The 57,106-nt window shown below is 72.0% G+C and carries 52 protein-coding genes and 2 tRNA genes (1 of these 54 cut by a window edge); 25 read left to right on the top strand and 29 right to left on the bottom strand.

Annotation, left to right across the window (positions count from 1 at the left end):
- The 8 genes in view from NH287_RS01550 to NH287_RS01515 are tightly spaced (at most 23 nt apart) and all read right to left on the bottom strand, a layout consistent with a single transcriptional unit that may run on beyond the window.
- A protein-coding gene (locus tag NH287_RS01550; protein ID WP_253034208.1) for a hypothetical protein crosses the window boundary here: on the bottom strand, window positions 1-207 show its 5' portion. Its footprint begins 174 nt before the window's first position; 207 of the gene's 381 nt are visible here — the first part of the coding sequence; the start codon lies at window positions 205-207; its stop codon lies off the left edge, out of view.
- A gap of 4 nt (window positions 208-211) precedes the next feature.
- On the bottom strand, window positions 212-619 hold the full coding sequence (locus NH287_RS01545) for a pilus assembly protein TadG-related protein (RefSeq protein WP_253034207.1): 408 nt from the start codon (window positions 617-619) through the stop codon (window positions 212-214).
- The gene (locus NH287_RS01540; RefSeq protein ID WP_253034206.1) at window positions 616-1,083 is read right to left on the bottom strand and encodes a TadE/TadG family type IV pilus assembly protein; all 468 of its coding nucleotides are present in this window, start codon (window positions 1,081-1,083) and stop codon (window positions 616-618) included. Before NH287_RS01540 ends, NH287_RS01545 begins: the two co-directional genes overlap by 4 nt.
- On the bottom strand, window positions 1,058-1,447 hold the full coding sequence (locus NH287_RS01535; protein ID WP_253034205.1) for a TadE/TadG family type IV pilus assembly protein: 390 nt from the start codon (window positions 1,445-1,447) through the stop codon (window positions 1,058-1,060). The genes NH287_RS01540 and NH287_RS01535 overlap by 26 nt, the downstream gene beginning before the upstream one ends.
- 10 nt (window positions 1,448-1,457) lie before the next feature.
- Complete coding sequence (locus NH287_RS01530; RefSeq protein ID WP_217530155.1) at window positions 1,458-1,661, bottom strand: hypothetical protein; 204 nt, start codon at window positions 1,659-1,661, stop codon at window positions 1,458-1,460.
- Window positions 1,662-1,684: 23 nt separating this feature from the next.
- The gene (locus NH287_RS01525) at window positions 1,685-2,596 is read right to left on the bottom strand and encodes a type II secretion system F family protein (RefSeq protein ID WP_253034204.1); all 912 of its coding nucleotides are present in this window, start codon (window positions 2,594-2,596) and stop codon (window positions 1,685-1,687) included.
- Window positions 2,593-3,453, bottom strand: coding sequence for a type II secretion system F family protein (locus NH287_RS01520; protein ID WP_253034203.1), 861 nt, complete (start codon window positions 3,451-3,453; stop codon window positions 2,593-2,595). Before NH287_RS01520 ends, NH287_RS01525 begins: the two co-directional genes overlap by 4 nt.
- Window positions 3,450-4,613 carry a CpaF family protein gene (locus tag NH287_RS01515; RefSeq protein ID WP_253034202.1) on the bottom strand — a complete coding sequence of 388 codons (1,164 nt, stop codon included), beginning with the start codon at window positions 4,611-4,613 and terminating at the stop codon, window positions 3,450-3,452. Before NH287_RS01515 ends, NH287_RS01520 begins: the two co-directional genes overlap by 4 nt.
- Window positions 4,614-4,721: 108 nt before the next feature.
- Here NH287_RS01515 and NH287_RS01510 point away from each other — a divergent pair, with 108 nt between their 5' ends.
- From NH287_RS01510 to NH287_RS01500, 3 genes are all read left to right on the top strand, one after another.
- Window positions 4,722-5,342 (top strand): flavin reductase family protein, encoded by a 621-nt coding sequence (locus NH287_RS01510; protein ID WP_253034201.1) that lies wholly within the window; start codon window positions 4,722-4,724, stop codon window positions 5,340-5,342.
- Window positions 5,343-5,421: 79 nt separating this feature from the next.
- A tRNA-Leu gene (locus tag NH287_RS01505) sits at window positions 5,422-5,503 on the top strand.
- Window positions 5,504-5,575: 72 nt separating this feature from the next.
- Window positions 5,576-6,346 (top strand): VTT domain-containing protein, encoded by a 771-nt coding sequence (locus tag NH287_RS01500; protein ID WP_253034200.1) that lies wholly within the window; start codon window positions 5,576-5,578, stop codon window positions 6,344-6,346.
- On the opposite strand, the gene NH287_RS01495 is transcribed toward NH287_RS01500, so the two are convergent.
- Window positions 6,347-7,234, bottom strand: a complete 888-nt coding sequence (locus NH287_RS01495) for a Ku protein (RefSeq protein WP_217530167.1) — start codon at window positions 7,232-7,234, stop codon at window positions 6,347-6,349.
- Between the two features lie 60 nt (window positions 7,235-7,294).
- Between NH287_RS01495 and NH287_RS01490 the strand changes: the two genes are divergently transcribed.
- Window positions 7,295-9,676 carry an ATP-dependent DNA ligase gene (locus NH287_RS01490; protein ID WP_253034199.1) on the top strand — a complete coding sequence of 794 codons (2,382 nt, stop codon included), beginning with the start codon at window positions 7,295-7,297 and terminating at the stop codon, window positions 9,674-9,676.
- 6 nt (window positions 9,677-9,682) lie between these two features.
- Here NH287_RS01490 and NH287_RS01485 read toward each other — a convergent pair whose 3' ends face one another.
- The 4 genes from NH287_RS01485 to murI form a co-directional block, all read right to left on the bottom strand.
- Entirely contained in the window at window positions 9,683-10,594 is a 912-nt protein-coding gene (locus NH287_RS01485) for a cation diffusion facilitator family transporter (RefSeq protein ID WP_253034198.1), read from the bottom strand.
- Between the two features lie 97 nt (window positions 10,595-10,691).
- Window positions 10,692-11,330: an RdgB/HAM1 family non-canonical purine NTP pyrophosphatase gene (gene rdgB, locus NH287_RS01480; RefSeq protein ID WP_253034197.1), complete on the bottom strand. Its 639-nt coding sequence runs from the start codon at window positions 11,328-11,330 to the stop codon at window positions 10,692-10,694.
- Entirely contained in the window at window positions 11,276-12,019 is a 744-nt protein-coding gene (gene rph / locus NH287_RS01475) for a ribonuclease PH (protein ID WP_253034196.1), read from the bottom strand. Before rph ends, rdgB begins: the two co-directional genes overlap by 55 nt.
- The gene (gene murI, locus NH287_RS01470; protein ID WP_064001857.1) at window positions 12,016-12,843 is read right to left on the bottom strand and encodes a glutamate racemase; all 828 of its coding nucleotides are present in this window, start codon (window positions 12,841-12,843) and stop codon (window positions 12,016-12,018) included. The genes rph and murI overlap by 4 nt, the downstream gene beginning before the upstream one ends.
- Before the next feature lie 56 nt (window positions 12,844-12,899).
- Between murI and NH287_RS01465 the strand changes: the two genes are divergently transcribed.
- Window positions 12,900-14,228, top strand: a complete 1,329-nt coding sequence (locus NH287_RS01465; RefSeq protein ID WP_253034195.1) for a nicotinate phosphoribosyltransferase — start codon at window positions 12,900-12,902, stop codon at window positions 14,226-14,228.
- Here the strand turns inward: NH287_RS01465 and NH287_RS01460 are convergent.
- From NH287_RS01460 to NH287_RS01450, 3 genes are read right to left on the bottom strand one after another with little or no spacing between them, the layout of a single operon-like run.
- Window positions 14,207-14,473, bottom strand: coding sequence for a DUF3039 domain-containing protein (locus NH287_RS01460; RefSeq protein WP_064001855.1), 267 nt, complete (start codon window positions 14,471-14,473; stop codon window positions 14,207-14,209). The two genes, NH287_RS01465 and NH287_RS01460, sit on opposite strands and share 22 nt — an antisense overlap.
- Window positions 14,474-14,514: 41 nt before the next feature.
- Window positions 14,515-16,068: a hypothetical protein gene (locus tag NH287_RS01455; RefSeq protein WP_253034194.1), complete on the bottom strand. Its 1,554-nt coding sequence runs from the start codon at window positions 16,066-16,068 to the stop codon at window positions 14,515-14,517.
- Window positions 16,044-17,411 carry an ATP-binding cassette domain-containing protein gene (locus NH287_RS01450; RefSeq protein ID WP_253034193.1) on the bottom strand — a complete coding sequence of 456 codons (1,368 nt, stop codon included), beginning with the start codon at window positions 17,409-17,411 and terminating at the stop codon, window positions 16,044-16,046. Before NH287_RS01450 ends, NH287_RS01455 begins: the two co-directional genes overlap by 25 nt.
- Before the next feature lie 228 nt (window positions 17,412-17,639).
- On the opposite strand from NH287_RS01450, the gene NH287_RS01445 reads away from it, so the two are divergent.
- The 6 genes from NH287_RS01445 (at window position 17,640) to NH287_RS01420 (ending at window position 24,247) form a co-directional block, all read left to right on the top strand.
- Window positions 17,640-18,329, top strand: coding sequence for an NTP transferase domain-containing protein (locus NH287_RS01445; RefSeq protein ID WP_082886078.1), 690 nt, complete (start codon window positions 17,640-17,642; stop codon window positions 18,327-18,329).
- A 40-nt stretch (window positions 18,330-18,369) separates the two neighbouring features.
- Window positions 18,370-19,191, top strand: a complete 822-nt coding sequence (locus NH287_RS01440) for a hypothetical protein (RefSeq protein WP_253034192.1) — start codon at window positions 18,370-18,372, stop codon at window positions 19,189-19,191.
- Window positions 19,192-19,200: 9 nt separating this feature from the next.
- A complete protein-coding gene (locus NH287_RS01435; RefSeq protein ID WP_253034191.1) occupies window positions 19,201-19,425 on the top strand; it encodes an SCO4848 family membrane protein in 225 nt (74 codons plus the stop codon).
- 77 nt (window positions 19,426-19,502) lie between these two features.
- Window positions 19,503-20,645 (top strand): acyltransferase, encoded by a 1,143-nt coding sequence (locus tag NH287_RS01430; protein ID WP_253034190.1) that lies wholly within the window; start codon window positions 19,503-19,505, stop codon window positions 20,643-20,645.
- A 30-nt stretch (window positions 20,646-20,675) separates the two neighbouring features.
- Window positions 20,676-23,183: a glycosyltransferase gene (locus NH287_RS01425; RefSeq protein WP_253034189.1), complete on the top strand. Its 2,508-nt coding sequence runs from the start codon at window positions 20,676-20,678 to the stop codon at window positions 23,181-23,183.
- Entirely contained in the window at window positions 23,180-24,247 is a 1,068-nt protein-coding gene (locus NH287_RS01420) for a glycosyltransferase family 2 protein (RefSeq protein WP_253034188.1), read from the top strand. Before NH287_RS01425 ends, NH287_RS01420 begins: the two co-directional genes overlap by 4 nt.
- Window positions 24,248-24,275: 28 nt before the next feature.
- On the opposite strand, the gene NH287_RS01415 is transcribed toward NH287_RS01420, so the two are convergent.
- The 3 genes from NH287_RS01415 to NH287_RS01405 are packed head-to-tail and all read right to left on the bottom strand — an operon-like array spanning window position 24,276 to window position 28,455.
- On the bottom strand, window positions 24,276-25,721 hold the full coding sequence (locus NH287_RS01415; protein WP_253034187.1) for a CDP-glycerol glycerophosphotransferase family protein: 1,446 nt from the start codon (window positions 25,719-25,721) through the stop codon (window positions 24,276-24,278).
- Complete coding sequence (locus NH287_RS01410) at window positions 25,718-26,962, bottom strand: CDP-glycerol glycerophosphotransferase family protein (RefSeq protein WP_253034186.1); 1,245 nt, start codon at window positions 26,960-26,962, stop codon at window positions 25,718-25,720. The genes NH287_RS01415 and NH287_RS01410 overlap by 4 nt, the downstream gene beginning before the upstream one ends.
- 41 nt (window positions 26,963-27,003) lie before the next feature.
- Window positions 27,004-28,455: a S1C family serine protease gene (locus NH287_RS01405; protein WP_253034185.1), complete on the bottom strand. Its 1,452-nt coding sequence runs from the start codon at window positions 28,453-28,455 to the stop codon at window positions 27,004-27,006.
- 147 nt (window positions 28,456-28,602) lie between these two features.
- Here NH287_RS01405 and NH287_RS01400 point away from each other — a divergent pair, with 147 nt between their 5' ends.
- On the top strand, window positions 28,603-29,811 hold the full coding sequence (locus tag NH287_RS01400) for an aminotransferase class I/II-fold pyridoxal phosphate-dependent enzyme (RefSeq protein ID WP_253034184.1): 1,209 nt from the start codon (window positions 28,603-28,605) through the stop codon (window positions 29,809-29,811).
- Between the two features lie 15 nt (window positions 29,812-29,826).
- Here the strand turns inward: NH287_RS01400 and NH287_RS01395 are convergent, their stop codons facing one another.
- Both NH287_RS01395 and NH287_RS01390 read right to left on the bottom strand, forming a co-directional pair.
- Window positions 29,827-30,636, bottom strand: coding sequence for a carbon-nitrogen hydrolase family protein (locus NH287_RS01395; RefSeq protein WP_253034183.1), 810 nt, complete (start codon window positions 30,634-30,636; stop codon window positions 29,827-29,829).
- The gene (locus NH287_RS01390; RefSeq protein WP_253034182.1) at window positions 30,633-31,142 is read right to left on the bottom strand and encodes a DUF6328 family protein; all 510 of its coding nucleotides are present in this window, start codon (window positions 31,140-31,142) and stop codon (window positions 30,633-30,635) included. Before NH287_RS01390 ends, NH287_RS01395 begins: the two co-directional genes overlap by 4 nt.
- Before the next feature lie 83 nt (window positions 31,143-31,225).
- Here NH287_RS01390 and NH287_RS01385 point away from each other — a divergent pair.
- Window positions 31,226-31,299: transfer RNA gene (locus NH287_RS01385), tRNA-Met, on the top strand.
- A 68-nt stretch (window positions 31,300-31,367) separates the two neighbouring features.
- Here the strand turns inward: NH287_RS01385 and NH287_RS01380 are convergent.
- A complete protein-coding gene (locus tag NH287_RS01380; RefSeq protein ID WP_064001842.1) occupies window positions 31,368-31,841 on the bottom strand; it encodes a MarR family winged helix-turn-helix transcriptional regulator in 474 nt (157 codons plus the stop codon).
- 71 nt (window positions 31,842-31,912) lie between these two features.
- Between NH287_RS01380 and idi the strand changes: the two genes are divergently transcribed.
- From idi to NH287_RS01345, 7 genes are read left to right on the top strand one after another with little or no spacing between them, the layout of a single operon-like run.
- Window positions 31,913-32,461, top strand: coding sequence for an isopentenyl-diphosphate Delta-isomerase (gene idi / locus NH287_RS01375; protein ID WP_064001841.1), 549 nt, complete (start codon window positions 31,913-31,915; stop codon window positions 32,459-32,461).
- Entirely contained in the window at window positions 32,458-33,522 is a 1,065-nt protein-coding gene (locus NH287_RS01370; protein ID WP_253034181.1) for a polyprenyl synthetase family protein, read from the top strand. The genes idi and NH287_RS01370 overlap by 4 nt, the downstream gene beginning before the upstream one ends.
- Complete coding sequence (locus NH287_RS01365; RefSeq protein ID WP_253034180.1) at window positions 33,519-34,403, top strand: phytoene/squalene synthase family protein; 885 nt, start codon at window positions 33,519-33,521, stop codon at window positions 34,401-34,403. The genes NH287_RS01370 and NH287_RS01365 overlap by 4 nt, the downstream gene beginning before the upstream one ends.
- Window positions 34,400-35,953, top strand: coding sequence for a phytoene desaturase family protein (crtI, locus tag NH287_RS01360; protein WP_253034179.1), 1,554 nt, complete (start codon window positions 34,400-34,402; stop codon window positions 35,951-35,953). The genes NH287_RS01365 and crtI overlap by 4 nt, the downstream gene beginning before the upstream one ends.
- Before the next feature lie 5 nt (window positions 35,954-35,958).
- Window positions 35,959-36,294: a lycopene cyclase domain-containing protein gene (locus NH287_RS01355; RefSeq protein ID WP_253034178.1), complete on the top strand. Its 336-nt coding sequence runs from the start codon at window positions 35,959-35,961 to the stop codon at window positions 36,292-36,294.
- Window positions 36,291-36,614: a lycopene cyclase domain-containing protein gene (locus NH287_RS01350; RefSeq protein WP_253034177.1), complete on the top strand. Its 324-nt coding sequence runs from the start codon at window positions 36,291-36,293 to the stop codon at window positions 36,612-36,614. The genes NH287_RS01355 and NH287_RS01350 overlap by 4 nt, the downstream gene beginning before the upstream one ends.
- A complete protein-coding gene (locus NH287_RS01345) occupies window positions 36,611-37,486 on the top strand; it encodes a prenyltransferase (RefSeq protein WP_253034176.1) in 876 nt (291 codons plus the stop codon). The genes NH287_RS01350 and NH287_RS01345 overlap by 4 nt, the downstream gene beginning before the upstream one ends.
- Before the next feature lie 25 nt (window positions 37,487-37,511).
- On the opposite strand, the gene NH287_RS01340 is transcribed toward NH287_RS01345, so the two are convergent.
- Together NH287_RS01340 and NH287_RS01335 are read right to left on the bottom strand one after the other, a co-directional pair.
- Window positions 37,512-40,430 (bottom strand): UPF0182 family protein, encoded by a 2,919-nt coding sequence (locus tag NH287_RS01340; RefSeq protein ID WP_253034175.1) that lies wholly within the window; start codon window positions 40,428-40,430, stop codon window positions 37,512-37,514.
- A gap of 84 nt (window positions 40,431-40,514) precedes the next feature.
- On the bottom strand, window positions 40,515-41,651 hold the full coding sequence (locus NH287_RS01335; RefSeq protein WP_253034174.1) for a S16 family serine protease: 1,137 nt from the start codon (window positions 41,649-41,651) through the stop codon (window positions 40,515-40,517).
- A gap of 126 nt (window positions 41,652-41,777) precedes the next feature.
- Between NH287_RS01335 and NH287_RS01330 the strand changes: the two genes are divergently transcribed.
- Complete coding sequence (locus NH287_RS01330; RefSeq protein ID WP_253034173.1) at window positions 41,778-43,196, top strand: zinc-dependent metalloprotease; 1,419 nt, start codon at window positions 41,778-41,780, stop codon at window positions 43,194-43,196.
- 787 nt (window positions 43,197-43,983) lie between these two features.
- Here the strand turns inward: NH287_RS01330 and NH287_RS01325 are convergent.
- Both NH287_RS01325 and nudC read right to left on the bottom strand, forming a co-directional pair.
- The gene (locus NH287_RS01325) at window positions 43,984-45,699 is read right to left on the bottom strand and encodes an ATP-dependent helicase (RefSeq protein ID WP_253034172.1); all 1,716 of its coding nucleotides are present in this window, start codon (window positions 45,697-45,699) and stop codon (window positions 43,984-43,986) included.
- Window positions 45,696-46,598: an NAD(+) diphosphatase gene (nudC, locus tag NH287_RS01320; protein ID WP_253034171.1), complete on the bottom strand. Its 903-nt coding sequence runs from the start codon at window positions 46,596-46,598 to the stop codon at window positions 45,696-45,698. The genes NH287_RS01325 and nudC overlap by 4 nt, the downstream gene beginning before the upstream one ends.
- A 64-nt stretch (window positions 46,599-46,662) precedes the next feature.
- Here nudC and NH287_RS01315 point away from each other — a divergent pair, with 64 nt between their 5' ends.
- A complete protein-coding gene (locus tag NH287_RS01315; protein ID WP_253034170.1) occupies window positions 46,663-47,898 on the top strand; it encodes a phosphotransferase in 1,236 nt (411 codons plus the stop codon).
- Between the two features lie 24 nt (window positions 47,899-47,922).
- On the opposite strand, the gene NH287_RS01310 is transcribed toward NH287_RS01315, so the two are convergent.
- The gene (locus NH287_RS01310; RefSeq protein WP_253034169.1) at window positions 47,923-51,204 is read right to left on the bottom strand and encodes an ATP-dependent DNA helicase; all 3,282 of its coding nucleotides are present in this window, start codon (window positions 51,202-51,204) and stop codon (window positions 47,923-47,925) included.
- The gene (locus tag NH287_RS01305) at window positions 51,201-54,278 is read right to left on the bottom strand and encodes an ATP-dependent DNA helicase (protein ID WP_253034168.1); all 3,078 of its coding nucleotides are present in this window, start codon (window positions 54,276-54,278) and stop codon (window positions 51,201-51,203) included. The genes NH287_RS01310 and NH287_RS01305 overlap by 4 nt, the downstream gene beginning before the upstream one ends.
- A gap of 164 nt (window positions 54,279-54,442) precedes the next feature.
- On the opposite strand from NH287_RS01305, the gene NH287_RS01300 reads away from it, so the two are divergent.
- Window positions 54,443-54,664, top strand: coding sequence for a DUF3107 domain-containing protein (locus NH287_RS01300; RefSeq protein ID WP_064001825.1), 222 nt, complete (start codon window positions 54,443-54,445; stop codon window positions 54,662-54,664).
- Between the two features lies 1 nt (window position 54,665).
- A complete protein-coding gene (locus NH287_RS01295) occupies window positions 54,666-54,956 on the top strand; it encodes a hypothetical protein (protein ID WP_253034167.1) in 291 nt (96 codons plus the stop codon).
- A gap of 42 nt (window positions 54,957-54,998) precedes the next feature.
- Here NH287_RS01295 and NH287_RS01290 read toward each other — a convergent pair whose 3' ends face one another.
- Window positions 54,999-55,733, bottom strand: a complete 735-nt coding sequence (locus tag NH287_RS01290; protein WP_064001823.1) for a ferritin-like fold-containing protein — start codon at window positions 55,731-55,733, stop codon at window positions 54,999-55,001.
- A gap of 144 nt (window positions 55,734-55,877) precedes the next feature.
- Between NH287_RS01290 and NH287_RS01285 the strand changes: the two genes are divergently transcribed.
- On the top strand, window positions 55,878-57,106 hold a 1,229-nt coding region (locus NH287_RS01285; protein ID WP_253034166.1), incomplete at its 3' end, for a DEAD/DEAH box helicase.

Here is a 57,106-nt window from a genome sequence, read left to right as displayed (position 1 = left end):
CTCGCCGCACCACGGACAGAAGTCGATCCGCTGGACGACCCGCAGGTCGCCGGGGGCGTGGTCGCCGCGTTCCTCGATGGCGTAGCTGCGATCACGAGGGGTGTACCGCACCGCGAATCGCGGGTCGGCGACCATCGTGCTCATCATCGGGCACGAGTGCGGGTCGGTGGCATCGGTCCCCGGTACCATGACGTCATTCTCGTCCATCGGTTCAGTCCAGCGAGGTGCGGCTCGTCGCGGTCGCATCGAGCACCACCCCCGCGGGGACGAAGATCGACGAGATCGGTGGATGCCACGTCGTCGACACCGTCACGCGGGCCGACACCCCGTCGGGGGTGGATGCCGAGACGAGCGCGACCTCGCCGTCCGCCGCGACCAGCGCCTCCGCCTGCTCCCGCACGCCGGCATCCGTCAGCTCCGCGCGCGGCTGATCCCCGTGCACCTCGAGCGTGAACCCGTCGGCGCCTGCGAGAGCCGCGGCATCCGCGGCCGCCTGCGTCCGCTTCTGCGCGAGGTACAGACTCGTCGCGTCGACGCACACGAAGACGAGCACCAGTGCCAGGAGCGCGTAGCCGATCGTCAGGATCAGGATGCTGCCGTCCTCGTCGCGGGCCTTCATCCGTCGCTCCAGTAGCGCGAGACCTTCTGCACGGACGACGACTCGACGCCCACGCGGGTCGCCTCGTCGAGCCCGAGGACCGGCGGCACGAGCGGCAGCGGCACGGAGGCCGCGACCGTCACCCGGACGGTCTCGCCTGCGCCCGGGCACTCCGTCGGCCGGCCGACGCAGGAAACGTCCACGGCGAGCGTGTCCGCGTCGATCTCGTACTCGCGCACGAGGGAGTCGAGGACCGCCGCTGCCCGGGCGTCGGCATCCTGCACGCTCTCCGCTGACGCGACGGCGCGTGCGACATGCCGAGAGGCCGCCTCGACGCCCAGCGCGTGCGACTGGATGATCCCGAGGGTGACGATGAGGTAGACGATCGGGACGAGGAGGATGACACCGCCCACGATGAACTCGAGTGCGGCCGACCCGCGCTCGTCGCCGAGGAGGCGATCACTCGAAGGTCTCCGCCGGGGCATGGACGGTCACCTCCCACCCGTGCGGCACGCCGAGGAGGCCGATGAGGGGCAGCCGTGTCGTCACGGTCACCGCAACGGTGTCGTACCCGAGCGCGGTCGATTCCGAAGCGGTGGCACTCTCGACGAAACCGTCGCCCACGGCGCGCTCCACGACATCCCGGGCGCGCTGCGCCCCCGCCGCGGTCTCCACATCGGCGAGGGCCGCGTGGTACGCCCCCTCGACCGCCGCGTCGTGGACGACGTTGCGGACGTACACGGCGAGCCCCAGTTGCAGGACACCGAGGGTGAGCACGGTCAGCAGCACGCCGACGAGGACGAACTCGACCGGAGTCGAGCCGCGTTCATCGGAGAGCAGCCGGCGCACGTCGACGTCCTCAGAAGCTCGAGACCTGGTCGATCGCCTGCTCGAAGAGCTGGGCGAGCGCGGGACCTGCCAGGGCCCAGATGACGACGACGAGTCCGGCGGTCATGAGGGTGATCAACACCCAGCCGGGCACGTCGCCCCGCTCGTCGTCGCGGACGTCCCCGAGCACGGCACCCCAGGCGGTGCGCAAACGGGACAGAGTGGAACGGATCATGATGTTCTCCTTTCGGTCAGGTGTCAGCCGACCCCGAGCCGCAGCATGACGATGCCGGGGAAGACGGCGAAGAGGACGCTCATGGGCAGCAGCAGGAAGACGATCGGGAAGAGCATCGCGATCTCCTTCTTGCCGGCGCGTTCGATGAGCGAGCGTTTGGCGTCCTCGCGGGCGTCGCCGGCCTGCGCCTGCAGGACCCCCGCCAACGGCGCACCGCGGTCGATGGCCGCGACGAGGTGCTCGAGCGCGCGCGACAGTGCCGGCACGTCGAGCCGCCGGCCGAGGTCCACGAGGGCGTCCGACAGGTTCGACCCGGTTCCGCTGTCGAGGACGGCGCGGCGGATCTCCGCCGTCAACTCACCCGAGCCGATCTCCCCGACGCGGCGGAGGGCGTCGCGCAAGCCTTCGCCCGCGGCGAGGCAGAGCGAGAGGAACTCGAGGAGCGTCGGCAGCTCCTCCTCGACGCGCGCCCGGCGTCGGCGCCCCGCCGACGTCAGCCGCAGATCCAGCACGGCCGCCGCGGCCGCCCCGGCCACCGGAGGAAGCAGCACGGCTCCCGGACTCATCCGGCCGACGAGGGCCAGAAGGACCAGGACGGCCCCTCCCGCCAGTGCACCCACCACGATCCAGGTGAGTTGCCGCGCACGGAACCCGGCCGCATCCTGCGTCCAGCCGGCCTGCCGCAGCCGCTGCTCGAGACGGGCGGCTCCCCCGAACGCGGCCATGAATCGATCGCGGCGCGTGCGCCAGTCCGTCCCGGCGGACTCGAGGGGGGTGAGACCGCGCGGGTCGGCGATGTCCCGAAGATAGGGCGCGATGCGCCGCGACAGCGTGGGCGCCGCCAGCCGTGGGACCCGGGTCGCGACGAGCACGACGCCGGCCGCGAAGGCGCCGCCGAGCACGATCGCGAGCGCGAGCTCCGTCAGGGCGTTCATGCGAACCACCGCCGAGGCTCGGGAAGGCGTCCGATGCCGACCATGAGTCGGAACGCGACCACCGAGACAGCGGCGCCGAGCAGGATCACCGCGACGCCCTCGGGGCTGCTGTAGGCCGTCGCTCCTTCGGGACGCAGGGCGAGCAGGCCGAGGATGATCCACGGCGCGACGACGCCGAGCACCGCGGCCCCGCGGATCCAGGACTGACGCGCTTCGATCTCGGCACGCAGCGCCGCGTCCGCCCGCACCGAGCCGGACAGCGCGCGGAGGACGCTCGTGAGCTCCGTCCCGCCGACCTGACGGGCCATCCGGAGCGCCTCGATGATGCGGTCGGCGACGGGATCGGCCAGCCGGGCCTTGAGGCGCAGCGCGCTCGAATCGAAGTGCCCCGACGCCGACACGTCCGACGCGAAGGCCGCGAACGCGGGACGCAGCGGCGGCGGTCCGACCTCGCCGAGCGCGGAGACCGCGTCGGGAAGCGACATCCCGGACCGTACCGAGGCGACCAGGAGGTCGCACACGTCCGGCCACAGCTGACGGCGGCTCTTCTGACGCCGGCGGGCGCGACCCCGCAGCCACCCGGCGGGCGCGAAGAATCCCGCCACGGCTGCGACGGCCGCGAACGCGGGCAGGGCGGTGACGAGCCAGACGACCGCCCCCGAGAGCGCCGCCGCGGCACAGGAGACCGCCGCGAGGTGCCCGGGCGTCGCATGGCCGAATCCGGCGCTCTGCAGGAGACGAGCGGATGCCGCATCGCGCCGCACGGGCGCCGGCTCCCCCGCGCGCGGCGGCCAGAGCCACGGCGACAGGGCGAGCAGAATGCCCGCCGCGAGGGTGATGCCGAGGAGGACGGTCATGCCGGAGCACCCCCGAAGAGCGTGCGGGTCTCGACCACGCCGTCGACGACTCGGCCGGTCGGCGCGACGATCTCGAGGACGGCGCGGCGACCGTCGGCATCCCGCCGGCAGTGGACGACCAGACCGACCGAGGCGGCGATCGCGGGCAGGAGGAAGTCACGGTCGATGTTCCGCCCGGCCAGCAACGGGAGCGAGCCGAGCTTGCGGAGCGCGTCGGGCGCCGAGTTGGCGTGGATCGTGGCGGCGCCCGGGACGCCCGTGTTCAGGGCGAGCAGCAGGTCGAGGGCCTCCGCATCGCGGACCTCGCCGACGACGAGGCGGTCGGGCCGCATGCGGAGCGCTTCCTTCACGAGCCGGCGCAGCGACACCTCGCCGGTCCCTTCGAGGCTGGGCTGACGGCCCTGCAGCGCGACGAGGTCGGGGGCCTGCGCGTTCAACTCGAACGTCTCCTCCACCGTCACGATCCGGTGGTGCGCCGGTGCGGCGGCGATGAGGGCGCCGAGCAGCGTGGTCTTGCCGGCGTGCGTCGCGCCCGAGACGACGACGCTCGTACCCTCGCGCATCGCGGTGCGGAGGATCGCCGCCGCCTCGGGGGCGACGGACCCGGCGGTGACGAGGTCGTCCAGGGTGCGGAAGCGGGTGAGGAACTTCCGGATGTTCACCGCCCAGTGCCGGCGCGTGATATCGGGGATGACGACGTGCAGGCGCGACCCGTCCGGCAGCGACGCGTCGACGAACGGTTGGCTGAGGTCGACGCGGCGGCCGGTGGCGTGCAGCATCCGCTCGACCAGGTCGCGCACGGCCGCGTCGGTCAGGACGATCGGTGCGCGTTCGCTGCGCCCCTCGCGGGCGACGTAGACGCGGTCGGGCGCGTTGATCCAGATCTCCTCGACCTCCGGGTCGTCGAGGAGCGCCTGCAGGGGGCCGTACCCTGCGACGGTCGACAGGATGTCGCGGACGGACCCTGCTTCGTCCTCGATGACCTCCACGCCTCGCGCGAGGGCGAAGTCGTTGTGGCGACGCACCTCGGCGCGAGCGATGAATGCTGCGCGGTCGGGGTCTCGCGACGGGTCGACCTGCTCGCTGCGCAGCCGCTCGCGCACCCGCTCGGCGACCGCGGCGAGCCCGCGGGTCGACGTCGGGGCGGACGTGATGCTCATGGCCAGGGATCCTCGCAACCCGACCCCGCCCGGCGCGGGAGTTATCCACATGCCACCGGCTCCAGGTGGACTGCGGACGCACTGTCGGCGGGAGGCGAGAATCGAAGGATGGACGGAACGCGACGTGTCGAACTGCCCGTGCTGTACTTCGGGACCCCGGTCGCGTTGATCACCACGGTGAATCCCGACGGGTCCTCGAACATCAGCCCGATTTCCTCCGCCTGGGCGCTGGGCGACCGCTACATGCTGGGGCTCGGCGCCGACGGCCAGGCGGTCGCCAACCTCCGCCGCGTCGGCGAACTCGTGATCAACCTGCCGTCATCCGACCTCGTCGGCGCGGTCGAGGCGATCGCGCCGACGACGGGGCGTCACCCGGTGCCCGAGGCCAAGAGACCCGCCTACCGCCACGAGCCCGACAAGTGGACCCTCGGCGGTCTCACCCCCCTCCCGTCGGACACGGTGACGGCGGCACGTGTGGCCGAGTGCCCGGTGCAGATCGAGGCTCGTGTGGCGCAGGTCGTCGGCATCGACGGTGGCGACGCCGTCGCCGTGGAGGCGCAGGTCCTGCAGGTCCACGCGCACGAAGGGATCCTGCGGGAGGGGCAGGACCGCGTGGACACCGACGCGTGGCGACCGCTGTACTACGGGTTCCGCCACTACTTCGCGCAGGGGCCGCACGTCGGCGCCAACTTCCGGGCGCCGCTCCTGGACGATCCCGCGCTGGCCTGACCAGGTCGGCATCGCCGCGCGATCCTCGGGATATCCCTCTCAGGCGTCTCCCACCGCGCGCCCTAGACTGAACGCACCAGCGGGAGTGGTGAAATCGGCAGACACGCAGGATTTAGGTTCCTGTGCCTTCGGGCGTGGGGGTTCAAGTCCCCCCTTCCGCACGAGGCACCCGCGTGCCTCACACCTTGCGCCCATCCGTCGGCGGGCCCACCGCCGCGAATCGAAGGACCTCCGTGCACCCCTTCGCACTGCTTCCCTGGCTCGACCCCGAGACGATCATCAATGCGGCCGGCCCGTGGGCCCTCGTCGTGGTCTGCTTCATCGTCTTCGCCGAGACCGGCCTGCTCGTCGGTTTCCTGCTGCCGGGTGACACCCTGCTGATCATGGCGGGCCTGCTGTCGAACCCGGTCACCCACGCCCCGAACGGCGTCTTCGGGATCAACGTCTGGGTGGTCGGCCTGCTGATCGGTCTCGCGGCGTTCCTCGGCGGTGAGGTCGGATACCTGATCGGTCGCAAGGGCGGACCCGCCGTGTTCGAACGCAAGGAGTCCGGCCTCTTCAGTCGCAGCAACGTCGAGCGGACGAATGCGTTCTTCGAGCGCTACGGCGGCGTGACGGTCATCCTCGCCCGTTTCGTGCCGATCGTGCGCACCTTCGCCCCGGTTGCCGCCGGCGTCGGCAAGATGGCATGGCACAAGTACTCGCTCTACAACCTGATCGGCGCCGTGATCTGGGGCTTCGGTCTGACGGTCGTCGGTTACCTCGTGAGCCTCATCCCGGGCGTCGGCGAGTTCGTCGCCGAGTACATCGACGTCATCCTGCTGGTGGCGGTGGCCGGCACCATCATCTTCATCGTGTGGCACTACTTCGCCGAGAAGCGCAAGGTCAAGCGCGAGATGGCGGCCGGACCCGACGGCGTCACCGACCGAGCCGAGGCGCAGCAGCTCGTCCTCGAGCCCAAGGCGTTCGACGAGCGCCCCGACGGGGAGAGCCGCCGCTCCTGATCAGGAGGCCTTCTTCTTCGCGGGCTTCTTCTTCGCCGCCGCCGGCTTCGTGTCGGCGGCGGCGTCTTTCTTCCCAGCGTCCGTCTTCCCGCTGCCAGCGCGCGCGGCGCGGCTCTTCTCGACGCTCGCCCGCAGGGCCTCCATCAGGTCGATGACCTCGCCGCCGGAGGCATCCGTCTTCTCGCCGAAGGTCTCGGCCGTGTCGAACGCGTCGCCCTTCTCGAGCTTCGCCTCGATGAGGGTGCGCAGCTCCTGCTGGTACTCGTCGGTGAATTCGGTCGGGTCGAAGTCGCTCGAGAAGCTGTCGACGAGGGATGCCGAGAGCTCCAGCTCCTTGCTCGAGATCTTCACCGGCTCGTCGAGCACGGGGAACGACGCCTCACGCACCTCGTCCGCCCACAGGAGCGTCTGCAGCACGAGCACGTCGCCGCGCACGCGGAGCGCCGCCAGCCGCGTCTTCTGCCGCAGCGCGAACCGGACGATGGCGGTGCGGTCGGTCTGCTCCAGCGTCTGCCGCAGCAGGACGTAGGCCTTGGGACTCTTCGAGTCGGGCTCGAGGTAGTACGCCTTGTCGAGCGTCAGCAGGTCGATCTGCTCGGTCGGCACGAACTCGACGACCTCGATCTCACGGCTGCGTTCGCTCGGCAGGGCCGCGAAATCGTCGGAGGTCAGGACGACGGTGCGCTCGCCGTCGTCGTACGCCTTGTCGATCTCGGCGTACGGGACGACCTCGCCGTCGATCTCGCAGATGCGCTGATACCGGATGCGGCCGCCGTCCGCGGCGTGCACCTGGTGCAGCGACACGTCGTGGTCCTCGGTCGCGGAGTACACCTTGACGGGCACGTTCACCAGGCCGAAGGTGAGGGCGCCTTTCCAGATCGCTCGCATCACACCAGTAGACACCCGTCACAGCACGTTGCGACAGGGCTTGCGCACTACTCTGGGCCCATGCCAGCCCCACCCCAGGAGGTCGTCGTCGACGGGCGCCGCCTGCGGCTGACGAATCTCGACAAGGTCATGTACCCGGAGACGGGGACGACCAAGGGCGAGGTCATCGACTACCTCACCCGCATCGCGCCGGCGATGCTGCCGCACCTCGCCGATCGGCCGGTCACCCGCATCCGCTGGCCCGACGGGACCGGCGAGGGCTCGTTCTTCGCGAAGCACCTCGAAGCGGGGGCGCCGCCCTGGGTCGCGCGGCGGCCCATCGAGCATTCGACCGGCGCGAAGGACTACCCGCTCGTCGACGGGATCCCGACTCTCGTCTACCTCGCGCAGGTCGCCTCGATCGAACTGCACGTCCCGCAATGGCGCTTCGACGCCACCGGGGGACGACGGAACCCCGACCGACTCGTCCTCGACCTCGATCCGGGCCCGGGAGCGGGGCTCGCCGAGTGCGCGGAGGTCGCGCGCTGGGCGCGCGCGATCCTGATCGACCTCGGGATGGACCCGGTGCCCGTCACGAGCGGCAGCAAGGGCATCCACCTGTACGCCCCCCTCGACGGATCCCGCACGAGCGACGAGATCAGCGCCTTCGCGAAAGAACTCGCCCGCCTGCTCGAAGCCGACCACCCCGACCTCGTCGTCAGTCAGATGTCGAAGGCCGCCCGTCCCGGCAAGGTGTTCCTCGACTGGAGCCAGAACAACGGCAAGAAGACGACGATCGCACCGTACTCGCTGCGGGGCCGCGACCGGCCGACCGTCGCTGCGCCGCGCCGCTGGGACGAGCTCGACGACCCCGATCTGCGCCACCTGCTCTTCGACGAGGTCCTCGAGCGGCTGGGCGAGGTCGGCGACCTGTTCGCCGCCCTGGCGCCGACGGATGCCGGGCCGCTCGCCTCGTACATCGCGAAGCGCTCCGCGGCGAAGACGCCCGAGCCCGTGCCGGACTCCCCCGCCGGCGCACCGTCCGCCGGCTCCGCGCGCTTCGTCATCCAGGAGCACCACGCCCGGCGCCTGCACTACGACCTGCGTCTCGAACGCGACGGCGTGCTCGTCAGCTGGGCGGTGCCGCGCGGCATCCCGGACTCCCCCTCGACGAACCATCTCGCGGTGATGACCGAGCCGCACCCGATGGAGTACCTGGGCTTCGCGGGCGAGATCCCGGCGGGCGAGTACGGTGCCGGGTCGATGTCGATCTGGGACACCGGCACCTTCGCGCTGGAGAAGTGGCGCGACGACGAGGTGATCTTCACCGCGACCGGTCGCGAGGGCGGTCCGCTCGGTTCGGTGCGGCTCGCCCTCATCCGCACGAGCGGCGACGGGGAGAAGTCGCAGTGGCTGCTGCACCGGATGAAAACGGATGCCGCGCCCCCCGCATCCGCTCCTCCGGCACCCGCGTCGCCGCCCTCCCCCGCCACGCCCCTCCCGCCCCCGTCGCCGATGCTCGCGACGACCTCCACCCCTCCCCTGGCGCGCCGGGCGGCGGAGCGATGGGGAGCCTGGGTCGAGTTCAAATGGGACGGCGTGCGGGCCCTCGGCATCTGGGACGGACAGACGCTGCGGCTGCGGGCCCGCAGCGGCACCGACATCACGGCGCGCTACCCCGAGGTGACCGCGGCGGCGGCGTTCGGTCCCGCCTCCTGCGTGGTGGACGGCGAGATCGTCGCTCTCGACGGACGCGGTCGACCGAGTTTTTCGCTGCTGCAGCACCGGATGCACCTGACGAAGACGCCCGAGATCGAACGCGAGGCGCGGCGGATCCCGGTGCAATACCTGCTGTTCGACGTCCTCGAAATCGACGGAAGGGATGCCGCGCCGCTGCCCCTCGCGCAGCGGAGGGAGCTCCTCGAACGGCTCGCCGCCGATGCGCACGAGCCGATCGTCCTCCCCCCGATCGCCGACGACGTCGACGACGCCCTCGCCACGGCGCGCGCGATGGATCTGGAGGGTGTCGTCGTCAAGGACCCGTCGTCGATCTACCGACGTGGTCAGCGCAGCGACCAGTGGCTCAAGGTCAAGCTCACCCTGATGCAGGAGATCGTGATCGGCGGCATCCGTCCGGGCAAGGGCGGTCGCTCAGGGGGGATCGGGTCGCTCCTGATGGGGATCCCGACGCCCGACGGGCTGCACTACGTCGGGCGTGTCGGCTCCGGCTTCGGCGACGCGACCCTCGCACGATTGGATGCCGCGCTCACCCCGCTGCGCACCGACGAGAACCCGTTCGTCGACGTCGGCCGGGAAGAGGCATCCGATGCGCTCTGGGTGCGCCCTGAGCTCGTCGGCGAGGTCGAGTACGCCGAGGCGACGCCGAACGGGACCCTCCGCCACGCGCGCTGGCGCGGTCTGCGACCCGACAAGACCCCGGACCAGGTCCGGATGGAGGACTGACCGGCGTCAGGCGTGGGCGTCGTGTTCGACGTGACCGGCGGGTTCGAGCTGGAACGTGGAGTGCGCGACGTCGAAATGCCGGGACAGGCAGGACTGCAGCTGCGACAGGAGTGCGCCGGCGCGATCGTCGGCGAAGTGGTCGGGTGCGACGACCACGTGGGCGGTGAACACCGGCGCGCCCCGGGTGAGCTGCCACACGTGGACGTCGTGGACGTCGACGACGCCCTCGGTGCCGAGGATGTGATCCCGGATGTCGGCGACTTTCGTCCCCGCCGGCGCGCGCTCCCCGAGCACGGCGAACACCTCGCGCAGCAGGGCGACGGCGCGGGGCACGATGAGGGCGGCGATGAGGAGGGAGGCCACGGCGTCCGCCGGCATCCATCCCGTCAGCCAGATGACCCCGGCGGCGAGGATGACGACGACGGAGCCGACCAGGTCGCCCAGCACCTCGAGGTACGCGCCGCGGACGTTGATGCTCGTGCGTTGAGCGGCGCTCAGGACGTAGAGCGAGACGCCGTTCGCGACGAGGCCGATGACCGCGACCACGAGCATCGGCAGACCCTGCACCTCGGCCTCGGCGGGGTCGACGAGGCGCGAGATCGCCTCGACCGCGATCCATCCGCCCAGCACGATCAGGATGACGGCGTTGAGCAGCGCGCCGAACACCTCGGCCCGCTGGTAGCCGTAGGTCTGGCGTTCGTCGGCGGGACGCGCCGCCACCGACGCCGCGATGAGGGCGATGACGAGACCCGAGCTGTCGGTGAACATGTGCCCGGCGTCCGCGAGGAGCGCGAGCGATCCCGTGAGGATCGCGCCGACGAGCTGGACGACGAGCACGGTCGCGGTGATGCCCAGCGAGACGGCGAGCAGACGGCGGGGATGTCCGCCGCGGATGCCGGTGGGCGCGTGATCGTGCATACCTCGAGGGTAGGGCGGGGCGGCCGACCTGCCGCCCGGTTCGGGCTACTCGGGAATGAGTCCGATTCTCAGGCTCAGCGGTATGCGCGGGCGGCCGTCAGAGCGCAGCCAGCAGCGGCGCCAGCGCCTCGAATGCGCGGGCGCGGTGCGACGTCGCGTTCTTCTCCGCCGCGGACAACTCCGCGGCCGTGCGCCCGCCGGCGTCGTCGGGCAGGAACACGGGGTCGTAGCCGAATCCGTTCCCACCCGCGGGAGCCGGCGCCAGCCGGCCCGGCCAGACCCCCGTCACCACGTGCTCCTCGCCGCCCGGGACGACGAGCGCGATCGTCGACACGAATTGCGCCGTCCGATGCGGGTCGGCGATGTCGGAGAGTTGATCGAGCAGCAGCTCGTAGTTCGCGACGCCGTCCTTGCGGTGCCCGGCCCAGTAGGCGGAGAACACCCCGGGCGAACCGCCCAGAACGTCGACGCTGATCCCGGAGTCGTCGGCCATCGCGGGGAGCCCCGTGTGGACGGCCGCCGCGCGCGCCTTGATCAGCGCGTTCTCGGCGAACGTCACGCCGTCCTCGACGGGCTCCGGTCCGTCGTAGCCGACGACCTCGAGGTCGGGCCGCGTCGCGGCGACGATCGCACCGAACTCCTCGACCTTGTGCGCGTTGTGCGTCGCCAGGACGATGCGGCTCACGCGCGCTCCTGCGCGAGGGCGGCGAGCTGGATGTCGCGGAGGTCGCCGCATCCGTTCACACCGAGGTCGAGCAGCGCGTCGAGCTCCCGCTTGTCGAAGGGCGCCCCCTCGGCGGTGCCCTGCACCTCGACGAACAGCCCGCGACCGGTGACGACGACGTTCATGTCGGTCTCGGCGCGGACGTCCTCGACATAGGCGAGGTCGAGCATGGGCTCACCGTCGATGATCCCGACCGAGACCGCCGCCACCGAGTCCAGGAGCGCCTTGGCGTTCTTCCCGACGAACCCCTTCGCCCGGCCCCACTCGATCGCATCCGCGAGGGCGACGTAGGCGCCCGTGATCGCCGCCGTGCGGGTGCCGCCGTCGGCCTGCAGCACGTCGCAGTCGATGACGATCGTGTTCTCGCCCAGCGCCTTCGTGTCGACGACCGCGCGGAGCGCGCGACCGATCAGCCGGGAGATCTCGTGGGTGCGGCCGCCGACCTTGCCCTTGATGGACTCGCGGTCGTTGCGGGAGTTGGTCGCGCGCGGCAGCATCGCGTACTCGGCGGTGACCCACCCCTTGCCCTTGCCGGTCAGCCAGCGCGGGACGCCGTTGGTGAAGGATGCGGTGCACAGCACCTTCGTGCCCCCGAAGGAGATGAGGGCCGACCCCTCGGCGTGGGCGTTCCAGCCGCGTTCGATGGTGACGGGGCGCAGCTGGTCGACGGCGCGGCCGTCGGCACGGGTGGTCTCGGTCATGAGGTCTCCTTCGGTAGGTCGATGGCACCGGTCTGGACGAGGCGGACACTGCTCACACCGCGTCCCATCAGCCGGTCGGCGAGGCGGAGGAAGTCCTCGGCGGAATCCCCCGTCGCCTCGTAGACGTGCGTCGGTTCCGCGTCGGGTCCGGCCAGCAGGTCGCGCGACACGAGCTGACGATAAACGTCCTTCGCGGTCTCGGTGTCGCTCGAGACGAGCGACACGTCCGGGCCCATCACGTAGCTGATGGCGCCCTCGAGGAACGGGTAGTGGGTGCAGCCGAGCACGAGGGTGTCGATCCCCGCGTGACGCAGCGGCGCGAGGTACTCCTCGGCGACGCGCAGGACGTCGGGCGTGTCCGTGACCCCCGCCTCCACGAAGTCGACGAAGCGCGGACAGGCCTGGGCGAAGACGCTCAGGCGCTCGTTGACGCCGAGCATGTCCTGGTACACGCCCGAGCCGATGGTGCCCGCGGTGCCGATGACGCCGATCCGCCCGTTGCGCGTGGTCGAGATGGCGGTGCGCACGGCGGGGCCGATGACCTCGACGACGGGCACGTCGTACCGCTCCCGCGCGTCGCGCAGGAGGGCCGCCGACGCGGTGTTGCAGGCGATCACGAGCATCTTCACGCCCTCGTCGACGAGGGCGTCGAGCACCTCGAGGCCGTAGCGCCGCACGTCGGCGATCGGTTTCGGTCCGTACGGGGAGTGCGCCGTGTCGCCGATGTAGAGCACCGACTCCCGCGGCAGCAGCTGCGAGACAGCGCGGGCGACGGTGAGGCCGCCCACTCCGGAGTCGAAGATCCCGATCGGTGCGTCCGTCACGATCGTCCAGCCTAGTCTCGCGCGGGGGTCCGCTCGCGCGTGGCTAGAGTGACGGCATGGGCATGTCCACGGCGCTGCTGACCGACCGCTACGAGCTCACGATGCTGGATGCCGCGCTGCGCGACGGCACCGCCGACCGCCGCTGCGTGTTCGAGCTCTTCGGCCGCCGCCTCCCGGGCGGACGCCGCTTCGGTGTCGTCGCGGGAACCGGGCGACTGCTCGCGGAACTCGCCGACTTCCGGTTCGAGGAGGCGGAGCTCGCCTTCCTCCGCGACCACCGCATCGTCAGCGCCGAGACCATCCGCTTCCTCGAGGACTACCGCTTCCGCGGGACGATCAGCGGGTACCGCGAGGGAGAGCTCTACTTCCCCGGCTCGCCGATCCTCACGGTCGAGGGCTCGTTCGCCGAGGCCGTCATCCTCGAGACCCTCGCCCTCAGCATCCTCAACCACGATTCGGCGGTCGCCACCGCTGCGGCGCGCATGAGCATCGCCGCCGGCGACCGCCCGCTCGCCGAGATGGGGTCGCGCCGTGCGGCGGAGCGCTCCGCCGTCGCCGCGGCGCGGGCCGCCTACATCGCGGGCTTCTCCGCGACGAGCAACCTCGAGGCCGGGCGCACCTGGGGCATCCCGACCATGGGGACGGCCGCACACGCGTGGACACTGCTCCACGACACCGAGGAGGACGCCTTCCGCAGCCAGATCGACGCGCTCGGCACCGACACGACGCTCCTCGTCGACACCTACGACATCCGCCAGGGCGTCGAGACGGCGATCCGCGTGGCGGGCACGGGCCTCGGAGGCGTGCGCCTCGACTCGGGAGACCTCCCGACCGTCGCCGCGTCGGTGCGCGCGCAGCTCGACGAGCTCGGCGCCACGGGCACCCGCATCACCGTGACGAGCGACCTCGACGAGTTCGCGATCGCGGCACTGGCGGCATCCCCCGTCGACGCCTACGGCGTCGGGACCTCGGTCGTGACGGGATCGGGCACTCCGACCGCGGGCATGGTCTACAAGCTCGTCGCACGGCAGGGCGCCGACGGCGGGTGGGTCTCCGTCGCGAAGGCCTCGACGTCGAAGGCGTCCGTGGGCGGACGCAAGGCTGCGTTCCGCACCCGCGTCGACGGGGTCGCGACGGGCGAGGTGGTCGCCGTCGCCGCCGGCTTCGACGAGCTCGACACGCCCGCAGCCCACCCCGGTGCCCGTCCGCTGCAGGTCGCTCTGGTCCAGCAGGGCGAAGCGGATGCCGCGCACCTCGGACCCGACGGCGTCGCCGCCGCACGGGCGCATCACCTGCGCGTGCGGGAGGAGCTGCCCGTCACCGCTCTCGCCCTCAGCCGCGCCGATCCGGCGCTGCCGACGGCCTACGAGGTGAGCGAGGCGTAGATCTCCTTGCACGTGGGGCACACCGGGAACTTCTCGGGGTCGCGCCCCGGCGTCCACTTCTTGCCGCACAGCGCGCGAACGGGCTTGCCGGTGATCGCCGATTCGAGGATCTTGTCCTTCTTGACGTAGTGCGAGAACCGCTCATGGTCACCCGGCTCGATGGACTCCTCGCGGATGAGCTCCTCGAGCTCACGGTCGAGTGTGGCGAGGCCGCCCTGATCCGGGCTGTCGATCGGCGTGCTCATTCCCCCGAGTGTACTGCCGGCGGGACCCTCGTGGACGGGGGTCAGTGCGTTTCGACGAACTCCATGAGGCGGCTCGTGCGGCGCTCGAAGACCGCCCCGCCGACGGCGATCCCAACCGCCAAGACCGTCACCCCCACACCCATGCCGGCCCAGAAGGACGTCCATGCGGCGCCCTCGTCGCCGCCGAGCGCGAGCCAGCCCGACCACAGCGCGGGGACGGAGAGGATGATCGCCCCGAACAGGACCGCCGCCTGAGCGACCGACCCGCCCGTGCGCTGCGGCTGCTCGAACGGTCCTTCTCCGGGACGGGAGACCGCGTAGGGCGCGGCCGCAGACGCCACAGAGCTGAGGCCGAGACCCGTCGCGAAGAGCGAGACGCAGACTCCGACGAGGGCCGGGAGCACCACCCACCGCCCGTGGACCCAGATCGAGAGGGTGATGGCGAGCGCCAGGAGCGGCACCCCGAGGAGCAGAACGGGGACGAGGCGCCCCACCCGGTCGGCGACGCCGCGGACACCGGCGGAGATGTGCAGCCAGATCCCGGTCGAGTCGTACGCGAGGTCGTTGTGCACGAGCCAGCCGAGGAACAGCGCGAGGATCGGCGGCGGGATCAGCACGACGGTCGACAACGGCACGCCCACCACCAGGAGCGGCAGCACGATGAGGACGGAGGCGATGGGAACGACCACGACGTTGGCGAGGTGCCGAGGGTCGCCCGACCAGTACACGATGCTGCGCGCGGCGATCGCGCCGCCGGGGGTGCCGGGCATGACGGCGAACCAGCCGAGTCCGCGACGCTCGCGCACCGGTACCTCGCGCTCCGTCGCGCTCATCATGATCTGGACGAGCAGCCGCCACGCACCCGCCAGCGCGAGCACGGTCACGAAGGCCACGAGGACCGAGACGACGAGGTCGCCGCCGGTGCGCAGCGGGATGGCGACGGCTGCCCCGAGAGGCGTCGCGCCCAGCACCTGCGCCGCCTCAGCGAGCTGCGAGGGCAGACCCCCGGACCACTCGAGCGAGAAGGCGAACACGGCCACGGGGATGACGACGATCGCGGCCGCTGTGACCATCAGGCCCGTGAGCTGCGGCGACCTGCGCTCGCGGAGGGCGAGGACGGAGACGGCCATCGCGCACCGCGCGGCGAGGACGTTCGTGGCGACGAACAGCACCGCGGCCAGGACGGCGAGGGCGGGTGACGCCCCGTGACCGATCCACGCCACCGACATCGCGACCGCAACCGCGATCGTGACCAGTCCCGGCAGTCCGAAGGGGGATGCCGCCACCACCGACCACGCGACGATCCGAGGCTCGACGCCCGTCACGACGAACCGCCGAGGGTCGAGAGGATCGTCGGCCCCCGTGAAGAGCGGTACGAGGAGGAAGCCGCCGACGATGAGCGATCCGCCCACGACGACGAGCGTCGCGGCATCCGCATCCGGAACGCGGTCGAGCCGGACGAGCGCGACGCAGACCGCCGCCACGGCGACCGCCAGGATCCCGAAGGCGGCCAGGCGGCGGACGAGCACGCCGGGGCGGGCGTTCAGCGAACCCGCGAGCAGCGCGAGCCTCAGTCGGAGTACGTGTGCAACCACTCGAGGCCTTCCACGTCGCTGAGTCCGCCGGACAGCTGGACGAAGCGCTCCGCGAGGGTGTGATCGCCGCGGACCTCGTCGACGGATCCATGGGCCAGCACCTGGCCGGCGACGATCACGGCGACGCCGTCGCAGACGCGCTCGACGAGCTCCATGCCATGGCTCGAGAGGATGACGGTGCCACCGCGCGCCACGTATGCCGTGAGGATCTCGAGAATCACCTCGCTCGAGACGGGGTCGACCGCCTCGAAGGGTTCGTCCAGCACGAGCAGGCGGGGAGCATGGATCATCGCGCCCGCGAGCATGATCTTCTTCGTCATGCCCGCCGAGTAGTCCGACACCGGCCGCACGAGCGCCGCGGTCAGGTCGAAGGCGCGGGCAAGGTCTTCCGTCCGCTCGGCGACGACGGCCGGGCGGAGCCCGCGCAGGACGCCGTAGTAGTGCAGCAACTGCCGCCCGGTGAGGCGGTCGAACGTGCGCAGCCGGTCGGGCAGGACCCCCATCAGCGCCTTCGCCGCGCGGGGATCCCGCTGCAGGTCGACCCCGCCGACGACGATCGTCCCGGCATCGGGCCGCAGCAGACCGGCGATCATCGACAGCGTCGTCGTCTTCCCCGCACCGTTGGGCCCGACCAGCCCGTAGAAGGTGCCGGCGGGGATCTCGAGGTCGACGGCGTCGACGGCCCGCGTCCGACCGAACGACTTCGAGACCTTCTCCAGTCGCAGTGCCGGGGCGGGATCGGATGCGTCGAGGCCCGCCTCGGCGCCGTCGAGGTCGAGGACGGCCGTCGCCGTCTCGAGCGCGCCGGCGTCGGTCGCCGTGTCGTCGTCCGTCGCGGTCTCGTCAGCCGGGACCGGCTCGGTCTCCGGCGCGGGCTCGACCTCGGGTTCAACCTCGGGCTCCATCACGGGCTCGGTTTCGAGCTCGAGGACGGTCTCCGGCTCGGCTTCCACGTCGGGCTCGGATTCGATCTCGGGTTCGGTCTCGGGCTCGGTCTCGGGCTCGGTTTCGACGCCGGCCGAGGGTGCGACCTCGGGTTCAGGTTCGGATGCGGAGACGTGCTCGGTTTCGGCTGGAGACTCGTATTCGCCGTCGGGCTCGCCGTCAGCCTCGGGCTCGGGCTGAGCCTCGGGTTCGGCCTCGGGCAGCACCTCCTGCTCCGACACCGGCTCCGACGTCGCGTCGTCCTGGTCGGCGGGGTCCTCACCCGGGTCGCGAGAGGCCTCCTCAAACCGCGCAGCGGCGAGGGCGGCCGGCACCTCGGGCTTGGGCGGCAGGGCCTGCGCGACCTCGTCGACGGGTACGGGCGGAGGCGGCGGAACCGGGTTGTCGGCGCCGGACACGGGAGCCTTCTTGCGGGGCGGTCGTGTCTTGGGAGGCGTCACCCCTCAAACTTAGCAAGCCCGACCGGTGCGACTTCCGGCGCACGCCACAGGGGGTCGCACTATCACGAATGCACAACGTCGGGCCAGGATACGGGCCCTTTTCAGGTGACACCGATAGCATCGAGGGCGGCACGAAGATGTGTCTTTCCGATGTACGGACAGTGACCACATCGTCAGGAGCACCCCGTGACCAAGATCGTCATCCTCGCAGCCGGCATGGGCTCGCGCCTCGGCCGCAGCCTGCCCAAGCCGCTGACCGCGCTGAGCGACGGCCGCAGCATCATGGGGCAGCAGCACGACAACATCCGCGCGGCATTCGGGCCCAAGGCCCACATCACCACGGTGGTCGGCTACCGTGCCGAGACCATCGTCGAGGCCTTCCCCGACGTCGACTACGTCTACAACGACCGCTACGACCAGACCAACACGTCCAAGAGCCTGCTGCGTGCCCTCAAGGCGACGGGCAAGTCCGGTGTCCTCTGGATGAACGGCGACGTCGTGTTCGATCCGCGTGTGCTCGGCCGGGCCCTGGCGCTCATCGAGGCGGACCAGTCCTTCGTGACGGTGAACACCTCGAAGGTCAGCGACGAAGAGGTCAAGTACACCGTCGACGCGGACGGCAACATCGCCGAGCTGTCGAAGACCGTCGTCGGCGGCCTCGGCGAAGCGGTCGGGATCAACTACATCTCGCGCGCCGACAAGCCGGCGCTCATCGCTCAGCTGGGCCACGTCGACAACCAGGACTACTTCGAGCGGGGTCTCGAGCTCGCGATCGCCGAGAACGGCCTGAAGCTGCGGCCCCTCGACATCTCCGACCTGTACGCCGTCGAGGTCGACTTCGCGGAAGACCTCGATCGGGCGAACCTCTACGTCTGAGGCAGCGGACGATGCGTCCCGGCGCATCGTGAGATCCACCATGAGTGACGTCCCCCGCATCCACTCCCTTCCGGACGGGGCGCCCTGGGCGGGCGGGCTCCCCCCGGAGGGTTCCCCCGAGCACCCGTGGATGATCCGACTGCTCGACCGCGTGCTCGCGGTGCAGCGGCCAGCCGTCCTCGCGCACCTGCGGACGATCCGCGCGCGGCATCCCGAAGCGACCCCGGCCGAGATGGGCCGGATCCTCGAGCGTCGTTACCTCGCCACCGTCACGACCGGCGGTGCCGCCGTTGGCGCCACCGCCGTCGTGCCCGGCATCGGCACGGGCGTGACGCTCGCGCTCAGCGGTGCCGAGACCGTCGGATTCCTCGAGGCGACAGCCCTGTTCGCACAGTCCCTGGCGGAGGTGCACGGAATCCGCGTCAACGATCCCGACCGAGCCCGTGCACTCGTGCTGACCCTCATGGTGGGTCGCGAGGGTGTCGACTTGGTGAGCCAATTCGCCCGCCAGGTGAGCGGCACCGGCCCGGCCCGCGATGCGTACTGGGGCCAGATGATCACGACGTCGCTGCCGCGAGCGATGGTCGGTCCCCTCATCGACCGCCTCAAGGGCGCCTTCCTCCGTCGATTCGCCGCCCAGGGCAGCGCGTCCCTCCTCGGGCGGGCACTCCCCTTCGGCATCGGTGCGGTCATCGGCGGCGGCGGCAACCACATCCTCGGCCGACGGGTCATCGTCGGAGCCCGGCGCGCCTTCGGTCCGCCGCCGCTCGAGTTCCCGGCGGAGCTCACGGCCGTCGCTCCGCGTCGGCTGCCGCGATCCCGCAGGAAGCGACACGGCGACGACCCTGCCCTCAGCGGGTAGCGTGGCCGCGTGCTCCCCACCCTCGTGGCCCTTCTGATCGCCAACGCCCTGTTCAACGTGCTCGTGTGGCCGACGTTCTTCCGTCGCGTCTCTCGCGACACACGGGCGCGGGACGCGCAGGGCCGACCGACCCGGTTCCTCGTCGTGCACGCCGTCCTCATCGGCGTCGCCCTGCTGCTCGCGGCGGCATCCCTCGTCGTCGGCGTCCTGGCCGCCACCGGCGTCGGCAGCTGACCGTCGCGGGGCTGCACACCCGGCCCGGCGCGCGCAAGTGGTGTGGAGGTGGCGCGCGGACTGACTAGCGTTGTCGAGTGGTCACGACTCCCTCGCAGCAGCCGTCCGGCCGGATCCAGAGCCTGGACGGACTTCGCGGAGTGGCCGCCCTCGTCGTGCTCCTGCACCACTGGCTGCTGATCGCGGAGCCGCTGCTGGAGGGAACCGTCAGCTGGGCGGTCATCTCCCAGTCCCCCGTCAAACTCCTCACGGCCGGCAACGAAGCGGTCCTCGTCTTCTTCGTGCTCTCGGGACTCGTGGTGGTCCTGCCGGTCTTCAAGGAGAACTTCTCCTGGATGGGTTTCCTCTCGGCCCGCGTCGTCCGCCTCTACGGACCCGTCATCGCCTCGCTGGCCCTGAGCGCGATCCTGATCCTCCTGGTCCCCCGCGACCCGTCGCGTATGCCGCCGGGGTCCTGGATGGCGGAGACGCACGCGGACAGCGTGTCGGCGGGATCGTTCCTGGCGCAGGCATCGCTCGTTCCGCGTCAGTATCCCCTCAACAACCCGTTGTGGTCGCTCCACTGGGAACTGCTCTACTCGATCGTCCTGCCGCTGGCGACGGCTCTGGCTCTGCTCGTGCGGCGGCACGCGCTCGCGGCGGTCATCGTCTGCTGCGCCCTGAGCGTCGTCGGGCGCCTCTTCGAGCAGAGCGAACTGCTCTACTTCCCCGTCTTCGTGATCGGGACGATCATGGCTGCGCGGATGCCGGACCTGCTCGCCTGGGTGGAACGCCCCCGCCCGCGCTGGTTCATGCCGCTGTTCACCCTGGTGAGCGCCCTCATGCTCATCGGCAGCTGGCTGGCGCGCCCGATCTTCCCCAGCGGCACCGACCTCAATCACCTGCTGTGGGCGTTGGCCGCACCGGGTGCCGCCGGCATCGTGCTGGTCGCGCTCGCGTGGGGGCCGGCGATCCGGCTCTTCGAGACACGCCCGATCCAGTGGCTCGGCAAGATCTCCTTCAGCCTCTACCTCGTCCACGTGCCGGTGCTCGCCACCCTCGCCTTCGCGTTCGGATCCGAGGCCTGGGGGCTCGTCGGTCTTGTCGGCATCCCCCTCAGCCTCCTGGTCGCCTGGGGGTTCTACGAGGCGGTCGAAGCTAGAATGCACAAGGCGGCGCGACGCGTTCACCGAGCAGTTGCGGCGCGAGCGCGTCGCCGGGCCGGAGAAGTCGCGCCCTGACCTGCCGTCGACGAGAGCACAGCACCCCTCATGCGTTCGCCCCTTCCGCCCGCCGTCACCCGTGCCATCCGCTCCGCCCTCACCCGCGCCAAGCGCGTGCCGACCTCCGAACTCATCGCCTGGTCCCGGTCGCGGCCGATCCGGCATCGGACGGTCCTCTACGAGTCCTTCGCGGGCAACGGTGCGCTCTGCAATCCCGAGGCGATCTTCCGGGCCCTCCTCGCCGATCCCGAGTTCGCCGACCTGACGCACATCTGGGCGATCAGTGACGCGGATGCCGCAGCCGCCCTCCGCGCGGAGTTCGCCGGCGACCGGCGGGTCGAGATCGTCTCCCGGGGCAGCGGCGCCTATTGGCGTGCGGTGTCGACCGCGGGGTACCTCATCAACAACGCGACCTTCCCGACGGCATTCAGCAAGCGGGTGGGACAGGTCTACCTGAATACCTGGCACGGCACTCCGCTGAAGCTGATGGGCTTCGACATGCCGGGCGGCGCACGGGAGTCCGCCAACACCCTGCGGAACCTGCTGAACGCCGACTACCTCCTCGCGGCGAACCCCTTCATGGCCGAGACCATGTACGAGGACGCCTATCAGCTGCGCAACGTCTACCGGGGCGCGATCATCGAAGAGGGCTACCCCCGCATCGACCGTCAGCGGATGCCCGAGGCGGAACGCGTCGCTCGGATCGCCGACCTGGGGAGCCGTCTGGGCATCGAGCTCACAGGCCGGCGCATCGTCCTGTTCGCACCGACGTGGCGAGGCAGTTCGTTCCAGGCGCCGGACGCCGACCTCGCCCATCTCGCCGACCAGGCGGCGGGCCTGCAGCGACAGCTCGGCGACGACGTCGTCGTCCTCCTCAAGACCCACCAGGTGGTCCACCGCGCGGCCAGCGGCATCCCGGCACTGCGCCGCCTGCTCGTTCCCAACACGACGCCGACCAACGTGCTCCTCGGTCTCGCGGACGCCCTCGTGACCGATTACTCGTCGATCTTCTTCGACTACCTCGCGACCGATCGGCCGATCGGCTTCCTCGTGCCCGACGGCGACGCCTACGGCGCCGAGCGCGGCACCTACATGCCGCTCGACGAGCTGCCCGGTCCGGTGCACACCGACCCCGAGGCGCTCGGGCGCGACCTGGCCGCGCTCCTGGCCCCCAGTGCTCCAGCGCACCCGCGGTACGCGGACTGGGCCCGCCGCTTCGTACCCCACGAGGACGGCGGAGCCACGTCCAGGGTCATCGACGTCGTGTTCCGGGGCCGCACCGCCGAGCGCCGGGTCCGCCCCGTGCGCCGCGACGAGCGTCCGCGCCTGCTTTTCTACCTCGGCGGCATGCGTCTGAACGGCATCACGACCGCAGCCGTCAACCTGCTGAACTCGCTCGACACCGAGAAGTACGACGTGACGGCGCTCATGGCGTTCCCGCGCGGCGCGACGACCACGCACAACCAGTCGCGGCTCGACCCGGGCATCCGGCAGGTCTTCCGCGTCGGCGGCATGAACGGGCTGAAGGCCCGTCAGATCATGCGGCGCGTCGCCGACGTCAGCACCGACCCGCTGCGAGCCCACCGGCGACTCGGCCACCGCACGCTCTGGCGCGACGAGTGGACGCGCATCTTCGGGTCCGCCACGTTCGACTGGGTCGCCGACTTCAGCGGATACAGTCCGTTCTGGGCCCACCTGATGCTCCACTCGCCGCGCGCCGTCCGCGCCATCTGGCTGCACAACGAGATGGCCGCCGATCGCGACCGCACGGTCAACGGCAAGCAGCCGTTCCGCCGCTCCCTCGGCCGCGTGTTCGCCATGTACCGGGCCTACGACCAGCTCGTCTCGGTGTCGCCCGCCCTCACCGACCTCAACCGCGCCGAGCTGGCGGAGTACGCCCCCGGCGACCGGTTCGTCACCCTGCGGAACCTGCCCGATATCGTGCCCGCGGCCGCGCTCGACGAGCGCGACGAGGAAGGCGAGGAGCCGGAGGAGGATGCCGCGCTCGGCGAGACGCTCGACGCCGCCCTCGCCGTGCCGGGGATCCGCAGGTTCGTCACGGTCGGACGGCTCTCGACCGAGAAGAACCACGCGCGCCTGATCCGCGCCTTCGCCCTCCTGTCCGCGACCGAACCCGACACCCAGCTGCTCGTCGTCGGCGGAGGGCCCCTCCGTCGCGACCTGGAGCAGCAGGTCCGCGACGCGGGGCTCACCGGACGCGTCATCCTGACGGGGCCGCTGCGGGACCCGGCATCCGTCATGCGGCGGTGCGACTGCTTCGTCCTCTCGAGCGACTACGAGGGCCAGCCCATGGTCCTCATCGAGGCAGCGCAGCTGGGCCTCCCGATCGTCTCGACCGCCTTCGGATCCGCCCGCGGTGCGCTCCCCGGCGACGACATGCACATCGTCGACCGCGAGGACACCGCCCTCGCCGCGGGGATGGCGGACTTTCTCGCCGGGCGCGTGGCACCGGCATCCCTCGACGTCGCGGCCTACACCGCCGAGGTGCTCGCCCAGTTCGACGCTCTCATCCCCCGTACCCCCGGCGCGTCGTGACCGTCGACGCCCCTGTGCCGGCGCCCGGATCGGGAGTCACGTTCGTCATGCCCGTGCTGAACGAACGGGACTACCTCGAGCGCGCGGTGCAGACGGTTCTCCAGCAGGACGTCGACGGACCCGCGGAGCTCATCCTGGCGCTCGGCCCCTCGAGCGACGGGACGACGGAGCTCGCCGGGCGACTGGCCGCGGCGGATCCCCGCATCCGTCTCGTGGAGAACCCGCAGGCCGACATCCCGGTGGCCCTGAACCTCGCGATCCGCGCCGCGCGGCATCCCACGATCGTGCGGGTCGACGCGCACTCCGAACTCGCCCCGGGGTACACGCGGCGTGCGCTCGCCACCCTCGAGCGCGCTCGCGCCGCGAACGTCGGTGGCGTGATGCGCGCCGACGGGCGCACCCCGTTTCAACGCGCGGTGGCGATCGCCTACAACTCCCCCGCCGGCCTCGGTGGCGGGGCGTATCACGTCGGGGCGCCGGAGGGCCCGGCCGAATCGGCCTACCTCGGCGTCATGCGACGCGAGGTGCTCGAGGAAGTCGGACTGTTCGACGAGTCGATCCGCCGCGGCGAGGACTGGGAACTCAACCTCCGCATCCGTCGGGCCGGCTACCGCGTCTGGTTCGACCCCCAGCTGGCCGTGACGTACTGGCCGCGCGAGAGCTGGGCGCGCCTGGCGCGGCAGTTCGTCGCAACGGGGACCTGGCGCGGTGAGCTCGTCCGCCGGTTCGGGCGGCTCAACTCGCTCCGCTTCTTCGCACCGCCCGCGTTGGTCGCCGCCGTCGTGGCGAGCCTCGTGATCGCGGTGCTGCAGGTCACCGGCCTGGTGAGCGGTGTCGCCTCGGCGGTCCTGTCGGTCGTCCACCTGCCGATCGCGCTCTACATCCTCGGTGTCCTCGGCTTCAGCGTCGTCGCCGGGCGGTCGTTGCGGGAACGCGCCTGGCTGGCCGTGGTCCTGCCCACCATGCACCTCTCCTGGGGGGCGGGCTTCCTCGTCGGCCTCGTGCGGGGGGCGAAGGACACGATCGACACGTCGCGGTTGGATCGCAACACGCCCCTGCCGTGACGACAGCCGTCACGGCAGCGGCGAGGCGTCAGTCGCGCGAGATCATGCCCTGGTCGAGGAGGCGCGCGACGACACGCTCGGCGGCGCGGCCGTCGTCCCGCGCATTGAACCGTGCGCTCCAGGAGGCGTAGCGCTCCGCGAACCGCTGGGGAACGTCCGGATCGTTCAGTCCCGCCGTCAGCTCGTCCTGCGTCGCCGCGAGCGGCCCCGGTGCCCGTTCGGCCAGGTCGAAGTAGAACCCGCGGAGCCTGCCGCGGTAGTGCTCCAGGTCGGGCACGAAGAAGTGGACCGGTTTGCCGGTGGCGGTGAAGTCGAACATGACGGAGGAGTAGTCCGTGATGAGCGCATCGGCCGCCAGGAGGAGCGCCGAGATGTCGGGGTACCCGGTGACGTCGACGACGCGCGGCCCCGTCGCATCCGCGCCGGGGAGGAGGGTCCGCGAGTGGCCTCGCACGAGGAAGGTGGCCCCGGCATCCTGCGCGAGCTTCTGCAGGTCGAGGAAGTCGACCATCTGCTCGCGGTCGTCACGCCACGTCGGCGCGTAGAGGAGGACGCGCTCGTCCGGCCCGACGCCCAATGCGCGGCGGACGGCGTCACGATCCCCGCTGAGCAGCACGTCGTTGCGGGGATAGCCCTCCACCCACACGGGCCGCCGACCGAAGGCGTAGGCGGTGCGGAGGATGCGGGCCGCGTACGGGTTCTGCGCGAGCAGCACGTCCCACCGCCGGCTCTCGCGGACGACGGCGAGAGCACGACGCGGGTCGAACCCGGGCCGGTCGAGGGCGAGCCGCTTCAGCGGTGTGCCGTGCCAGGTCTGCAGGACGCGTTGGCCGGGACGCCGGACGAACCGACGGCGCAGCCAGTCGTTGACGACCAGCAGGCGCGCCGCACCGCGCGCGCGCCACCACTCCGGGGACCCCTCGACCACGGCGACGGCGCCGGGCGGCACCTCGACCGACCGGTCGACGACGCTCCAGTAGCGGACGACGGTCGGGGCGATCCGCGCGATCTCGGCGTCGATCGCCCGCGGGTTGCAGCTGGCGTTGCGGCCGTAGAAGCTCTCGAAGAAGACCGCGTTCTCGAGGTCGTCCGATCGGTCGGCGTAGGCCCGCTCGAGCGCAGCCTGCCCGGCGGGCGCGGCGTCGGCCTCGGTCAGCGGCGGGCCGACGATCACCTGCCCGTCCCGGACCTCGACGGCGAGAGTCTCCGCCACCGTGCGCGCCAGCGGAGCGATCTCCGCCGAGCCCGGCGCGGGACCGTCGAGCTCGAGGCGGTAGGTGCCGCTGGGCAGCGCGAGCTCGGGCCTTCCCCACCGCGACACCCGCAGCGGGAGGACGGCGCGCCAGCCGGCGTCCGTCGCCGAGATCGACGCCGCGGAGACGGCTCGAGGCCCCGCGGCACGGAGCCCGGCAGGAGCGGGGCCGCGACCCTCGAACTGCAGCGCGTCCCCGGCCACCAGCGACACCCGGATCATCCTCGACCCCTTCCCCGGCGCGTGGTCGACAGTCCGCGGCGGATGGCGGCGTGGACGCGCTCGGCGTTGCGGCCGTCGCGGTAGGCGTGGACCTGGGCGCTCAGCGCCTCGGCACGCGCGACACGGCGCTCGCGCTCGCGGTCGTCGCCCAGCACCGCCGTGACCTGCGCCATGACACCCGTCCAGTCGACGGCGACGTCCTCGCCCGCGACGTCCCGGTAGCGACCGTAGAACCCGCGCTCGGCGGCGTAGCGGGCCTCGTCCGGTGCGAAGAACACCACCGGTACCGGCACGAGCGCCGTGTCGTAGACGAGCGACGAGTAATCCGTGATGAGGACGTCGAGGGCCGGGAGGGCCGGGGTCACGTCCGGCAGCAGGTCGGAGCCGAGCAGACGGATGCGGTCGCCCGCCGCCCCGGCGCGGTACTCCCCCGCCCCCAGCGGATGCGATCGCACGAGCAGCACGGCGTCGACGCGCTCGAGCGCGGTCGAGATCGTCTGCCACTCGCTCGAGGTCGGCACGGCCGGATCGGGCTCGCCGTCGCGCCACGTCGGCGCGTAGAGCACGACTCGGGCGCCGCCGAGCGGCCCCACGAGCGCCTCGACGTCCGTCCGGGCCTCGGCGGCGGAGCGCCCGCTCGAGAGCACGTCGACACGGGGCTCGCCCGTGACGAGCACCCGGTCGTGACCGAGCCCGAACGCCGACTCCAGCCGACCGCGGACGAGGTGCGAGGCCGCGGGGAGCAGACGGATGCGTCGCTGGGTCCGCCGATAGGCGATCCGCAGAATGCGGGCGAGCCCCGGAATCGGCAGGGGGGCGCGCGCCGTGACCTTGGAGTCGAGACCGAGTCGCTTCAACGGGATGCCGTGCCAGAGCTGCACGAGGTAGGACCCGGACGTGGCGTAACGGTTCACGTCGCCGGCGCCGTGCGTGACGACCACGACACGAGCGCGCGCCGTGAGCCAGAAGCCCCGCAGCCCGCGTTTGGGGGCCGACGGGATGCCCGCTCGGCGCGCGGCATCCGCGTCGGCATCCGACCCGGTGAGCCACACCGCACGTTCGCCCGCAGCGGCCGCGACGTGCCACAGCGCGAGGGCGCCCTCGCCGATCCCGACGGCGGAGCCGAAGACCCACAGGTCCCGGGAGCGCGGGATGACACGGGTGAGGACGAGCCCGAGGACGTGGAGCGGAAGCCTCATCACCTGGGCGGCATTGCCCGACGCGAACGAGAAAGACCCCACCCCGCGAGCCTATCGCGGGGTGGGGTCGTGACTCGGACGGGCTACTCGGTCAGCTCGCCGAGGGTGACATCGGCGCTCTGCGTCTTGCCGTCGCGGACGTAGACGAGACTGGCCTTCGCGCCCGCCGCCAGCGCGCGGACCTGGGCGGTCAGATCGGTCGCGTCGCGGACCGGGACGCCGTTGAACTCGGTGACGACGTCGCCCGCCTTCAGACCTGCCTGTGCCGCGGCACCACCCGAGGTGACGTCGCTGATGAGGGCCCCCGCGACGGTGCTGTTCTCGGCGTCCGCGGCGTTGCCGACCATCGCGCCGAGCAGACCGTGGCTGGCGGAGCCGTCCGCGATGATCTCGTCCGTGACCCGCTTGACGATGTTCGACGGGATGGAGAACCCGACGCCGATCGATCCAGCCTCGCTCGAGGAGGACGAGCCGCCGCCCGCCGTCGCGATCGCGACGTTGATGCCGATCAGGTCGCCGGTGTCGTCGACGAGCGCACCGCCGGAGTTGCCGGGATTGATGGCCGCGTCGGTCTGGATGACGGCGATCGAGATCGTGCCCGAGGATCCGGAGCCGCGCTCCTGACCCTGGCCGAAGTCGAACTGGAACGGCGACTCGCCGTTCTGGCCCTGGTCCTGCTGCTGCTCACCGGAGTCGGGGACGGCCGAGGACGCGATCTGGATCGAGCGGTTCAGCGCGCTGACGATACCGGTGGTGACGGTGTTCGACAGACCCAGCGGAGCGCCCACGGCGACGGTCGTGTCACCGACGTTGAGCTTGCTCGAGTCGGCGAAGGTGATCGGGGTCAGCCCGCTCGCCCCCGTCAGCTTGATCACGGCGAGGTCGTAGATCGGGTCGGTCCCGACGATCTTCGCGTCGTACACACGGCCGTCCGACGTGGTGACCCGGAGGGCGGCGTCGGAGCTCGCCCCGTCGAGGGTGACCACGTGCGTGTTGGTGACGATGTAGCCGTCGGAGCTGAGGATCACGCCCGATCCGGTGCCGCCGCCGTCCGACGACGTCGCACTGATCGTCACGACGCTCGGCAGGGTCTTGGCCGCGATCCCCGTCGTCTGGTTCACGTTGTCGGGATCGTTGACCGTGACGGTCGTCGATCCGCGCGAGACCGAGGTGCTGCTGTTCGCAGCGAACATGTCGTTGCCGATCGCGGCACCGCCGAGACCAGACACCGCGCCGACGATGGCGGCGGCGACGAGGACGGCGACGATCTTGCCGGAGCCGACCTTGGCCTCGGCCGCACGGGGCGCGTGAGCGTCGGGCTGGGGCGCGGTCGGCTGATCGGAGAAGCTCGCTCCCGGTGCGTGCTGTCCGCTCCCCTGCGAGCCGTGCGAGATCCAACCGCCGCCCGCGTGCGGGGCGCCGGATGCCTGCGGGCCGGCGGCCGACGGACCGGCGGCGCCCGAGTCGGGCAGCGGCGGACGCGGCGGCACGGGGGCACCGGCCGTGTTCGGGTCGGGGATGTTCGAATCGCTCATGGGACTGCTCCTTCTTCGAGGCGACTTCAGAGTGCTCCCGGAGTCTGTGGACCAGCTATGCCGACCCTCCGATCAGCCTATGGGAGTGGATGACGCCCCGGGTCGCGCCCGCGGAAGCCGCCCGGCGCCGGGCGATACGCTGGGCCGGTGCTGCACATCCCCGGTGCCTGGCAACGCGCAGCCCGCGGCGCCGGCCTCCTCGCCCCCGACGGGACGCTCGCGGCGACGATCTTCGCGGAGATCACCGCCGCCGCCGTCCGCCACGACGCGATCAACCTCGGCCAGGGCTTCCCCGACGAGGACGGTCCCGCCGACGTGCTCGCCGCCGCCGTCGACGCGATCCGTTCCGGCGTCAACCAGTACCCGCCGGGACGGGGGATGCCGGTGCTCCGAGAGGCCGTCGCGGATCACCAGCACCGCTTCTACGGCATCGACCTCGACCCCGAGCGGCAGATCCTCATCACGGCGGGAGCGACCGAGGCGCTGACGGCGACCCTCCTGGCCCTGCTGGAGGGACCGGACGATGAAGTGGTCGTCTTCGAGCCCTACTACGACTCCTACGCCGCCGCGATCGCCCTCGCGGGGGCCCGGCTCGTCCCCGTGCCGCTGCGCTGGCCCGACCTCGAACCCGACCTCGCCGATCTGGGCGCGGCGGTCGGCGAGCGGACCCGGATCATCCTCGTCAACGACCCGCACAACCCGACCGGAACGGTGTTCTCCGCGGAGGTGCGCGCCGAGATCGTGCGCTTGGCCGCACACCACGACGCCCTGATCGTCACCGACGAGGTCTACGAGCACCTCGTGATCGACGGGACGCACACGCCGATCGCGACGCTTCCCGGCGCCGCCGAACGGACCCTCACGATCTCCTCGGGCGGCAAGACCTTCCGCACGACCGGATGGAAGGTGGGGTGGGTGAGCGGCCCGGCCGACCTCGTCGACGCCGTCCTCGCGGTCAAGCAGTATCTGACCTATGTGAACGGCGCACCGTTCCAACCCGCGATCGCCGTCGGCCTCGGGCTGCCGGACGCCTACTTCGACGACCTCGCCGCGACGCAGCGGGAGCGGCGGGACCTGCTCGGCGAGGGCCTGATCGCCGCCGGCTTCGACGTGTCGACACCGGCCGGGTCGTACTTCACCGTCGCCGACGTCGGTCCGCTGCTGGATGCCGGAGAGGATGCGGCCGGGTTCTGCCGCACGCTGCCCGAACGGGTGGGGGTTGCCGCCATCCCCCTCACCGCCTTCGTGTCCGAGGACCATCGGGCGGACTACGCGAGTCTCGTGCGGTTCGCGGCGTGCAAGCGGACGGACGTCATCGCCGAGGCGGCGCGGCGCCTCGCGGCATCCGCTCGGTGAGACCCGTCCGGGACCTCACTCCCGCGGCACGACGCGGTAGCGGCGCAGCGCCAGCGCCGGGTTGACTCGCCGGACACGGTCGACCACCGCGGCGTCGACGGCGGCCACCGCGACATCGGTGGCGGTGCCGATGGAGGCCACCGGGACGCCCAGCGGATCGATCACGACGGAGTGCCCGACGCCCAGCGGCGGCGGGTGATCGGCGCCGGCAACGTAGAGCGTGTTCTCGATCGCTCGCGCCTGCAGGAGCGTCCGCCAGTGATCCTCCTTGAGCGGGCCCCGCACCCACTCGGCGGCCACGAGCACGACGTGTGCGCCGGTGTCGGCGAGGATCCGGGCGACTTCGGGGAAGCGGAGGTCGTAGCAGGTCATGAGGGCGAAGCGGATGCCGTTCACCTCGAACGTCTCGGGTGTCTCGATCCCGCCCGGCTCCACCCAGTCCGATTCGCGCTGCCCGAACGCGTCGTAGAGGTGGAGCTTCCGGTAGCGCGCGACGACACCGCCGGCGTCCACGGCGACGACGGTGTTGCGCACGCGATCGCTGCTCGCGGCCCGTTCGACGAGGCCCGCGACGATGTGGACGCCGTGGCGGGCGGCGAGGTCCGTGAGCGCCGTCACGAAGGGGCCGTCGAGGTCCTGCGCGTGCGCGGCGAGCGAGGCGTCGAACGGGTCGACGAAGTAGCTCGAGTACTCGGGGAAGAGGACGATCCGCGCCCCGCGCGAGGCGGCGCGCGCGACGAGGTCGGAGATCGTGTCGAGGTTGGCCGCGCCATCGGCGGCCGGCGCGAACTGCGCGACCGCGAGGCCGAGCGGGGTGACGGTCATGGAGTGCCTTCCGAGCGACGGCGCGTGACGAGCGGGACGATGAGCCAGAGGGCCGCGATCACGACGGCCAGGCCGACTCCCGCCACCCAGGATGCCGCACCGCCCACGACGACGTCGAACACGAACGCGACGACGCCGACCAGCAGGGCCGACACCAACACGAGCGCGCCGATCATGCAGAGATGACCGAACCGGACGATGGCGGGCTTGGCGCGACGGGCGAACAGGATGCGGTGCACCGAGACCGGGGCGAGGGCCACGACGGCGCTCAGCGCCGAGAGGACCACGAGCACGAGGTACCCGAGCCGCTGCGAGGACTCCAGGTCGCCGAAGGAGGGCTGGAACGCGAGGGCGAGGAGGAAGCCGGTGAGGATCTGCGTGCCCGTCTGCAGCACACGCAACTCCTGCAGCACCTCGTTCCAGTTGCGGTCGGCCCGTTCGTCGCGGGTCTCGTCCCGCCCGTCGGGCTGTGCGTCGGCGGAGGCATCGGTGTCACGGCGGACCATGCGTCCCATCCTGCCGACAACGGGCCGCATCTTCGGACCGATTCGCGTGCCCGCGAAACCCGTGCTAGTGTTTTCTCTTGTGCCGCGGGGTGGAGCAGCTCGGTAGCTCGCTGGGCTCATAACCCAGAGGTCGCAGGTTCAAATCCTGTCCCCGCAACAAGAAGAAGAAGGCGTTCCCTCTCCGGAGGGGGCGCCTTCTTCGCGTTCGGACGACGGATCGAACCGTCACTCGGGCAGCATCGCCCGCTCCATGTCGGCGAGGAACCGCACGATCGTGCGCAGTTCGTCGTCGGAGTACGGTTCGGTCGCCTCCCGCATCCGCCGCAGACGTTCCCCGAAGTGCTTGCGGAAGGTCGCACGGGCCTCGTCGGTGAGCGCGACGATCCGCGACCGTCGGTCGTGCGGGTGGGGCTTGCGGACCAGGTAGCCGTCGGCCGTCAGCCGGTCGAGCAGTTTCGTCGTCGATGCGGTCGAGATCGCGAGGTGCGTCGCGAGATCGTGGGGCTTCACGACCTCGCCGTGCTGCTCGCGGATGATGAGCATGCGGAGGGCCGCGAGGTCGGTCGTGTTCATGTCCATGTCACCGCGCATCGAGGCGTACATTCGGTCCAAGGCGTCCGAGAAGGCCCGCACCGCCTCGAGGGCGCCGAGCACAACGACGTCGCGCTCGTTGGCCGGAATCCATGGTTCCGCCACCATTGGACACCTTTCCGGTCGGTCTGTACCATGTCGATTGATCGCTAGATAATCTAGCAAACTACGGAGGAATGGTGTCGGACATCGAATACGTCGTTCTGCTGGACGATGACGGACGCGACATCGGCACGGCTCCGAAGGCCAGCGTGCACGGGACCGACACCGCACTCCACCTCGCCTTCTCGTGCCACGTCTACAACGATCGCGGGCAGCTGCTCGTCACTCGACGCGCGCTCAGCAAGGCCGCCTGGCCGGGCGTCTGGACGAACTCCTTCTGCGGACACCCCGCCCCCGCCGAACCCGTGCTCGACGCCGTCCACCGTCGGGCGGCGTTCGAGGTCGGCCTCACCCTCCGCGACGTCTCCCTCGCCCTCCCGCTCTTCCGGTACCGGGCCACGGACGCCTCGGGCATCGTCGAGCATGAGATCTGCCCGGTCTACGTCGCCTACACGGACGACGAGCCGCGACTGAACCCCGATGAGGTCGCCGAGGCCCGCTGGGTCGACCCCGCCGACCTGGATGCCTCGCTCACGACGACGCCGTGGGCCTTCAGTCCGTGGCTCGTGCTGCAGGCGCAGCAGCTCGAGCTGTTCGCCCCGCACGAGCAACGGAGGGCCTCGTGATCGGCCTGCCCCCCGCCGTCTGGCGGGAGATCGACGATGCGCTCGAGGTGGCGCTCGAGCGGCTCCGGGTGCGCTCGGCGGCGCTCGGCGAGGCATCGGCGGCTCTCGGGGACGCCACCGCGGCCTCCGCGACGGGGGGCAAGCGCCTCCGGCCCGCGCTCGTCGTCGCCGCCTTCGAGGCGTTCGGCGGTGATGCCGGCCGCGCCCCCGGCCTGTGGCGCGTCGCGGCCGCCTTCGAACTGCTCCACGCCGCCTTCGTCGTCCACGACGACCTGATCGACGGCGACGTCGAGCGGCGCGGCATCCCGAACGTCGTCGGCCGCTTCCGCGAACGCGCGCGCGTGCGGGGCGGGGACGAGGACGAATCGCGACTGCTCGGGTCGGCGGCGGCGGTGCTCGCGGGAGACCTGCTCCTGTTCGAAGCGACCCGGCTGATCGCGACGGCACCCGTCACGTCGCCCCAGCGTGCGGCCCTGTTCGTCCTGCTCGACGACGCGGTCCTCGTCTCGGCGGCCGGGGAGCTCGCCGACGTCGAACAGTCCATCGGCGCGGACCTGCCGCCGACGGACACGCTCCTGCGCACCGCGCGCGACAAGACGGCCTTCTACTCGTTCCAGGCGCCGCTGGCCGCCGGCGCCCTGCTCGCCGGCGCGAACGACGACCAGCGCGCGGCGCTCGAGGCGGCCGGGTCCGCCATCGGCGTGGCGTTCCAGCTGGCCGACGACCTGATCGGCACCTTCGGCACCCGTGCCGAGGCCGGGCGCGAACCCGGGGCGGACCTGCGCGCCTCGAAACGGACCCCCCTCATCGCGATGGCGGCCGAGACCGAGGCCTGGCCCCAGATCGCCTCGGCCCTGGCGATGGCCCCCACCGGCCCGATCGCGATCGAACACGCCCAGCGCGAGCTGACGGCGAGCGGCGCCCGGCAACGCACCGTCGAGATGATCGCGCAGACGCTGCGCTCCGCGCGGACTCTCGCCGCCGACGCCGCGCTCCCCCGCGACGCCGTCGTCCTCCTCGCCGCACTCGCTGCCGCCGTGGAGGACCGCATCCCCCGATGACCGACACGCTCTACGACGAGACGGCGGTCGCCGCCGCGGCATCCGTCATCCGCGCCTACTCCACGTCGTTCGGCCTCGCGACGAGCCTGCTCGGGCCGCGCGTCCGGCCGCATGTGCGGAACGTCTACGCCCTCGTCCGCGTCGCCGACGAGATCGTCGACGGCGCAGCCTCCGCCGCGGGAGTCCCGCTCGGCGAGCAGCGCGACGTGCTCGACGCACTCGAAACCGAGACCTACGCCGCGATCGAGCGCGGCTTCAGTGCGAACCTCATCGTCCACGCGTTCGCGCGGACGGCGCGGCAGTGCGGCATCGCGCGGCACCACATCGAACCCTTCTTCGCGTCGATGCGCACCGACCTCGAGCGCGCCGAGCACGACGAGGCGTCGCACGACGACTACGTCTACGGCTCGGCGGAGGTCGTCGGGCTCATGTGCCTGCAGGTGTTCGTGAACGCCGGCGAAGCAGTCCCCCGCGACCCCGATGCCGTCCTGGTCACGGGGGCGCGTCGGCTCGGCGCGGCGTTCCAGGACATCAACTTCCTCCGCGACCACGCCGACGACGCCGGGCGGCTGGGACGGGACTACCTCGGTGTCGGCGACGGCGCGACGCGCCGCCGCGAGGTGCTCGCCCGCATCGACGGGGACCTGGATGCCGCGGCCGCGACCATCCCGCTCCTCCCCGCCGACTGCCGGGTCGCCGTCGCCACCGCGCACGGCCTCTTCGCCGAACTCACCGAACGGCTGCGCCGCACCGAGGACCTCAGCGTCCGAGTCCGCGTGCCCACGCCGGTCAAGGCGGCGATCGCCGCCCGCGCGGCCGTCGCGCACCGTCGACCCCTCACGCCTCGCACGACACGACAGAACCGGAGAACCCCCGAATGAGCCGGCGTATCGCGATCATCGGTGGCGGCATCACAGGCCTGGCGACCGCGGCGCTGCTCGCCGACCGCGGTGACCGGGTGACCGTCTTCGAGGCGTTGGACGACGTCGGCGGGCGTGCCGGGAGCTGGGAGAAAGACGGTTTCCGGTTCGACACCGGCCCGAGCTGGTACCTCATGCCCGAGGTGTTCGACCACTTCTTCGCCCTCCTGGGCACGAGCGCCCGGGAACAACTGGACCTGGTGCGCCTCGAACCGGCCTACCGCGTCTACCACGAGGGCGAGCGGGAGCCCTTCGACGTCGTGTCGGGGCGGGATGCCGCCGTCGCGGCCTTCGAGGCGCGCGAACCCGGCGCCGGCGCCGAACTGGCGACGTACCTGGACTCGGCGGGCGAGATCTACGACCTCGCCGTCTCACGGTTCCTGTACGACCCGTACGTGTCCCTCAAGGGCCTCGCCCACCCCGACGTCCTCCGCAAGCTCGGCACCCTTCTGCCGCTGCTCCTGCGCCCCCTCTCGACCCACGTCGAGAAGAAGTTCTCCGACCCCGTGCTGCAGCAGGTGCTGGGTTACCCGGCCGTCTTCCTCGGCGGATCGCCCTACGACGCGCCGAGCCTGTACCACCTCATGAGCCACCTCGATCTCGACGACGGCGTGCTCTATCCGCGCGGGGGCCTCGTGCAGGTGATCCGGGCGATCGCGCGCCTGGCCGAAGGCCGAGGCGCCGAGATCCGCACCGGCACCCCGGTCGAACGGATCCTCACCGAGGGGGGCCGTGCAACCGGCATCCGACTGGCCGACGGCACCGTCGTCGCGGCCGACCACGTCATCTCGACGGCGGACATGCACCACACCGAGACGGTCCTCCTCGAGCCGGAGCTGCGCTCGCGCAGCGACGCGTGGTGGGACAAGCGCACGCCGTCGTTCGGCGCGCTGCTCATCCTCCTCGGCGTCGAGGGGGAACTCCCCCAGCTCGAGCACCACACCCTCCTGTTCACGAAGGACTGGAAGGCGAACTTCGACGCGATCTTCGGCGAGGGAGCCGCAGACGGCATCCCGGACCCCGCGTCGCTCTACGTCTGCCGCCCCAGCGCGACGGACGACGACGTCGCGCCGGCCGGGCACGAGAACCTCTTCGTCCTCGTCCCCATGCCCGCCGCTCCCGAGCTCGGCCGCGGCGGCGTGGACGGCGCCGGCGACCCCCGGATCGAGGCGGCCGCCGACGCGGTCATCGCGCAGATCGCCGACTGGACGGGCGTCCCCGACCTCGCCGACCGCGTCCGGGTGCGTCGCACGATCACGCCCGGCGACTTCGCCGCGGACTTCGGCTCGTTCCGGGGCGGGGCGCTCGGACTCGCGCACACGCTCCGACAGTCGGCGATGTTCCGACCGGGCCTGCGCTCGAAGGTCGACGGACTGCTCTACGCCGGCCAGACCGTGCTCCCCGGCGTCGGCCTGCCCATGTGCCTCATCTCGGCGGAGCTCGTCGTCAAACTGCTCGACGGCGACACCTCCACGGGGCAGCTGCCCACCCCGGCGCACGCGAAGGGCTGAGCGCGGTGGCGGGACTGTACCTCCTCGCCCTGATCGTCTCGGCGCTCGGGGTGCTCGCCGTCGACCTCCGGCATCGCCTCGCCCTCGGTGCCGCCCCCGGGAGGACGCTGCTGCTCATCGCGTGCGGCACGGTCTTCCTGCTCGTCTGGGACATCGCGGGCATCGCGAGCGGCGTCTTCGTCCGCGGCGACAGCCCGCTGCTGCTCGGCGTGGACCTCGCCCCGCACCTCCCGCTCGAGGAACCGGTCTTCCTCGCCTTCCTGTGTCACCTGACGCTCGTCGTGCACGCGATCGCCCTGCGCGTCGCCGCGCGGCGACGTGCCGGGCGGGAGGCGGCGTGACGTATCCGCTCCTCGTCGTCCCGTTCGCGCTCGTCACCGTCGTCGTGACCCTCGTCTCCGCGCGGCGCCCGGGTGCTGCGGCGCGCCTGAAGGCCTCCCTGTGGACCGCGCTCGTCCTCATCGCCTTCACCGCGGTGTTCGACAACCTGATGATCGCGGCCGACCTGTTCACCTATCCCGAGCAGCACATCAGCGGCATCCGCATCGGTCTCGCACCGATCGAAGACTTCGCCTATCCGATCTGCGCGGCGTTCCTGCTGCCCGCGATCGGTGCACTCCTTCCCGCGCCCCGCCTTCGTTCGCAGCGGGATGCCGCATGAGCCCGGCGCTGTTCGTCCGTCAGCTGTTCGTCTCCTCACGACCGGTGAGCTGGATCAACACGGCGTACCCGTTCGCCGCGGCGTACCTGCTCAGCGCACGCGAGATCGACCTCGTGCTGGTGATCGGGACGATCTTCTTCCTGATCCCGTACAACGTTGCGATGTACGGCATCAACGACGTGTTCGACTACGAGTCCGACCTCCGCAACCCCCGCAAGGGCGGCGCGCACGGAGCCATCCTCGACAAGCGGCTGCACCCCGCCGTCCTCTGGGCGTCCGTGCTGCTCTGCGCCCCGTTCGTCATCGCCCTCGTGATCGCGGGGACCCCGGCATCCTGGCTCGTCCTCGGCCTGAGCCTGCTCGCGGTCGTCTTCTACAGCGCGCCGCCGCTCCGGCTGAAGGAGCGGCCGTTCGCCGACTCGATCACCAGCAGCATCCACTTCTTCTCGCCCGCGGTGTACGCGCTCGTCCTCACCGGCGCGATGTGGACGCCGCAGCTCGTCCTCGTAATCGTCGCGTTCGCCCTCTGGGGCGTGGCGTCGCACGCGTTCGGCGCCGTGCAGGACGTCGTCGCCGACCGCGAGGCGGCGATCTCCTCGATCGCCACGGCGCGCGGCGCCGCGTGGACCGTGCGGTTCTCGCTCGTCGCCTACGCGGCCGCCGGCGCGCTCATGCTCGCCACGGAATGGCCGGGACCGCTGGCCGCGATCGTCGCCATCCCCTATCTCGTCACGGTCTGGCCGTACCGGTCGATCCGTGACGCGGATGCCGCAGCCGCCACCCGCGGCTGGGACCGCTTCCTGTGGCTGAACCAGATCGCCGGGTTCCTCGTCACGCTGCTGCTGATCTGGTGGTGGCTGCTCGTGCGCTGAGCCGCCACCACCCGATCGGTCGGGGTCACTCCCCGTCGAGCTGGATGAGCCGGTCGATGATGTTGGTGAGCCGCTCGTCCTGCTCGCCGTAGGCGGCCCAGTCGCCCTTCTGCATCGCGTCGTCGCGGGCGAGCATGACCTCGCGCGCCTCCTGCAGCAGGCGGGCGGTCTCGTCGCCGACACCGGCCGGCGGCGTGGAGGTGCCGTCCGTCGGCTCCGGCGACGGGGTCGCGCCGGGTGTCGCCGACGGAGTCGGGGTCGTCCCGTCGTCGCCCGCGGTCGCGCCGGAGTCGCCGCCGAAGAGCTTGTCGAGTGCCTGCTGGAGGGTGTCCTCGAAGGCGACCTGCTTGCCGAAGGAGACCAGGATCTTCCGCAGCTGCGGCAACTGCGTTCCGCTGGAGGCCTGCACGAAGACCGGCTGCACGTACAGCAGGCCGCCGCCGACGGGCAGGGTCAGCAGGTTGCCGTTCAGGACGTCCGACTGGCCCTGCTGCAGCAGGTTGACCTCGCGGGCGACGCTCGCGTTCGAGCGGAACTCGTTCTGCACCTGTCCGGGACCGGGAACGGACACGTCCGCCCCGATCTCGAGCATGCGGAGCGTGCCGTAGTCCTCGCCCTTCTTGCCGGCCTCGGATCCCGCGTTCGAGTCGACCGCGAGGTAGCCGAGCAGCACGTTGCGCTCGTCGTCGCCGACGGATGCCGGGATGAACGAGGTGAACATCGAGAACGAGGGCTTGTCCTGCCCCGGCATCTGCATCGTCAGGTAGTACGGCGGCTGCAGGTTCGCCGGCGTCACCGGGTCCTGCGGCGTGCGCCAGGCGTTGTCGCGACGGATGAAGGACTGCGCGTCGTCGACGTGGTAGGTCCCGAGCATGGCTCGCTGCACCTTGAACAGGTCCGTCGGGTAGCGCACGTGGCTCATGAGGTCGCCGGACATCTCGCTCACCGGCTTCAGCGTCGACGGGTAGATCTTCTGCCACGCCTTCAGCAGCGGGTCCTGGTCGTCCCACGCGTACAGCGTCACCGAACCGTCGTAGGCGTCGACGGTCGCCTTCACCGAGTTGCGGATGTAGTTGACGTCGTCGAGCGCGACGCGCGGCTGCGTGTTGGTCGTGTCCGAGATCGCATCCCGCAGGCTCACGATCGAGGAGTACGGGTAGTTGTTGCTGAGGGTGTAGCCGTCGATGATCCACACGACACGACCGTCGACGACGCTCGGGTAGGGGTCGCTGTCGAGCTCGAGGTACGGCGCCACCTTCTGCACGCGATCGCGCGGGTTGCGGTCGTAGAGGATCTGCGACTTCTCGTTGATGCCGTCGGAGAAGAGGATGTCGGTCGACTGGAACTTCAGCGCGTACAGCAACCGGTTGAAGGGGTTGCCGATGTTCGGGCCGCCGTCGCCAGCGAACGTCGTACGGGTCTGGTCGGCGCCGTCCTCACCGCGGGGGTAGTCCAGCTCGACGGGGTCGCTGCCCTCGGGGGCTCCGACGATCGAGTACGGCGGCGACGACTCGCCGAAGTAGATGCGCGGTTCGTACTCCTCGTTCTGCGTGAGGTCGCCCGCGGTCGGGATGCCGCGCTCGAGGAAGACGGGGTTGCCGTCGTCCGTGCGCTCGTTGCCCTTGGCCGCGACGACACCGTAGCCGTGCGTGTAGACGAGGGTGTTGTTGTACCAGGACTGCGCGGTGCCCAGCTGGTCGAGGTTGAGCTCGCGCACCGAGACGACGGCATCCTGCGTCTTGCCGTCGATCTCGTACCGGTCGACGTCGAGCGGGTTCTGGAACTGGTAGTACGAGCGGTACTGCTCGAGCTGGCGCACCGTCGGACCGATGATGGCGGGGTCCATGATACGGATCGACGCCGTGGTGTCGGCGTCCGCGCGGAGCTGCCCCTGTTCGGCGGTCGTGACCGCCTCGTACGGGGTCTTCTCGAGCCCATCGATGCCGTAGGCGAACTTCGTCGCCTCGAGGTTCCGCTCCACGTAGGGCGCTTCGTAGGTCTCGAGGTTCGGCGCCACCTGGAACTGGCTCACCGCCCACGGGTAGGCGACGCCCACCACGAGCGAGGAGACGATCAGGAGCGCGGTGCCGATGAGCGGGAAGCGCCAGCGGCCGATGATCGCGGTGACGATGAACAGCGCCGCGACGATGGCGGCGGCGACGGAGAGGATCGCAAGTCCCGGGATGACCGCGTTGACGTCGACGTAGCTCGCGCCGGTGAAGCGCTCGCCCTGCGTCGTGAGGGTCTTGTACTGGTCGAGCCACAGGCTCACGGCCTGCACGGCGAGGTAGAGCGCCGCGACGATGGCCAGCTGGATGCGGGCGGCCTTCGAGATGCGCAGCTCGCGCTGGCCGACGCGCACCGATCCGTAGAGGTAGGAGACGACGACGGTGACGAGCAGGCAGATGAGCAGGACGGCCGAGGCGAACCCGAGGACGACGCTGTAGAACGGCATCTGGAACAGGTAGAACCCGGTGTCCAGACCGAACTGCGGGTCCTTCTGGCCGGTGGAGACGCCGTTCGCCCAGAGCCAGACCGTCTCCCACTGCGCGGAGGCCGCGAACCCGGCGAAGAAGCCGAAGAAGACCGGGATGCCCCACATCGCCAGGCGTCGCAGCGGTTCGACGACCTCCTGGTAGTGGTCGAGCTGCGAGCTGAGTCGCGCGTAGACCGGACGGAGACGGTAGGCGAGCTGGATGGCCGCGAACACCGGCAGCGCCATCGCGGCGAAGCCGACGAGGAACATGACCACACGGGCGGTCCACTGCGTCACCAGGACGCCGTCGAAACCGAGTTGCCGGTACCACTGCCAGTCGGTGTACAGGCCCGCGAACGCGAAGAACGCGATCACCAGGACGACGAGCACGCCGACGGTGATGGCGATCGTGCGACGAACGGGATTCGGAGGGGTGGACGTGGCAGGCCCGGCAGGTGTCGAGGTCACCCTTTCATCCTAGGCGGGGGTCATCGGGCGCGCGGCCGGGGCGCGGTGCGCTCTGGGCGGAATCGCAGGGGCGGGATGCCGCGCTCAGCCGACCGTGCACACGGGCAGGTCGTCGACGCCCTCCCCCGTGCGGATGGCGTCGAGGGCGGCGAGCGAGTCGTCCAGGGTCGCGACCGGGATGACGCGCAGGTCACCCGGGATGTGCTCGACGACCTCGTCGCAGTTGCGCTGCGGGGCGAGGAAGTAGTCCGCACCGGCATCCAGCGCTCCGTAGAGCTTCTGACGGATGCCGCCGATCGGACCGATCGTGCCGGCCGAGTCGATCGTGCCGGTGCCGGCGACCTGCTCGCCGCCGTTGAGCTCGCCGGGGGTCAGGGTGTCGATGATCCCGAGGGCGAACATCTGACCGGCGCTCGGACCGCCGATGCGGTCGAGCTGGATCGTCACGTCGATCGGGAAGTCGAAGTCGCGGGCCGTCGTGATCCCGATGATCCAGACCGGGCCGTCCGCCGTCTCGCTGCGCACCGGGGTGACCGAGACCGTGCGCTCGGCGTCACTGCGACGGATGACGAGCTCGACCGGGTCGCCCCCGCCGTCGTTGATGACGGACCGGAGCTGCGCCGTGTCGCCGATCGGGGTCCCGTCGGCGCTCACGATCTCGTCGCCGACCTCGAGGATCCCGCTCGAGGGCGAGCCCTCCGTGAGGGCGCCGACGCCGACGTGCGAGCGGACCTCGTAGCCGAGCTGCGTGAGCGCCGCCGCCGTCGCCTCCTTCTGCGAGTCGACCATCAGGGCGGCGTTCTCCTCGTTGCGCTGCTCGGTGGTCGTCCCGGCGGGGAACACCTGGTCGATCGGCAGGACCGCCTGGGACGGGTCGAACCACGCCATCGCCAGCTCGAACCACGACGGGGTGCGTTCGCGGTTGCCGGCGATCTGCACGGTGGTGAGGTCGAGGGCACCGGCCGTCGGATAGGTCTCCGCGCCGCGGACGGAGATGAGCGGGACCTCCTCACCGTCGGTGTTCTCGGCCGAACCGAGGGTGTTGACGACGGGTCCCTGGCGCTGGATGACGAACCCGGTCGGGAGGAAGCTCAGCACCAGGAGCGCCACCAACGCGATCACGAGCGCCCAGACGCCCACGGAGAAGCGACGTGACCCGCTGGAGCGCCGCGGGTCGGTGGAGCGCGACGGGGTGGCGGTGGCGTCCTCGAAAAGCGACACGCGGGTCCTTCCTCCGGCGCTCGTTCGCGGCCGGCGTACACGGGATGTCTCCCGCTCGGACCGGGCGGAGAAAACCTGCCATTAGCGTAGAACGAGACGTCTCCCCCCTGCTGAAAGGCGCCTGACATGACCGATGACGCGGACCGGACCGGCGACGATCTGCCCGGCGACGACGACCTCGCCGAGATGCTCCGCCGGATGCTGGGCGGTCAGGGCGGGATCGACCCCGACCAGCTGCGGCAGCTGTCGGGGATGGGGATCGACCCGGCGATGATGCAGAGCATCATGCGCCAGTTGCAGGCGGCGATGGCAGGAGCCGACGGCGACGACGGCGTGGACTGGTCGGCGGCGAAGACGCAGGCACTCCACATCGCCAACCGCGACGGACTCGGGATCACGGCGGGGGCGCGCACCGAGTTCGACCAGGCCTTCGCGCTGGCCTCGCTCTGGCTCAGCGAGGCGACGACGATCGGCGAGCTGGCTCAGACGCCCCGCCCGATCACCCGCGGGCAGTGGGTCGAGGCGACGCTCCCCGTGTGGCAGGAACTCGCCGAGCCGGTGGCGACCTCGATCAGCGACGCCCTCATGGCGGCGCTCGAGTCGCAGACCCCGGAGGAGATGCGTCCGGCCATCGAGGGCGCCGGCCGCCTGATGCGCCGCGTCGGCGGGGCGCTGTTCGCCGGCCAGCTGGGCGCCGTGATCGGCAAGCTCTCGCTCGAGGTGGTCAGCGGCGGCGATGTCGGCATCCCGCTCATGCCCACCGGCGAGGCCGCGATCCTGCCGCAGAACTTCGCCGACTTCGGACGCGACCTCGAGATCGAGGAGGACCAGCTCGCCCTCGTCCTCGCCACCCGCGAACTCGCCCACGCACGCCTGTTCCGTCACGCCAAGTGGCTGCGCCTGCACGTCATCTCGCAGGTGACCGACTTCGCGCGCGGCGTCCACGTCGACACCGACGCGCTCGAGGACCTCGCGTCGCGGTTCGACCCGTCCTCCCCCGACGAGCTGAAGGCCGCGATCGAGAGCGGCGCCCTGCTGCCGCAGCGCTCCGAGGCGCAGGTCGCGGCCCTGACCCGGCTCGAGAACCTGCTCGCGACCATCGAAGGCTGGGTCGACGTCGTCACGGCGGACGCGACCACCCGCGTGCCCTCCGCCGACCGCATCGCCGAGGCGGTCCGCCGTCGCCGGGCTGTCGGAGGTCCTGCCGAGCAGGCGATGGCGTCGCTCGTCGGCCTCGAGCTCCGTCCGCGACGACTCCGGGAGGCCGCGGCCATGTGGCGCGCCGTGACGGATGCCGTCGGCTCCGCTGCTCGCGACGGTCTCTGGGACTACCCCGACCTGATGCCCACGGCCGAGGACATCGACGAACCGGCGGGACTCATCGCGCGACTGCAGGCGCGTCAGCGGGGCGAGGAGCCCGAGCGCGACGCGTTCGACGACGCGCTCGAGGCGCTGCTCGACGAAGAGGCCGGCGGACAGGACGACCCGACCACGGGCGACGCCGCGGGCGGGGACGACGGTCCCACCGGGCCGCGCCCCGTCTGACCCGCGCCTCCTCCACAGGCCCCGCCCGCGCCCATGGCACGACGGGCCTGTGGAGGGCACACCCGCCGGCGGCGGCATCCCGGCCAGAATCGCGGCATGCTGCGTCTCGCCCCCTCCCACCCGCCGCTGTGGCGCACCCCCACCAGCGTGCAACTCGGCATCGACGACGAGCGCCCGCTCACGGGCCTGCAGCCCTGGCAGGAACGTCTGCTCGACGCGCTGGTCGACGGCATCCCGGACGGTCGCCTCGTGCCGCTCGCGCGGGAACTCGGCGCGGGCCCGGATGAGGCGAACGCCTTCCTCAGCCGCATCCAGGACGCCCTGGTCGCCGACGCCGCGCCGGCCCCGCCGATCCGCATCGAGCTGCCCGCCGACCTCGGCCACGACGACGAGACGACCCTCGTGGCGGGCCTCGCGGCCGCGGGTCTGGAGATCGACGCGTGCGAGCGGTGGGCGCTGCCGCCTGGGCCGGGACCGGTCGTGGTCGTCGCCGCCCAGTTGATCGATCCGCACCGCGCCGCGCGTCTCACGGCGGAGGACACCCCGCATCTGCCGATCGAACTCGCCGGCGACCGCGTCGTCGTCGGCCCGCTCGTCGTGCCGGGCCGGACGGCCTGCATCGCGTGCCTCCACGCCGACCGGCGCGACCGCGACGCGGGCTGGCCGCTCGTCGCGGCTCAGCTGCTCGCGCGCCCGTCCGTCGCGACCGAGCCGCTCCTGCTGGTCGAGGCGGCGGCGCTGGCCGCCCGGTTGCTGCGCACCGGCGACGCGGGACGGTCGGTCGTCCTCACCGCGGCGGACGGACAGCGCGAGACCCGCGCGCACCGCCCTCACGCAGCGTGCCTCTGCCGATCTCCTGAAGGAATCTGGAGCGCTGACGCTCCCGGTTCCCCGACCGTCGAGCCCACGAGAGCGACAGCGTACGCGCGGCCCGCGTGACACCCACGTAGGTCAGGCGACGCTCCTCGTCGATCTGCTCGAAGCTCGTCGCGTACGAGATCGGGAGCAGCCCCTCGCTGAGGCCCATGAGGTGCACGTGCGGCCACTCGAGGCCCTTCGCGGCGTGCAGCGTCGCGAGGGTCACCGTCCGCATCGTCGGCTCGTGCTGCGCCTTGGCGCGCGCCGTCAGCTCGTCGGTGAACGCGCGGAGCGTCGTGCCCTCGGGCGCCTCCTCGGCGAGGCGGAGCACGGCGGCCCGCGCCTCCCAGGCGTCGCGCAACGCCCCGCCCGCCGGCGGCGCCTCGTCGGTCAGCCCCAGCGACCGGAGGACGTCGCGGACGGTCGCGAGGAACGATCCCGACAGCGGCGCCACGGAGGCGCCGCGCAGGGCGAGCAGGGCCTGGCGCACCTCGGGCAGGTCCCAGAACCGCTTGCCGCCGAGGACGGTGGCGGGGATGCCGCGGGCGGAGAGCGCGGCCAGCAGCGGCGCCGATTGCGCGTTCAGCCGGTACAGGACGGCCACGTCGTGCGGGTCGACTCCGGAGGCGAGCTGCGCGGCGATCCGCGCGGCGATACCCTCCGCCTCCGCGGCGTCGTCGTCGTACGCGGTGACCTCGGGGGCGAGCCCGGCGGGCGGCGCGGGGGTCGAGAGCTGCAGTGCCCCGGGGCGCCCGCGCATCAGCTCGTTGGCGACCGCGAGGACCGCGGCATCCGATCGGTAGTTGCGCTCCAGGCGCACGACCGTCACGTCGTCGTCCCGCGTGGCGAAGTCCAGGAGGTAGCGGGGATCGGCGCCGGCGAAGGAGTAGATCGTCTGGCTCGCGTCGCCGACGACGCAGAGGTCGCGGCGATCGCCGAGCCACAGCTCCAGCAGCCGGTTCTGCACGGGGGACACGTCCTGGAACTCGTCGACCGTGAAGTGCCGGTACTGCTCGTGGACGGCGGCGGCGACCCGCGGCTCCGACTCGATCATGCCCGCGCACGCGAGCAGCACGTCCTCGAAGTCGAGCTGACGCCGCTCGTCCTTCAGCTTCTCGTAGGCGCGCTGCAGGGCGATGAGGGGGTCCAGGGCCAGACCCGGGATGCCGCCGGGGCGATCGACCGCGTACTGCTCGATCGAGCGCATCGTGACTTTGCGCCATTCGATCTGCGACGCGACGTCGCGGAGGGTGGAGGCATCCAGCCGCAGACCGATCCCGTCGGCGGCATGCGAGAGCAGTCGCACCTTGCTGTCGACGATCGCGGGAGCGGTGTCGCGCGCCACCTGCGGCCAGAAGAAGTTGAGCTGCGCGAGCGCGGCGGCGTGGAAGGTGCGCGCGGCCACACCCTCGACGCCGAGGGCGCGCAGCCGGCCGCGAAGTTCACCGGCGGCCTTCGTCGTGAAGGTCACGGCCATGACGCGTTGCGGCGAGTACGCGCCGGTGTCGACGCCGTGGGCGATCCGGTGGGTAATGACCCGCGTCTTGCCGGTCCCCGCGCCGGCGAGCACGCAGACGTGCCCGCGCAGCGTCGACGCCGCTTCGCGTTGCCGCTCGTCCAGGTCTGCGAGGGGGTCGACGCTCACTCCCCCACCCACCGCAGGATGAGGCTGCGCGCGATGGACGCACGGCCGGGCAGGCGGATCTCCCCTCGGCCGGCGAGGGCGTCACGGATCTCGTCGCGGGTGAACCAGCGGACGTCGAGGATCTCCTCGCCGTCGGCGCGGGCCTCCGCATCCGCGACGGCGTGGGCGGTGAAGCCGAGCATGAGCGAGCGCGGGTAGGGCCACGCCTGCGACCCGCGGTACACGATCCGATCGAGCCGGACGCCGGCCTCCTCCGCGACCTCACGCTCGACGGTCGTCTCCAGCGATTCGCCGGCCTCGACGAACCCGGCGAACGTCGAATAGGTGGGGATGTCGCCCCAGGCCGCGTTCCGGCCGAGCAGCAGACGCTCGCCGTCGGCGCTCGCGACGGCGACGATCACGGCGGGATCCGTCCGCGGGAAGTGCTGCCGGCCGCACTGCAGGCAGCGTCGGGACCAGCCGGCCTGCTCGACGCGCGTCTCTCCGCCGCACGCGGGGCAGAACGGCGCGTCGATCAACCACCGCCCGATGCTCAGTCCCTGCACGAAGCGTCCGGCCTCGTCGGCGTCGAGGTCGCCGCCCACCGCGCGGAGCCCCGCCCACTCGACGCCCGGGATCACGGGCTCGTCCGCGGATGCCGGGAGCGCTGCGACGGCGACGGGGCGGTGCGCGTCGTCGCGGCCGAGGAAGGCCCATACGGCTCCGTCCGGGACGGCGTCGGGGGCGACCCACTGCAGCGTCGCCGGGCTCCCGACGGGGGCGCGGTCCCCGTGCAGCAACAAAACGCGGGTGTCGGCATCGGTACGGATGCGGTCGAGCAGACCGTCGTCGAGTCGCTCCTGCGCCGCACGGTCGATGACCGCGCGCGCCAGGGGCGGCGGGACGTCCTTCGTCGTCATCGAGGACCTCTCTTGCGGGCGTGGCGCCGGTGCGCGGGGGCGTGCCCCGCCTACCCTGGGGGGCATGGCACGCTCTCCTCTCACTCTAGCCGCGGCTGCCACGGCGGCTCTCTCGCAGGCGACGGGTGTGCGCACGGCCATCACGGGCGCCGCCGCCCTCACCGAGGGAGCGGGCCGGCGTTTCGACAGCGCCGTCGTCCACCTCGACGACGGCTCTCGCCTCGTGGTGCGTGTCCCCGAGAGCGACGAGGCCGAAGCCGAGGCCGTCCGAGAGACGACGGCGCTGGCCGCCCTCACGGCGGGGGTCCGCGCCATGCTGCCCTTCCGGGCTCCCGAGCACGTCGGACAGGCGCGCCTCGGCACCCGCACGGCCCGCGTACAGACCTACCTGCCGGGCTACCGGGTCGATGCCGCGCACGTTCCGCCGGGTCGCGGGGTGGCGACCGCCCTCGCGGCGGCGATCGCCGGCATCCACGACCTGCCGACCTCGATCGTGCAGGGCGCGGGGCTCCCCGCCCGCACCGCGGCGCAGGTCCGCACCGACACCGAGCGCCTGCTCGACCGCGCCGAGGCGACGGGCCGTCTGCCGTTCGGCCTGCTCCGCCGCTGGAGCCGCGCCGTCGCCCTCGACGCGCTCTGGAACGTCGAGCCCACCGTCACCCTGGGTGGCGTCGACCCGTCCGCCTTCACCCTGACCGACGTCGACGGGGTGCCGACGGTCTCGGGGCTGCTGACGTGGGGCGGCCTGAGCATCGGAGACCCGGCCGAGGACCTGCGCTGGATCGCGAGCGCCCCCGACGCGGCATCCGACGTCGTCGTCGCCTACAGCGCCGCCGCCGGCCGCTCCCCCGACACCATGCTCGCCGAGCGGGCCCGCCTGCACGCCGAGCTCGAGTTCGCGAAGTGGCTCGTCCACGGACACGATTCCGCCTCCGAGACGGTGACCGCGGATGCCGTGGCGCTGCTCGAGTCGCTGGACGAGAGCGTCCGCGACGAACCGCCGATCGGCAGCGGGACGATCAGCGTCGACGACGCCATCGCCGCGCTCGGGCGCGTCCCCGCCGGCGCGGCCGAGGCCGTCGACACCTCGATGCACACCGACGCCTACGACCCCGGTCTCATCGACGGCCTCCTCGACGAGGACGCCGACGCCACGGCCGCGTCTGACACCGTCGACCAGGAGACCGAGCCGATCGAGTTCAGCGACTGGCCGGGGACCGACGACGCACCCGCCGCCGAGGAGAGCGATCCCGACGACGCCGCGAAGAACGCGCTGCGCCGGTGGACGGGCACGGCCTGACCCCTCCCCGGACCGCACGCCGGTTCAGCCGCGCAGGATGAGTCCGTCGGCGACGTAGAACAGCGCGACGTCGATCCGTTCCATCGGCACGCCGTGTTTCGCGTGGTACGCCCGCCGGTAGAGCTCGAGCTGCAGCATCCGCTCGGTGCGCTCCGCCGCGGTGCGGGGCGGGCGCCCGGTCTTCCAGTCCACGATCTCGATCCGGTCGCCCCGGCGGTAGACGGCGTCGAGCTTGCAGATGACGACGTGCGGCCGGCCGTCGCCGAGCGGATCCGGTTCGACGAAGTCGATCTCGGTCTCGACCTCGATCGGCTGCAGATCCGCCCACTCCGAGGCGAGGAACGCCTCGCGCAGCCGGTCGAGCGCCTCTGCGTCCGCCGGCGACGCCGAGGTCGCGTCCTCGTCGTCGTCCCAGAGGACGTCGTCGGCCGACCGCGCGCGGCCCACCAGTCCGGAACGTTGCTCGACCCACGCGTGGAAGAGCGTGCCCAGCCGCGTCTGACGGTAGGGACGCTCGGGCAGCGGCCGGGCCGCCGCGATCGCGGCCGCGCCGTAGTCCGCCACGAAGTCCTTGAATCGGGATGCCGGGATGCGCGTCGGTGCGTGCGGCGACCGCCCCGCGGCCCGGGCGGCCCGCTCGGCCAGCAGGAGCTCGAGGTCGCGCGCGGGTGTCGCCGGGGCGGCCGCCATCGCCTGCCGCACCCGCGCCGCCGCATCCCGCACCCGCGCCGACCGCGCCCCGAGCGGGTCGATCGGCCACTCGAGGGTCGCTCGCGCCCCCTCGTACGGGTTCTCCGTCGTCTCCGACTCGGGCAGGGGCGCCTCGAGTTCGTCCGCGATCTCACGGACGAACCGGCTCACGACGCGCGGCTTCTTCGTCCCCGCCCAGGGGGACGCCGAGATGAGCAGGTGCTCGCGGGCCCGCGTCACCGCGACGTACGCGAGCCGCCGTTCCTCGGCGAGGTGACGCTCGCGGATGCCGTCCTTGAACGCCGCGTGCTCCCGCTTGAGATCTTGCTGCGTCGGCGCGTCGTGCGCCGACCACAGGAACGCGGGCAGCCACTCGCGGTCGCCGCGGAAGGAGTACGGCAGGACGCCGAAGCCGAGCCATCCCTGCGCATCCCGGAGTGCGGCGGGCAGCTCGTCCTCGACGGCACGGACGACGGCGACGGCATCCCATTCCAAGCCCTTGGATCCGTGGATCGTGAGCAATTGGACGACGTCGTCCTCGGGCGGCTCCGTCCGGGGCGCGAACTCGTCGATGCGCTCGGCCCGGTCGAGCCAGGCGAGCAGGCTGGGCAGCGAGCCGCGGTCGTCGGTCTGCAAGAACCCGTGCAGCTCGTCGACGAACGCGCGCAGCTGATCGGAGGCCGTACGCGCGGGTCCGCGCGACTCGTTCGCCGCGAGTTCGATGTCGAGGCGGAGCTCGTTCTCGATGAGTCGCACGAGCTCGGGGATCGGAAGCCCCGCGGCCCGGCGCAAACCCGCGAAGACGGCTCCGGCGTCGCGCAGCCGCTCCCGGGCGGCGGGCGTGAACCCGGCCAGCCAGCCGTGGTCGGGCTTCTGCCGCGCGACGAAGTCGAGCGCGGCGACGAGCGAACCGCCCTCGTCGCCTGCGGAGGCGCGGATGATCTCGGCGAGCTCGGTCGGCAGCGGCTGCAGCGCGGTGTCGTGCCGCACCAGCCGCGCCGCGACCTGCGCGAGTTCGCGGAGGTCCGCGAGCCCCACGGACCACCGCGGACCGGCGAGCAGCCGGATGAGCGCGGAGCCGGACCGCGGATCGCTGATGACCCGCAGCGCGGAGACGACGTCGACGACCTCCGGGGTCGAGAGCAGTCCGCCGAGCCCCAGGATGCGATGAGGGATGCCGCGACGCCCGAGCGCGTCCGCGAAGCGCAGCATGTGCTTCTTGCTGCGCAGCAGGACCGCGCCCGTCGTCGCCCGTCCCGCGCGGTGACGCTCGTCCCGGACATCCGCGAACCACGCCGCGACGGCATCCGCCTCGGCGTCGAGGTCGTCCTCCACCACGATGTCGACCCGCCCCGCCGGCGCCCCCGGACGCGGCCGGAGGGAGCCCACCTCGACGGGGGCGTCCAGCGGAGCGAGCACCGCACCCGCGGCGCGCAGGATGTCGACGCCGTTGCGCCAACTGGTGAGGAGCGCGTAGCTGCGGCCGGCGGCATCCGGATCGAACGAACGGGCGAAGTCGCCCAGGTTCCCCGCGCTCGCCCCGCGCCAGCCGTAGATCGACTGGTGCGGATCGCCGACGGCCATGACGGCGGTGCCCCGGAAGAGGGTCGCGAGCAGGTCGGTCTGCACGACCGACGTGTCCTGATACTCGTCCAGCAGGACGACCCGGTACCGCTCGCGCAGCTCCGCGGCCACCGCCGGATGCGACCGGACCACCTGGAGCGCCCCGGCGACCTGATCGGAGAAGTCGATGAGCCCGCGGCGGCGCTTCTCGGCCTCGTACGTCCGCGCGAGGGCGACGAGCACGGACAGGCCCGACACCTTCTCGGCCGCCGTCCGCACCTCGGCGTAGACGGAGGTCCCGGCGCGCTGGCTGGGACGCTCGAGGACGTCCTGGAAGGCCGTCGAGAACGCGTCGAGGTCGTCCAGCTCGACGAGGTTGTCGACGCTGTCGCGGGCGATCCGCAGCGCCGCGTCGATGATGGTCGACGGACGCTCGGCGCGATCGGGCAGACGGGGGTCGTCGGAGGAGAGCACGACCTGCCGCATGAGCAGCCACGCCGCCGACTCGCTCATCACGACCGCCTCGGCATCACGACCGATGCGGACGGCGTTCTCGCGGACGATGGCGTCGGCGAAGCTGTTGTACGTCGACACCGCCGGCCGCTCGAGCAGGGCGTCCGCGCCGTCACCGCCGGGCGACTCGGGTGCGAGGGCGTCGAGCGCCGCACGCCGAGCGGACTCGGGAGCACCGGACCGCTCGAGCTCGCCGAACACCGCGAGCCGCCCCTCGGCGTGGAGCCGACCGAGGTGCGGGAGCAGGCCGCGCCGCTCGAACTCCCCGAGGCGACGCAGCCGCGAACCGATCCGTTCCGCGAGTTCGCCGGCGGCCTTGCGCGTGAAGGTGAGCCCCAGCACCTCGTCCCGGCGCACGAGACCGTTCGCGACGAGCCAGACGACACGACCGGCCATCGTCTCGGTCTTGCCGCTGCCGGCACCCGCGACCACGAGCGCCGGCGCCAGCGGCGCGGAGATGACGGCCGACTGCTCCGCCGTCGGCGGGAACTGCCCGAGGGCCGCCGCAACGGCCTCGGGACTCAGGAGTGCGGGGGTCACGCCGAGCTCACCGGTCCGATCGTGTGGATGCGGCAGAGTCCGCGGGTGTGGTCGTCACGGCAGTGCTCCTCGAACGGGGCGACGAACGATGTGCCGCGCATGATCCGCACCGCCTCGTCGACGCGTCCCAGGAACGCGGCCCGCGTCTCGTCGTCGAAAGGCTCCTGCCTCGGCTCGGCGTACGGGCCGTGACGGGTGCCCTTCAGGACGAGGAGTTTCGCACCCCCGGGCTCCGCTCCCGCCGCCGCGGGGATCGCACCGCGCTCGAAGGCCAGCTGGTAGGCCGCGAGCTGCGGGTTCTCGAGGGCGGCGCGCTCACCCGTCGCCTCGCTGCGCCCCGTCTTCAGGTCGACGATCACGACGCGTCCGTCCCGGGTGCGTTCGACGCGGTCGATGTACCCCGAGAGGATCGCCGGGTGCGCGGCATCCGGCACCGGGAGCTCGACCTCGAAGTGCGGTTCGGCGCCGACGAGCGTCGTGCCCGCCCGCTCGGTGTCGCGCAGGTACGCGGCGAGCCGGGTCACGAGGTCCCGCGCGCGACGGCGCTCCGCCTCATCGATCCAAGGCGCCTCGAACTCCAGCTGAGACCAGCCGTCCTCGACGTACGACCACAGCGCCTCCTCGTCCGCCGTCGCGACGTGCTCGAGCGCGCCGTGCAGCAGCGTCCCGAGCCCGGCGACGGCCGTGCCGGGATCCCCGCCGAGGTCGCCGATCGCCCAGTCGAGCTGGCACTGCTCGAGGGCATGGATGCGGGAGGGCGACACGCGCAGCGGCGCGACGTCGAGATCCCGCAGCGGCGCGGTGCTCGTGGGTTCCGCGAGGCCGTACCACTGCGCCGGATGCGCGCCCGGCACACCCGCCGCGGCGAGGAGCGCGAGCTGGCCCGCGGCATCCTCCCGGTCGGACTCCGACGACCGCGGGTCGGTGAGCCGGCGGCGGTGCGCGGCGACGAGTCCCCGCAGCGTGAGGGGGTGCTCCGCCGAGCGCGGCGCCGGAGAGGCGGGCGGGAGGAGGTCGAACAGGACGCTCGGACCGGTGTCGTCGTCGTCGACGGCGGTGACGATCAACCGGGAGCGGGCGCGCGATACGGCGCGGGCGAAGAGCCGCAGCTCGTCGTGCAGCACCGCGCGACGTCGGTCGGCGGTGTCGAGGTCGGTGTCCTCCTCGGCCAACCGCGCCGTCTCGAGGAGGCTCCCTCGCAGCCGCAGGTTCGGCCAGACGCCGTCCTGCACGCCGGCGACGACGACGGTGTCGAACTCGAGGCCGAGCGCCGCGGCAGGCGTCGAGATCTGCACGCCGCTGGCGACGGTGCCGGTGCGGAGGCGATCCTCCGCGACCTCGGAGTGCAGCAGCGCGCGCAGGTGGTCGATCGGCGCGGTCCCGTCCTTCCGCTCGCCGTGCCGCTTGGCCGCTTCGAAGAGCGCCACGACGGCGTCGAGGTCGCGACGGGCCTGGTCGGCCAGCGGTCCCTGACCGTCGGCCAGCGTGCGCAGCTGCCGCTCCAGCCCGCGCTGCTCCCACACGGTCCACAGCAGCTCGTGCGCCGTCGCGCCGGCCCGGATCTGCTCGGCGACCTCGGCCAGCGTGCGCGACAGTCGTGCGGCGCGCCGGGCCTCCGGGGTGTCCACCACGTCGAATTCCACGGGATGACGCACCCCCGACGCGAGCAGCTCGCGCGCGGACCGCTCGCCGCCGCGGCGCAGCTCCGCGTGCCGCAGCGCCGCCCGGAGCCGGCGGAGTTCGACGGGGTCGAGACCGCCGCCGACGAGCACGTCGAGCACCTCGTCGTCGCTGCGTGACTCCGCGGAGACGGCCGCGAGGTCGACCGCCCGAAGGAGATCCCGGACGATGGGCGTCTCGGCGAGGGCGCGCGCAGGCCCCACCGCCGCGGTCGGGACGTCGCGCGCCGACAGCTCCGCCTCGAGCGCCGTCACCTGTCGGGAGTCGTGCGCGATGACCGCCAGCTGCTCCCAGGGGACGCCGTCGTGGACATGCCGTTCGCGCAGCAGGCGTGCGATGAGGTCGACCTCCTCCGCTCCGGAGCGGAGTGCGAAGGCGCGCAGGCTCTCGTCGGGTTCGACCCCGACGGGCGGATGCCGGTGGGCGACCAGTCCCGCGGCGCCGATGCGCGAGGTGACCTGGGCGACGAGGTCCCGCTGGGCGGGCATGCCGCGGTGGATGCGGTCCAGGACGTGCGTCCGCGTCGCGAGACGGGCGAAGTTCTCCGGGCGCGCGCCGCGGAAGGATCCCGAACCCACGTCGGGGTCTCCGAAGGCGAGCACGGCGATCCCCCGCCGTCGGCACGCCTCGAGCAGTTCCACGCCGCCGAGGGTCAGCTCCTGCGCGTCGTCCACGAGGATCGCCCGCAGTCCCGCCACCGCGCCGAGCGCCGGCGAGCCGGCGGGGGCGTTGCGGAGGAGCCCGACCGCCTCGCGCACGAGCCCCGCCGCGTCGCGGTGGGCGCCGCGCATGCGCGCGCGGACCGAGCGGTACTCCCGCGCGAACGAGGCGAGCGACGCCCAGACCGGACGGTCCGTCGCCGCCGCGCGCGCGGCGAGTTCCTCGGGCTCGATGCCGAGCGTCGTCATCTCGGCGAGGAAGGCACGGATCTCGGCCCGGAGCCCCGGAGTGCTGCGGATGTCGGCGGGCAGCCATTCCGGCCAGCGCGACGGGCCGTCGGCCTCGTCCTCGGCGTCGCCCGCCAGCAGATCGCCGATGATCCGGTCCTCGTCGGGCCCGGTGAGCAGCTGCGGCGGTTCGTCGCCCGCGTGGACGGCGTGCGACCGGACCACCTGGTAGGCGAAGGCGGGGACGGATCGCGCGAGCGGACCGCTCGTGGCGACGCGCACGCCGACCGCGAGCCGGTCGCGCAACGCGGTCGCGGCCGTCCGTGTCGGGGTGAGCACGACGACCTCGTCGGGACGCATCCCGTCGTCGATGAGTGCGACGACGCGGGAGACGAGCGTCGCCGTCTTGCCCGATCCCGGCGCACCGATCACGACACCGGATGCCGCCGGTTCGAGACCCACGACGGCTTTCTGCGCCGTGTCGAGGGCGAACGGCAGGTCGGGCATGGGCTCCACGCTAACCGGAGCGACGGACACCCGCCCCGCAGCGCCCCGCGTGGCGCCGACGGGCCGTTCGCCGACAGCGAGCGGCCCGCGCGTCCGGGCCGGGAGCCGGTGTCGTAGGCTCGAGACGCGCCCGGAGACCCGGGCCGGGAAAGGCAGGCATCACCGTGGAGATCCGCATCGGCATCGCGAACTCGCGCGAGCTCGGCTTCGACTCGAACGAGACGGCCGACGCCGTGAAGCAGACCGTCACCGCCGCTCTCGACAGCGGCGCGACCTACGTGACCCTCACCGATTCCAAGGGCGCCACCTACGTCATCCCCACGGCCGGCATCGCGTTCGTCGAGGTCGGGACCGACCAGTCGCGTCGCGTGGGCTTCGTCGCCTGACATGCTCGTCGTCCTGGCGCTGGTCTTCGGGGCGATCGCGGGGACGGCCGTCCACTTCGCCCTGCCGCAGCGCGCGCTCCGCGGCGTCGCGATCGGGCCGCTGCTCGGCGCCGCCCTCGGCACCGCGACGTGGACCGCACTCACCTGGGCGGGTCTCGGGCCGGATGCGGCGTGGATCTGGCTCGCCAGCACCCTCGTGCCGATCGTTCTCACCGCGGCGGTCCTCGTGCTCCTCACCCGCACGCGGGCGGCGCGGGACGCCCGGACCCGTCACGAGCTCGGCATCGCCTGATCCCGGCGCACACCCGCCGCCCTCCGCGGCTCGCCGCCGGTCTCAGGCGTCGAGGCCGATGCTCGTCATCCGGCGCGAGTGGGCCCCCAGCAGCTGGGTGAACACCGGCTCAACCTGCTTCTCGTCGTCGACGTCGAGCGCTCCCGGGCGCTCGGTCGTGCTCGACCGCAGCGCGCCGCGCGCGACCAGGAGGGTGTCGCCGACGAGGCGCCTCCCCCACAGGCTCAGCAGGGAGCGCAGTTCGTCGTCGTCCGAGATCGCGTCGGTGATGATGCCCACGAGCGGGGCGCGGTCGGCATCCGCTCGGAGGATCGCGGCCGCACGACGTCCGGTCTCGCCGTAGCTGCCGGACAGGGACAGATAGAAGTCGTCGAGCAGGCCCGCCGTCAGGTGGACCGACAGCATCGTCTCGAGGGGCCGCGCGCCGTGGGTGGCCCGGCGGAAGGCGTCGAGGGGCTCGCGGAACGGCAGCATCAGCTCGAGCGGGTCGTCGCCGCGGTCCCGGATGAGGGCGACGAGTGCCTGGTGCTTGAACAGCGCGGCGCCGGCCGCGCGGGAGAGCGACTCCTTGTGCCCGAGCTCGGGGCTGCGCTCGATGAGCGAGCTGAGGGTCTCGACGTAGCCGAGCTGCAGGTAGGCCGCCTGACCGAGATAGGTGGCGAGGTCGGGAGCGAGCTGCTCGAAATCGACGCGCCGGACGTCGCTCGCCTCGTCGCGCGAACGCAGCCGCAGGGTGCGCCCGGGGGGCCGCCGTCGCTGCCAGAACCACCTCACCACGGCACCAGCCTACGGGGCGCGGCGGCCCCCTCCGGTAGGGTGGTGGGGTCCCGGCGTCGGATCGGGACCCCGCGCCTGGGGCTGAGTGAAGGGCGTGGACCCCTCATCACGGCGGCATCTCACCGCCAGACAGGCACGGAAAGCATGACCACGTTCGCAGAGCTCGGCGTCGACCAGGACATCGTCGACACCCTCGCCGCCAAGGGCATCGTCGACACGTTCCCCATCCAGGAGCAGACGATCCCGCTCGGCCTCCCCGGCCAGGACATCATCGGCCAGGCCAAGACCGGCACCGGCAAGACCTTCGGCTTCGGCATCCCCGTCGTCCAGCGACTCGGCCTGAACCCCGAGCCCGGCGTCAAGGCCCTCATCGTCGTCCCGACGCGCGAGCTGGCCGTCCAGGTCTACGAGGACATGGACATGCTGACCTCCGGCCGCGCCACCAGCGTCGTCGCCATCTACGGCGGCAAGGCCTACGAGGGTCAGATCGATCAGCTCAAGGCCGGCGCGCAGATCGTCGTCGGCACCCCCGGTCGCCTCATCGACCTCAACAACCAGCGGCTCCTCGACCTCTCGAACGCGACCGAGGTCGTCCTCGACGAGGCCGACAAGATGCTCGACCTCGGCTTCCTCCCCGACATCGAGAAGATCTTCCAGAAGGTCGCGCCCGTCCGCCACACCATGCTCTACTCGGCGACGATGCCCGGGCCGATCGTCGCCCTCGCGCGCCGGTTCATGTCGAACCCGATCCACATCCGCGCGAGCGACCCCGACGAGGGCCTCACGCAGGCCAACATCAAGCACCTCGTGTACCGCGCGCACTCGCTCGACAAGGACGAGGTCATCGCCCGCATCCTGCAGGCCGAGGGCCGCGGCAAGACCGTCATCTTCACGCGCACCAAGCGCGCCGCGCAGCGCCTCGTCGACGAACTGAACGACCGCGGCTTCAGCGCCGGGGCGGTCCACGGCGACATGAGCCAGGAGGCGCGCGAGCGCTCGATGGCCGCGTTCAAGGCCGGCAAGCGGGACGTCCTCATCGCCACCGACGTAGCCGCCCGCGGCATCGATGTCGACGACGTCACCCACGTCATCAACCACACGATCCCCGACGACGAGCAGACCTACCTGCACCGCGCCGGCCGCACCGGCCGCGCCGGCAAGACCGGCATCGCGGTGACCTTCGTCGACTGGGACGACCTGCACAAGTGGGCCCTCATCAACCGCGCGCTCGACTTCGGCCAGCCCGAGCCGCTCGAGACGTACTCGTCGAGCCCGCACCTGTTCGAGGACCTCGACATCCCGGCCGGCACGAAGGGCCGCATCACCGCGGCGCCCAAGGCGGCCCCCGCACGGCCGAGCGCCGCTCCCGCCCG

This window comes from Microbacterium sp. CnD16-F (genome assembly GCF_024124465.1).
Classification (GTDB): Bacteria; Actinomycetota; Actinomycetes; order Actinomycetales; family Microbacteriaceae; genus Microbacterium; species Microbacterium gawkjiense.
Note: the sequence above shows the minus strand (reverse complement) of the source record. Positions and strands in the feature narration are given on the sequence as shown.

Excerpts from the sequence above, each read along its gene's own strand:
- NH287_RS01525 (WP_253034204.1), bottom strand. The coding sequence starts at position 2,596 with ATGAACGCCCTGACGGAGCTCGCGCTCGCGATCGTGCTCGGCGGCGCC.
- NH287_RS01515 (WP_253034202.1), bottom strand. The coding sequence starts at position 4,613 with ATGAGCATCACGTCCGCCCCGACGTCGACCCGCGGGCTCGCCGCGGTC.
- NH287_RS01460 (WP_064001855.1), bottom strand. The coding sequence starts at position 14,473 with ATGAGCACGCCGATCGACAGCCCGGATCAGGGCGGCCTCGCCACACTC.
- NH287_RS01510 (WP_253034201.1), top strand. The coding sequence starts at position 4,722 with ATGGACGGAACGCGACGTGTCGAACTGCCCGTGCTGTACTTCGGGACC.
- NH287_RS01345 (WP_253034176.1), top strand. The coding sequence starts at position 36,611 with ATGAGCCCGGCGCTGTTCGTCCGTCAGCTGTTCGTCTCCTCACGACCG.
- NH287_RS01425 (WP_253034189.1), top strand. The coding sequence starts at position 20,676 with ATGCGTTCGCCCCTTCCGCCCGCCGTCACCCGTGCCATCCGCTCCGCC.
- NH287_RS01330 (WP_253034173.1), top strand. The coding sequence starts at position 41,778 with ATGACCGATGACGCGGACCGGACCGGCGACGATCTGCCCGGCGACGAC.
- NH287_RS01490 (WP_253034199.1), top strand. The coding sequence starts at position 7,295 with ATGCCAGCCCCACCCCAGGAGGTCGTCGTCGACGGGCGCCGCCTGCGG.
- NH287_RS01415 (WP_253034187.1), bottom strand. The coding sequence starts at position 25,721 with ATGATCCGGGTGTCGCTGGTGGCCGGGGACGCGCTGCAGTTCGAGGGT.
- NH287_RS01395 (WP_253034183.1), bottom strand. The coding sequence starts at position 30,636 with ATGACCGTCACCCCGCTCGGCCTCGCGGTCGCGCAGTTCGCGCCGGCC.
- NH287_RS01380 (WP_064001842.1), bottom strand. The coding sequence starts at position 31,841 with ATGGTGGCGGAACCATGGATTCCGGCCAACGAGCGCGACGTCGTTGTG.
- nudC (WP_253034171.1), bottom strand. The coding sequence starts at position 46,598 with ATGACGACGAAGGACGTCCCGCCGCCCCTGGCGCGCGCGGTCATCGAC.
- NH287_RS01405 (WP_253034185.1), bottom strand. The coding sequence starts at position 28,455 with ATGAGCGATTCGAACATCCCCGACCCGAACACGGCCGGTGCCCCCGTG.
- NH287_RS01545 (WP_253034207.1), bottom strand. The coding sequence starts at position 619 with ATGAAGGCCCGCGACGAGGACGGCAGCATCCTGATCCTGACGATCGGC.
- NH287_RS01305 (WP_253034168.1), bottom strand. The coding sequence starts at position 54,278 with ATGCCCGACCTGCCGTTCGCCCTCGACACGGCGCAGAAAGCCGTCGTG.
- NH287_RS01390 (WP_253034182.1), bottom strand. The coding sequence starts at position 31,142 with ATGGTCCGCCGTGACACCGATGCCTCCGCCGACGCACAGCCCGACGGG.
- rdgB (WP_253034197.1), bottom strand. The coding sequence starts at position 11,330 with ATGCGGCGACCTCCGCGACATCCAGCTCGCCGCCCTCGCGCAGGAGCG.
- NH287_RS01540 (WP_253034206.1), bottom strand. The coding sequence starts at position 1,083 with ATGCCCCGGCGGAGACCTTCGAGTGATCGCCTCCTCGGCGACGAGCGC.
- NH287_RS01465 (WP_253034195.1), top strand. The coding sequence starts at position 12,900 with ATGGGCATGTCCACGGCGCTGCTGACCGACCGCTACGAGCTCACGATG.
- NH287_RS01315 (WP_253034170.1), top strand. The coding sequence starts at position 46,663 with ATGGCACGCTCTCCTCTCACTCTAGCCGCGGCTGCCACGGCGGCTCTC.
- NH287_RS01485 (WP_253034198.1), bottom strand. The coding sequence starts at position 10,594 with ATGCACGATCACGCGCCCACCGGCATCCGCGGCGGACATCCCCGCCGT.
- NH287_RS01495 (WP_217530167.1), bottom strand. The coding sequence starts at position 7,234 with ATGCGAGCGATCTGGAAAGGCGCCCTCACCTTCGGCCTGGTGAACGTG.
- NH287_RS01530 (WP_217530155.1), bottom strand. The coding sequence starts at position 1,661 with ATGATCCGTTCCACTCTGTCCCGTTTGCGCACCGCCTGGGGTGCCGTG.
- rph (WP_253034196.1), bottom strand. The coding sequence starts at position 12,019 with ATGACCGAGACCACCCGTGCCGACGGCCGCGCCGTCGACCAGCTGCGC.
- crtI (WP_253034179.1), top strand. The coding sequence starts at position 34,400 with ATGAGCCGGCGTATCGCGATCATCGGTGGCGGCATCACAGGCCTGGCG.
- NH287_RS01295 (WP_253034167.1), top strand. The coding sequence starts at position 54,666 with ATGCTCGTCGTCCTGGCGCTGGTCTTCGGGGCGATCGCGGGGACGGCC.
- NH287_RS01440 (WP_253034192.1), top strand. The coding sequence starts at position 18,370 with ATGAGTGACGTCCCCCGCATCCACTCCCTTCCGGACGGGGCGCCCTGG.
- NH287_RS01520 (WP_253034203.1), bottom strand. The coding sequence starts at position 3,453 with ATGACCGTCCTCCTCGGCATCACCCTCGCGGCGGGCATTCTGCTCGCC.
- NH287_RS01365 (WP_253034180.1), top strand. The coding sequence starts at position 33,519 with ATGACCGACACGCTCTACGACGAGACGGCGGTCGCCGCCGCGGCATCC.